General features: G+C 62.4%; 50 protein-coding genes, 1 tRNA gene and 1 pseudogene. 21 read left to right on the top strand and 31 right to left on the bottom strand.

Features of this window, described 5'->3' with window-relative positions; genetic code table 11:
- Positions 1 to 155 precede the first annotated feature (155 nt).
- On the bottom strand, positions 156 to 992 hold the full coding sequence (locus AC4HIX_RS16725) for a ChaN family lipoprotein (protein ID WP_490399801.1): 837 nt from the start codon (positions 990 to 992) through the stop codon (positions 156 to 158).
- A complete protein-coding gene (locus AC4HIX_RS16720; RefSeq protein WP_475047416.1) occupies positions 989 to 1,867 on the bottom strand; it encodes an RNA polymerase factor sigma-32 in 879 nt (292 codons plus the stop codon). Before AC4HIX_RS16720 ends, AC4HIX_RS16725 begins: the two co-directional genes overlap by 4 nt.
- A gap of 276 nt (positions 1,868 to 2,143) precedes the next feature.
- On the opposite strand from AC4HIX_RS16720, the gene cobU reads away from it, so the two are divergent.
- From cobU to AC4HIX_RS16700, 4 genes are all read left to right on the top strand, one after another.
- A complete protein-coding gene (gene cobU / locus AC4HIX_RS16715) occupies positions 2,144 to 2,662 on the top strand; it encodes a bifunctional adenosylcobinamide kinase/adenosylcobinamide-phosphate guanylyltransferase (RefSeq protein WP_490399800.1) in 519 nt (172 codons plus the stop codon).
- A complete protein-coding gene (locus AC4HIX_RS16710) occupies positions 2,659 to 3,240 on the top strand; it encodes a histidine phosphatase family protein (RefSeq protein WP_490399799.1) in 582 nt (193 codons plus the stop codon). Before cobU ends, AC4HIX_RS16710 begins: the two co-directional genes overlap by 4 nt.
- A gap of 58 nt (positions 3,241 to 3,298) precedes the next feature.
- A complete protein-coding gene (locus AC4HIX_RS16705; protein ID WP_490399798.1) occupies positions 3,299 to 3,982 on the top strand; it encodes a glutathione S-transferase in 684 nt (227 codons plus the stop codon).
- A gap of 113 nt (positions 3,983 to 4,095) precedes the next feature.
- A complete protein-coding gene (locus AC4HIX_RS16700) occupies positions 4,096 to 5,604 on the top strand; it encodes a YifB family Mg chelatase-like AAA ATPase (RefSeq protein WP_490399797.1) in 1,509 nt (502 codons plus the stop codon).
- Here the strand turns inward: AC4HIX_RS16700 and AC4HIX_RS16695 are convergent.
- The 4 genes from AC4HIX_RS16695 to rsmI form a co-directional block, all read right to left on the bottom strand.
- On the bottom strand, positions 5,593 to 6,501 hold the full coding sequence (locus tag AC4HIX_RS16695; protein WP_490399796.1) for an alpha/beta hydrolase fold domain-containing protein: 909 nt from the start codon (positions 6,499 to 6,501) through the stop codon (positions 5,593 to 5,595). The genes AC4HIX_RS16700 and AC4HIX_RS16695 overlap by 12 nt on opposite strands.
- Positions 6,501 to 7,436 (bottom strand): glutathione synthase, encoded by a 936-nt coding sequence (gshB, locus tag AC4HIX_RS16690; protein ID WP_490399795.1) that lies wholly within the window; start codon positions 7,434 to 7,436, stop codon positions 6,501 to 6,503. Before gshB ends, AC4HIX_RS16695 begins: the two co-directional genes overlap by 1 nt.
- A gap of 71 nt (positions 7,437 to 7,507) precedes the next feature.
- Positions 7,508 to 7,882 carry a YraN family protein gene (locus tag AC4HIX_RS16685; protein ID WP_475047428.1) on the bottom strand — a complete coding sequence of 125 codons (375 nt, stop codon included), beginning with the start codon at positions 7,880 to 7,882 and terminating at the stop codon, positions 7,508 to 7,510.
- Between the two features lie 3 nt (positions 7,883 to 7,885).
- On the bottom strand, positions 7,886 to 8,743 hold the full coding sequence (gene rsmI / locus AC4HIX_RS16680) for a 16S rRNA (cytidine(1402)-2'-O)-methyltransferase (protein ID WP_490399794.1): 858 nt from the start codon (positions 8,741 to 8,743) through the stop codon (positions 7,886 to 7,888).
- An 87-nt stretch (positions 8,744 to 8,830) separates the two neighbouring features.
- Here rsmI and AC4HIX_RS16675 point away from each other — a divergent pair, with 87 nt between their 5' ends.
- The 5 genes from AC4HIX_RS16675 (at position 8,831) to AC4HIX_RS16655 (ending at position 15,213) form a co-directional block, all read left to right on the top strand.
- Positions 8,831 to 9,997 carry a penicillin-binding protein activator gene (locus tag AC4HIX_RS16675; protein ID WP_490399793.1) on the top strand — a complete coding sequence of 389 codons (1,167 nt, stop codon included), beginning with the start codon at positions 8,831 to 8,833 and terminating at the stop codon, positions 9,995 to 9,997.
- Complete coding sequence (locus tag AC4HIX_RS16670) at positions 9,957 to 12,797, top strand: [protein-PII] uridylyltransferase (protein ID WP_475047433.1); 2,841 nt, start codon at positions 9,957 to 9,959, stop codon at positions 12,795 to 12,797. The genes AC4HIX_RS16675 and AC4HIX_RS16670 overlap by 41 nt, the downstream gene beginning before the upstream one ends.
- The gene (murJ, locus tag AC4HIX_RS16665; protein ID WP_490399792.1) at positions 12,794 to 14,344 is read left to right on the top strand and encodes a murein biosynthesis integral membrane protein MurJ; all 1,551 of its coding nucleotides are present in this window, start codon (positions 12,794 to 12,796) and stop codon (positions 14,342 to 14,344) included. The genes AC4HIX_RS16670 and murJ overlap by 4 nt, the downstream gene beginning before the upstream one ends.
- Positions 14,341 to 14,928, top strand: a complete 588-nt coding sequence (locus AC4HIX_RS16660) for a Crp/Fnr family transcriptional regulator (RefSeq protein ID WP_490399791.1) — start codon at positions 14,341 to 14,343, stop codon at positions 14,926 to 14,928. Before murJ ends, AC4HIX_RS16660 begins: the two co-directional genes overlap by 4 nt.
- Positions 14,929 to 15,015: 87 nt before the next feature.
- A complete protein-coding gene (locus AC4HIX_RS16655; RefSeq protein ID WP_490399790.1) occupies positions 15,016 to 15,213 on the top strand; it encodes a YgaP family membrane protein in 198 nt (65 codons plus the stop codon).
- Positions 15,214 to 15,329: 116 nt separating this feature from the next.
- Here the strand turns inward: AC4HIX_RS16655 and AC4HIX_RS16650 are convergent, their stop codons facing one another.
- The gene (locus AC4HIX_RS16650; RefSeq protein ID WP_490399789.1) at positions 15,330 to 16,016 is read right to left on the bottom strand and encodes a rhomboid family intramembrane serine protease; all 687 of its coding nucleotides are present in this window, start codon (positions 16,014 to 16,016) and stop codon (positions 15,330 to 15,332) included.
- Positions 16,017 to 16,116: 100 nt separating this feature from the next.
- Here AC4HIX_RS16650 and trpS point away from each other — a divergent pair, with 100 nt between their 5' ends.
- Both trpS and AC4HIX_RS16640 read left to right on the top strand, forming a co-directional pair.
- A complete protein-coding gene (gene trpS / locus AC4HIX_RS16645) occupies positions 16,117 to 17,145 on the top strand; it encodes a tryptophan--tRNA ligase (protein WP_490399788.1) in 1,029 nt (342 codons plus the stop codon).
- A gap of 144 nt (positions 17,146 to 17,289) precedes the next feature.
- Entirely contained in the window at positions 17,290 to 19,305 is a 2,016-nt protein-coding gene (locus AC4HIX_RS16640; RefSeq protein ID WP_490399787.1) for an OmpA family protein, read from the top strand.
- Positions 19,306 to 19,363: 58 nt separating this feature from the next.
- Here the strand turns inward: AC4HIX_RS16640 and AC4HIX_RS16635 are convergent, their stop codons facing one another.
- From AC4HIX_RS16635 to paaG, 5 genes are all read right to left on the bottom strand, one after another.
- Positions 19,364 to 19,576 (bottom strand): hypothetical protein, encoded by a 213-nt coding sequence (locus AC4HIX_RS16635; protein ID WP_475047448.1) that lies wholly within the window; start codon positions 19,574 to 19,576, stop codon positions 19,364 to 19,366.
- A gap of 62 nt (positions 19,577 to 19,638) precedes the next feature.
- Positions 19,639 to 20,235 (bottom strand): TetR/AcrR family transcriptional regulator, encoded by a 597-nt coding sequence (locus AC4HIX_RS16630; protein WP_475047450.1) that lies wholly within the window; start codon positions 20,233 to 20,235, stop codon positions 19,639 to 19,641.
- A 16-nt stretch (positions 20,236 to 20,251) separates the two neighbouring features.
- A complete protein-coding gene (gene paaK, locus AC4HIX_RS16625; protein ID WP_490399786.1) occupies positions 20,252 to 21,562 on the bottom strand; it encodes a phenylacetate--CoA ligase PaaK in 1,311 nt (436 codons plus the stop codon).
- A gap of 15 nt (positions 21,563 to 21,577) precedes the next feature.
- Positions 21,578 to 22,003: a hydroxyphenylacetyl-CoA thioesterase PaaI gene (paaI, locus tag AC4HIX_RS16620; RefSeq protein ID WP_027236384.1), complete on the bottom strand. Its 426-nt coding sequence runs from the start codon at positions 22,001 to 22,003 to the stop codon at positions 21,578 to 21,580.
- 2 nt (positions 22,004 to 22,005) lie between these two features.
- Positions 22,006 to 22,791 carry a 2-(1,2-epoxy-1,2-dihydrophenyl)acetyl-CoA isomerase PaaG gene (paaG, locus tag AC4HIX_RS16615; RefSeq protein ID WP_490399785.1) on the bottom strand — a complete coding sequence of 262 codons (786 nt, stop codon included), beginning with the start codon at positions 22,789 to 22,791 and terminating at the stop codon, positions 22,006 to 22,008.
- 126 nt (positions 22,792 to 22,917) lie between these two features.
- On the opposite strand from paaG, the gene paaZ reads away from it, so the two are divergent.
- The 3 genes from paaZ to AC4HIX_RS16600 all read left to right on the top strand — a co-directional run bounded on the left by paaZ (position 22,918) and on the right by AC4HIX_RS16600 (position 26,103).
- On the top strand, positions 22,918 to 24,948 hold the full coding sequence (gene paaZ / locus AC4HIX_RS16610; protein ID WP_490399784.1) for a phenylacetic acid degradation bifunctional protein PaaZ: 2,031 nt from the start codon (positions 22,918 to 22,920) through the stop codon (positions 24,946 to 24,948).
- Positions 24,949 to 25,032: 84 nt separating this feature from the next.
- Entirely contained in the window at positions 25,033 to 25,833 is an 801-nt protein-coding gene (locus AC4HIX_RS16605) for a PaaX family transcriptional regulator C-terminal domain-containing protein (protein WP_490399783.1), read from the top strand.
- 193 nt (positions 25,834 to 26,026) lie between these two features.
- Positions 26,027 to 26,103, top strand: a tRNA-Met gene (locus tag AC4HIX_RS16600).
- Here AC4HIX_RS16600 and AC4HIX_RS16595 read toward each other — a convergent pair.
- The 5 genes from AC4HIX_RS16595 to AC4HIX_RS16575 all read right to left on the bottom strand — a co-directional run bounded on the left by AC4HIX_RS16595 (position 26,060) and on the right by AC4HIX_RS16575 (position 31,154).
- Entirely contained in the window at positions 26,060 to 27,673 is a 1,614-nt protein-coding gene (locus tag AC4HIX_RS16595; protein ID WP_490399826.1) for a recombinase family protein, read from the bottom strand. The two genes, AC4HIX_RS16600 and AC4HIX_RS16595, sit on opposite strands and share 44 nt — an antisense overlap.
- Positions 27,674 to 27,990: 317 nt before the next feature.
- On the bottom strand, positions 27,991 to 28,404 hold the full coding sequence (locus AC4HIX_RS16590) for a hypothetical protein (protein ID WP_490399782.1): 414 nt from the start codon (positions 28,402 to 28,404) through the stop codon (positions 27,991 to 27,993).
- An 81-nt stretch (positions 28,405 to 28,485) separates the two neighbouring features.
- Positions 28,486 to 28,848, bottom strand: a complete 363-nt coding sequence (locus AC4HIX_RS16585; RefSeq protein WP_490399781.1) for a hypothetical protein — start codon at positions 28,846 to 28,848, stop codon at positions 28,486 to 28,488.
- A 245-nt stretch (positions 28,849 to 29,093) separates the two neighbouring features.
- Positions 29,094 to 29,603 carry a 3'-5' exonuclease gene (locus tag AC4HIX_RS16580; RefSeq protein WP_490399780.1) on the bottom strand — a complete coding sequence of 170 codons (510 nt, stop codon included), beginning with the start codon at positions 29,601 to 29,603 and terminating at the stop codon, positions 29,094 to 29,096.
- 246 nt (positions 29,604 to 29,849) lie between these two features.
- Positions 29,850 to 31,154, bottom strand: coding sequence for a hypothetical protein (locus AC4HIX_RS16575; protein ID WP_490399779.1), 1,305 nt, complete (start codon positions 31,152 to 31,154; stop codon positions 29,850 to 29,852).
- Positions 31,155 to 31,452: 298 nt separating this feature from the next.
- Here AC4HIX_RS16575 and AC4HIX_RS16570 point away from each other — a divergent pair.
- Positions 31,453 to 31,818: pseudogene (locus AC4HIX_RS16570) on the top strand (hypothetical protein); the annotation flags it as partial.
- A gap of 67 nt (positions 31,819 to 31,885) precedes the next feature.
- Here AC4HIX_RS16570 and AC4HIX_RS16565 read toward each other — a convergent pair.
- A complete protein-coding gene (locus AC4HIX_RS16565; protein ID WP_490399778.1) occupies positions 31,886 to 33,148 on the bottom strand; it encodes a MobA/MobL family protein in 1,263 nt (420 codons plus the stop codon).
- Between the two features lie 578 nt (positions 33,149 to 33,726).
- On the opposite strand from AC4HIX_RS16565, the gene AC4HIX_RS16560 reads away from it, so the two are divergent.
- From AC4HIX_RS16560 to AC4HIX_RS16540, 5 genes are all read left to right on the top strand, one after another.
- Positions 33,727 to 34,818, top strand: a complete 1,092-nt coding sequence (locus tag AC4HIX_RS16560) for a DNA cytosine methyltransferase (protein WP_490399777.1) — start codon at positions 33,727 to 33,729, stop codon at positions 34,816 to 34,818.
- Positions 34,787 to 36,472: an ATP-binding protein gene (locus AC4HIX_RS16555; protein ID WP_490399776.1), complete on the top strand. Its 1,686-nt coding sequence runs from the start codon at positions 34,787 to 34,789 to the stop codon at positions 36,470 to 36,472. The genes AC4HIX_RS16560 and AC4HIX_RS16555 overlap by 32 nt, the downstream gene beginning before the upstream one ends.
- A 146-nt stretch (positions 36,473 to 36,618) precedes the next feature.
- Complete coding sequence (locus tag AC4HIX_RS16550) at positions 36,619 to 37,371, top strand: HNH endonuclease (protein ID WP_490399775.1); 753 nt, start codon at positions 36,619 to 36,621, stop codon at positions 37,369 to 37,371.
- Between the two features lie 58 nt (positions 37,372 to 37,429).
- Entirely contained in the window at positions 37,430 to 38,260 is an 831-nt protein-coding gene (locus AC4HIX_RS16545; protein ID WP_490399774.1) for a protein NO VEIN domain-containing protein, read from the top strand.
- A 53-nt stretch (positions 38,261 to 38,313) separates the two neighbouring features.
- Positions 38,314 to 38,772 (top strand): very short patch repair endonuclease, encoded by a 459-nt coding sequence (locus AC4HIX_RS16540; RefSeq protein ID WP_490399773.1) that lies wholly within the window; start codon positions 38,314 to 38,316, stop codon positions 38,770 to 38,772.
- Positions 38,773 to 39,189: 417 nt separating this feature from the next.
- On the opposite strand, the gene AC4HIX_RS16535 is transcribed toward AC4HIX_RS16540, so the two are convergent.
- The 10 genes from AC4HIX_RS16535 to AC4HIX_RS16490 all read right to left on the bottom strand — a co-directional run bounded on the left by AC4HIX_RS16535 (position 39,190) and on the right by AC4HIX_RS16490 (position 51,226).
- Positions 39,190 to 40,731 carry a catalase gene (locus tag AC4HIX_RS16535; protein WP_490399772.1) on the bottom strand — a complete coding sequence of 514 codons (1,542 nt, stop codon included), beginning with the start codon at positions 40,729 to 40,731 and terminating at the stop codon, positions 39,190 to 39,192.
- Between the two features lie 120 nt (positions 40,732 to 40,851).
- Complete coding sequence (locus AC4HIX_RS16530; protein WP_490399771.1) at positions 40,852 to 41,799, bottom strand: YihY/virulence factor BrkB family protein; 948 nt, start codon at positions 41,797 to 41,799, stop codon at positions 40,852 to 40,854.
- A gap of 66 nt (positions 41,800 to 41,865) precedes the next feature.
- The gene (locus AC4HIX_RS16525) at positions 41,866 to 43,089 is read right to left on the bottom strand and encodes a DUF3618 domain-containing protein (protein WP_490399770.1); all 1,224 of its coding nucleotides are present in this window, start codon (positions 43,087 to 43,089) and stop codon (positions 41,866 to 41,868) included.
- On the bottom strand, positions 43,079 to 43,492 hold the full coding sequence (locus AC4HIX_RS16520) for a phage holin family protein (RefSeq protein WP_490399769.1): 414 nt from the start codon (positions 43,490 to 43,492) through the stop codon (positions 43,079 to 43,081). The genes AC4HIX_RS16525 and AC4HIX_RS16520 overlap by 11 nt, the downstream gene beginning before the upstream one ends.
- The gene (locus tag AC4HIX_RS16515) at positions 43,489 to 43,980 is read right to left on the bottom strand and encodes a hypothetical protein (protein ID WP_490399768.1); all 492 of its coding nucleotides are present in this window, start codon (positions 43,978 to 43,980) and stop codon (positions 43,489 to 43,491) included. The genes AC4HIX_RS16520 and AC4HIX_RS16515 overlap by 4 nt, the downstream gene beginning before the upstream one ends.
- A gap of 304 nt (positions 43,981 to 44,284) precedes the next feature.
- Entirely contained in the window at positions 44,285 to 45,259 is a 975-nt protein-coding gene (locus AC4HIX_RS16510; RefSeq protein ID WP_490399767.1) for a C45 family autoproteolytic acyltransferase/hydrolase, read from the bottom strand.
- Between the two features lie 13 nt (positions 45,260 to 45,272).
- The gene (locus tag AC4HIX_RS16505) at positions 45,273 to 46,733 is read right to left on the bottom strand and encodes a biotin carboxylase (protein WP_475047472.1); all 1,461 of its coding nucleotides are present in this window, start codon (positions 46,731 to 46,733) and stop codon (positions 45,273 to 45,275) included.
- Positions 46,734 to 46,748: 15 nt separating this feature from the next.
- A complete protein-coding gene (locus tag AC4HIX_RS16500) occupies positions 46,749 to 49,511 on the bottom strand; it encodes an aminotransferase class I/II-fold pyridoxal phosphate-dependent enzyme (RefSeq protein WP_490399825.1) in 2,763 nt (920 codons plus the stop codon).
- A 66-nt stretch (positions 49,512 to 49,577) separates the two neighbouring features.
- Positions 49,578 to 50,531, bottom strand: coding sequence for a carbon-nitrogen hydrolase family protein (locus AC4HIX_RS16495; protein WP_490399766.1), 954 nt, complete (start codon positions 50,529 to 50,531; stop codon positions 49,578 to 49,580).
- Positions 50,532 to 50,662: 131 nt separating this feature from the next.
- On the bottom strand, positions 50,663 to 51,226 hold the full coding sequence (locus AC4HIX_RS16490; RefSeq protein WP_490399765.1) for a TetR/AcrR family transcriptional regulator: 564 nt from the start codon (positions 51,224 to 51,226) through the stop codon (positions 50,663 to 50,665).
- 207 nt (positions 51,227 to 51,433) lie between these two features.
- Here AC4HIX_RS16490 and AC4HIX_RS16485 point away from each other — a divergent pair, with 207 nt between their 5' ends.
- Positions 51,434 to 51,907, top strand: a complete 474-nt coding sequence (locus AC4HIX_RS16485) for a nuclear transport factor 2 family protein (protein ID WP_490399764.1) — start codon at positions 51,434 to 51,436, stop codon at positions 51,905 to 51,907.
- A gap of 63 nt (positions 51,908 to 51,970) precedes the next feature.
- Here the strand turns inward: AC4HIX_RS16485 and AC4HIX_RS16480 are convergent, their stop codons facing one another.
- From AC4HIX_RS16480 to AC4HIX_RS16470, 3 genes are all read right to left on the bottom strand, one after another.
- The gene (locus tag AC4HIX_RS16480; RefSeq protein ID WP_490399763.1) at positions 51,971 to 52,954 is read right to left on the bottom strand and encodes a GlxA family transcriptional regulator; all 984 of its coding nucleotides are present in this window, start codon (positions 52,952 to 52,954) and stop codon (positions 51,971 to 51,973) included.
- 23 nt (positions 52,955 to 52,977) lie between these two features.
- A complete protein-coding gene (locus tag AC4HIX_RS16475; protein ID WP_490399762.1) occupies positions 52,978 to 55,452 on the bottom strand; it encodes a GcvT family protein in 2,475 nt (824 codons plus the stop codon).
- A 152-nt stretch (positions 55,453 to 55,604) separates the two neighbouring features.
- Positions 55,605 to 56,191, bottom strand: a 587-nt coding sequence (locus AC4HIX_RS16470) for a trimethylamine methyltransferase family protein (RefSeq protein WP_490399761.1), incomplete at its 5' end; no start/stop codon positions are given.

The following is a 56,191-nucleotide window of genomic DNA, read 5'->3' as shown; positions in this document are numbered from 1 at the left end:
GTCCCGCCCAGCAGCACGAGGGCGCAAGCAGAAGCTCCCGCCCCCGCGCGGCACGGGCCTGCTGCCCCCTGCCCCTGGCTGCGTTGGGCCGGGCGCCGCGCTGCGCACGGCGCGGTCAGGTACAAATGCACCGTCAGCTGCGTGCGCAAAGTTCCTCAATTGCTTTTCTGAAACACCAGACAGGGATCGGGACGTTCCGCCGCCGGGGCATCCAGCACCACGTCGAAAGTGCCGCTGATCTGCCCGTCCTCAGACTGCCCCAGGCTGCGGATCCGGGCCTCAGGTCGTGCCTTGGCCAGGTACACCGCCAGCCCGCGGTCGGTGCGGGCGTGGCCATTGCCTGTAATGACAGCCACCGGACCGCCGGTTTCCGCCAGGGCCCTGTCCCCGGCAGCGGCCAAAGCCGCGTCGCGCAAACGCTGGAAATCCACCAGAACCGGCAGCATCTCTGCCGGCATCGCGTTGCAGTGATTGGCCAGCTGATCTGTTTCACGCGCCGCCTGCTCAGCAGCCGGCAGCGGCTGATCCAGGCCAAAGCGTGCAGCTTGCTCCACGCCGAAATAGGCGGCAACACCTTGATCCAGCGCCCTGGAGGCTTCCTCCCGCGGCACCAGCGCGCCGTACTGGCGGGCGCCCTTGGCTGCCGCAAAGACGGGCGCATAAAGGACGAACTCCGGCCAGCCGGACTGCGCCCAATCCAAGGCCTGCGCGACCTGCTCCGCATCCGCCAGCATGTCCGGGTTCAGCCCTGCCGCCTGCTCTGCCGTGATCATCTCCCAGACCACGGCCTTGGGCTGCAACGCTGCCAGCAGCGCTGCCTGCCGCTGGTGGTGAACCGCATTGTCATGCACCTCGCCAAGTATCGCCACATCCGCGCCCCGCAGCATTTCCATCGCCTCGGACAGTTCCCCAGCGCGGGCGGCAGACAGGCTAAGCGCCGCCAGAACGGCGGCGCTTGCCAGTGTTTTCAGGATTTGAAACCGCTTTCTCATGAAAGCAGTCTGTGCACCTCGCGCGATTGGCTTTCAAGGCTCTTGCGCATCTTCTGGAAGGCTCCAGCCTCCAGTTGGCGCACCCGCTCCTTGGAGAGACCCAGCTCGGTGCCGAGGCTTTCCAGCGTGCGCGGCCGTTCACGCAGCTTGCGCTCGGTGATGATGAAGCGCTCGCGGTCATTGAGCGCCTGCAGCGCCGTGACCAGCCATTTGCGCAGCTGGCGGCGGTCGTGCCGCTCCTGCACCAGCTCTTCGGCTTGGGAAGCGTCATCCTCCAGCGCGTCGATCCACTCGCGCCCCTCTTCTTCGGTGGACTGCACCGCGTTGAGCGAGAAGTCGGCGCCGGACAGGCGCCCCTCCATCATCTCCACATCGCGCAGCGGCACGCCGATCTCGGTGGCGATCTTCTGGTGCAGCTGATGCTGGTCCAGACGCACGCCCGAGGACCGCGCCTCCCGCTCCAGCTGCGCCTGCACCCGGCGCATATTGAAGAAGAGCGATTTCTGCGACGAGGTCGAACCAGTGCGCACCATCGACCAGTTGCGCATCACGTAGTCCTGGATCGACGCTTTGATCCACCAGACCGCATAGGTCGAGAACCGGACACCGCGGTCCGGATCGAACTTGTCGGCCGCTTTCATCAGGCCGAGGCCAGCCTCCTGGATCAGATCGTTCATCGGCGCCCCGTACCTCTTGAACTTGGCGGCCATGGAAATGGCGAGGCGCATATACGCGTTAATGAGCCGGTGCAGCGATTCGACATCGCGGTCGTCGCGCCAGGCATAGGCCAGCCGCCGCTCTGTTTCGGCGTCCAAAAGCTCCGCCTTCATCGCCTGTCTCGGCAATGGGTTTTCGACTGTTTGATCAAGTGCCATGTGATTTCCCCCCGGAAACTAATTAACAAACTGCCGCCTGGGGACGCGCATGGAACAAACGGGGGCCCGGTTTATATAGGCCGACAGCAACCGCGCACTGGATGCGACTCTTGGCTCATCCAAAGGCCAAAATGGGAAGGTAAAATTTTATTTTGGCCCCTTGCACAGACTTTCCCGGCCTTAATAAGTGGAACCCCGGGATGCTGCGGTCTCTTGTCTTCACCGGGCCCTGCGGTTACCCACAGGAACGGCTTCGTACTTACAGGTTAGCAAAGAATGCCTGCAAATGTAACTTTTATTCTTGGCGGCGCCGCCTCGGGGAAGTCAGCCTTTGCCGAACAGCTTTGCATAAACGCCGGGAAAGACAGAGTTTACTGGGCTACTGCGCAAATTTTCGACAGTGAAATGCGCGCGAAAGTGTCCCGGCACCTCAAACAAAGGGGCTCGGGCTGGCACACTGTTGAGGAGCCGGAAACGGCGGGCAAAGTTCTAGCCGCACTGGAGCCGGGCCAGATCTGCCTGATGGACTGCGCCACCATGTGGCTGACCAATCATTTACTGGCAGATCATGACCTGCAAGCCGCGCAGGACGGGCTGCTGGCGGCTGTGGACAAATGCCAGGCGGACCTGGTGATCGTGTCCAATGAAACCGGCCTTGGCATCGTGCCGGAAAACGCGCTGGCCCGCCGGTTCCGCGAGGCGCAGGGGCGGCTCAACATCGCGCTGGCGGCGCGGGCGGACACCGTTGTGCAAGTGACCGCGGGGCTGCCGCTGGTGCTGAAGGGGGCCATATGATTACCCGGCTGTTCCTGATCCGGCATGGGCCGACTCACGCCAAATCAATGGTCGGCTGGTCGGACCTGCCCGCCGACCTGTCTGATTCGGCAGCGCTGGCGCGCCTGTCGGACTACCTTCCCGCCGACGCGCTGGTCGTGTCGTCGGACTTGTCCCGCGCGGCAGAGACCGCCACCGCCATCCAAGGACGCCGCCAGCGCCTGCCGCACGTGCAGGCCCTGCGCGAGATCCACTTTGGCGCCTGGGAGCTGCGGACCTGGGCCGAGGTGGACGCCGAGGACCCGGAGCGCATCCGCGCCTATTGGGAGACCCCAGGCGATGTGACCCCGCCGGGCGGCGAGAGCTGGCACCAGGTCTGCAACCGGGTGAATGCGGCGGTTGACGGGCTGATTGACGCGCACCGGGGCCGCGACCTGATCGTGGTGGGCCACTTCGGCCAGATCCTGACGCAGATTCAGCGGGCGGAGCTGCTGACCGCGGAAGAGGCCTTTGCACACCGCATCGACAACCTGTCGGTCAGCGAAGTGCTGCATGGGCCCGAGGGCTGGCAAACAGGTGTGATCAATCACTTGCCGTGACGGGCGCCATCACAAACATTCCATTTCGCGATACCCCGCCAGGCGCTAGCCTCCTGACATGGCTTATGAACTCTATATTGGCGACCGCATGTTCTCCAGCTGGTCCTTGCGCGGCTGGCTCATGCTCGAAAAATTCTCCCTGGCCCACACTGTGCATATGGTGGGGCTTTATTCAGGAACCATGGCGGATGACATGGCGCATCTTGCGCCTGCCCGGCTGGTGCCCGCCTTGCGCACGCCCGAAGGCACAGTGATCGGCGAAAGCCTTGCCATTGCCGAGGCATTGGCCGAGCGGCACCCGGAGGCAGCCCTGTGGCCTTCCGGCCCGGCGCAGCGGGCCACGGCGCGCTGGCTGGCCGCGGAAATGGCCGCGGGCTTTGGCGCACTGCGCAGCGAATGCCCAATGCAGCTGGCCCATGTGTATGAGAGGTTTGAGGCGTCTGACGCAGTGAAGGCGGATCTGAACCGGATCGAAACCTTGTTTTCCCATGCCCGTAAGGTCTCGGGGCATGGCAGCGGCTATTTGTTCGGGGATTATTCGCTGGCGGACGTGTTCTACACCCCGGTGGCAGCCCGGATCGTTGGCTACGGCCTGCTGGTGTCCACTGACACCCGGGCCTACTGCAAGTTGCTGCTGTCCGACCCCGCGGTCCTGCGCTGGCAGGAGCAGGCGCATGAAGTCAGCTATGACCCTGAGCCTTACGCAATGGATCTGCCGAGGCGCCCCTGGCCGCTGGACTGAACCTGGAAGGAGCGCGAATTCTACGTGAATTCGCCTCCCGTAGCCCCTCGCGTTAACGACTCGGAAACCACGATTGCCAAGCATTTCTCCCTGAATCAGGAGGGTTGGGAGAGATGACCGCACGGTCCTACACAGTTGCCTTTCAGGGGGTCGAGGCCCGGCTGGTCGAGGTGCAATGCGCCGTTGCCCCGGGCCTGCCCGCCTTCTCCGTGGTCGGTTTGCCGGACAAGGCGGTTTCCGAGGCGCGCGAGCGGGTGCGGGCGGCTTTTGCGGCGATGTCCATCGCCCTGCCCTCGCGCCGGATCACAATAAACCTGTCACCTGCCGACCTGCCCAAGGAAGGCAGCCACTTCGACCTGCCGATTGCCCTGGCCCTGCTCGCCGCCATCGGCATCCTGCCGGCCGAAAAGGCCGAGGAGACCATCGCGCTGGGGGAGCTATCGCTTGACGGCCATCTGATGCCGGTGGCCGGCGCCCTGCCCGCCGCTGTGACCGCTGCGGAGGAAGGCCGGATGCTGCTTTGCCCGAAACCATCGGGGCCGGAGGCGGCCTGGGTCGATGCCGCGCAGGTGATCGGCGCCGCCACGCTGACGGAGGTGGTGCAGCATTTCACCGGCCAGCGGCGCATCGAACCTTCGGCACCCGGTGAGGCCGTCAGCGGGCTGGGCGGCAAGGACCTGCGTGACGTGAAAGGCCAGGAAACGGCCAAGCGGGCGCTGGAAATCGCCGCTGCCGGGCGCCACCACATGCTGATGATCGGCCCGCCGGGCTCAGGCAAGTCGATGCTGGCGGCGCGGCTGCCCTCGATTCTGCCGCCGCTGTCGCCCGCGGAAGCGCTGGAAACCTCGATGATACATTCCTTGTGCGGGCTGATCGACGAGGGCGGCATCAGCCGCGCCCGCCCGTTCCGGGAACCGCACCACACCGCCTCCATGGCGGCGATTGCGGGCGGCGGGCGGCGCGCCCAGCCCGGCGAGATCAGCCTGGCCCACAACGGCGTGCTGTTCCTGGACGAGCTGCCGGAGTTCGGCCGCCCTGTTCTGGAAACCCTGCGCCAGCCGCTGGAAACCGGCAAGGTGATGGTGGCGCGTGCCAATGCCCATGTGAAATACCCCAGCCGCTTCATGCTGGTGGCCGCCGCCAATCCCTGCAAATGCGGCTATTTGGCCGATGCCAACCGCGCCTGCTCTCAGGCGCCTATTTGCGGGGCGAATTACCTGGGCCGTATCTCCGGCCCGTTGCTGGACCGCTTCGACCTGCACCTGGACGTGCCGCCGGTGGATGTTGCCGACCTGGAGCTGCCGCCCAGCGCCGAAGGCTCTGCTGAAGTGGCGCAGCGGGTGGCCATCGCCCGCGAGATGCAGGCAGCGCGGTTTCATGACCATGCCGGCCTGCGCCAGAACGCCGATGCCGAGGGCGGCCTGCTGGAGGAAATCGCCGCGCCCTGTACCGAAAGCCGCGCCTTGCTGGTCCGCGCTGCCGAACGGTTCGGCCTCAGCGCGCGCGGCTATCACCGGGTGCTGCGGGTTGCCCGCACGATTGCGGATCTCGCGTGCGAAGAAAGGGTCCAGCGCCCCCATTTCGCCGAGGCGCTGAGCTTCCGGCTGCCTTCAACCCGCTGAGCTGCTGTCCAGCGCCGTGACCGCAAAGGCGGCCGCCTCTTCCAGCGCCGCCTGCCCTTCCGGCAAGTGCCCGGCCATGAACTGCCAGACGTGCGGCACATCGCGCCACAGGGTGAGGCGCACGCTGCCGCCCGCGGCCTGCAGCCGTTCCGCCATCCGCTCTGCATCCGACAGCAGCACTTCGACGTCGCCTGCCTGGATCAGCACCGGCGGAGGATCGGTAAACTCGGCGAAGAGAGGCGACGCACGGGCATCAGCAGGGTCCGCGCCCGCCAGATACTGCTCCACAACCTCTTTCATCCGCCCCGTCGGGATCAGCACATCCTTGGCCTGGTTGGCGCTGATGCTTGCGCCGCTCAGCGTCAGGTCGCACCAGGGTGAAAACGCAATCACACCCGCCGGGCGCTCGCCCTTGGCCAGAAGCCCGCCCAGCAGTGCCAGTGCCAGCCCGCCGCCTGCACTGTCGCCCGCAAGCAGAATGTCACCCGGCCCGTACCCCATTTGGCGCAGGGATTGCCACGCCGTCATCGCATCATCATACGCCGCCGGGAACGGAGCCTCTTGCAACAGCCTGTAATCCGGTACCGCAATTTCCAACCCGGAAGCATAAGACAGACGGGACAGCATCCCCTGATAGGCCCGGGCGCTGCCAGCCAGAAAGGCGCCGCCATGCAGGAACAGGATGACCTGCCTGCTGCGGGTCCGTCCGGCAGACACCAGATACAGCGGCACCGGTGCAGGCCGCCGCAGCACCCGGGTGTATGGCAGCGCCGGGCAGAACAGCGGCGCGGTCAGCTCAAAGACCCTGCGCGCCAGCTGCGGGCTGCTGGTCACCTGCAGCACCGGTTTCATGCCATAGCGCATCCACGCATTGATGGCCCGGCGCTGCCAGCTCATCAGCGGATCTTGGCTTCGATCGCCTGCCAGACCTTTTCGGCGATGTTCACCCCGTCAAAGCGCTCCAGTTCCTGAATGCCGGTGGGCGAGGTCACGTTGATCTCGGTCAGGTAGTCGCCGATCACGTCGATGCCGACAAAGATCTGGCCCTTTTCGCGCAGCAGCGGGCCGATGGCGGCGCAGATCTCCAGATCGCGTTCGCTGAGACCAATCTTCTCGGGCCGGCCGCCCACATGCATGTTGGACCGGGTCTCGCCCGCCGCGGGAACGCGGTTGATTGCCCCAACCGGCTCGCCGTCAACCAGAATCACTCGCTTGTCGCCGTTACTGACGTCGGGCAGGAATTTCTGCACGATCAGCGGCTCGCGGCTGAAGCCGGTGAACAGCTCGTGCAGCGAGGTGAGGTTGCGGTCGTTTGCATCCAGCCGGAATACGCCGGCGCCGCCATTGCCGTAAAGCGGCTTGAGGATCACGTCGCCATGCTTCGCCTTGAAAGTCTTGATTGTCTGCAAATCACGGGCGATGGTGGTCGGCGGCGTCAGATCCGGAAAGTTCAGAACCAGCAGCTTTTCCGGGTAGTTGCGGACCCAGAACGGGTCATTCACCACCAGCGTCTGCCCCTTCAGCATGTCCAGCAGATGGGTCGAGGTGATGTAGTGCATGTCAAACGGCGGGTCCTGCCGCAGCCAGACCACATCGAAATCCGCCAGATCCACCTCGCGTTCCGGACCCAGGACCGCCGGTGTGCCTGCCACCCTCTGCACGGTCATGTCATGGCCGCGGGCGGTAATGCGGCCCTCCTGATAGGCCAGATGGTCGGGGCCGTAGAAGAACAGCTCATGCCCGCGCGCCTGGGCCTCTTCGGCCAGGCGGAAGCTGCTGTCCGCGTTGATGTCCACGCCCATGACCGGGTCCATCTGAAAGGCGATCTTCATGGCTGTATCCCTTGTAAACTGGCCAAATACATGGCGCACCCCGCTCCGGGGTTCAATGGGTCAGACGCGGTTCAATCCATCCCGAAAGCGTTTTCGATGATTTCCACGGCGCCGGTTCCATCAACCAGCGCCGCGTCAAAGCGGACCGGCGTCAGTTGCCCCTGCGGCGTGTTCTCCAGATACTGCCCGGCGCTGGCATAGATGCGTTCCGCCTGCCGCGGGGTGATGCGCAGGGCCGCCGCGGCGCTGGTTGCGCTGTGCTTCACCTCGACAAACACCAGCCCGTCCGGCCCGCGCAGGATCAGGTCGATCTCGCCGCCCTGCCCGCGCCAGCGGCGCTCTGCCACGGTATAACCGCGGTTTTCATAGTGGCGGGCCACGATCTCCTCTGCCGCTTCGCCCGCCAGGTGGGCGCGGGCACCGCGGTGCTGACGGGCGCGGGTCATGCCTCAGCTGCCCTTCGCCAGCTGCAGCGCCAGCTGATAGACCTTGCGCCGGGGCAGCCCGTGCATCTCGGCAACGATCCCGGCGGCGTCCTTGACCGAATTGCCCAGCAAAGCCGCCTGCAAATCGCTTTCCAGATCGCCTTCGCTCACCTCCGCTTCCTGCGCGCGGTCGACCAGCAGCACGATCTCCCCCTTGACCGGGCTGACCTCCAGACCCGCGGTCAGATCCGCCAGCGGCGCCCGGCGCACTTCCTCGAACTTCTTGGTCAGCTCGCGGCACAACGCCGCCGGGCGGTTGCCCAGCACCGCGGCCATGTCCGCCACCGAGGCGGCAACGCGCTTGGGCGATTCATAGAAAATCAGCGTGCCGGGGATTTCCCGCAGCTCCTCCAGCCGCTTGCGGCGGGCGCCGGAGGCATTGGGCAGGAAGCCCGCAAAGAAAAACGCATCCGTCGGCAGCCCGGCCAATGTCAGCGCAGTCGCCGCCGCCGAGGCGCCGGGCGCGCAGGTGACCGTGTGACCCGCCTCCGCCGCGGCGCGGCTGAGGTCAAATCCCGGATCGGCGATCAGCGGCATCCCGGCCTCGGAGGCATAGGCAACCGATTTCCCCTCCGCCAGCGCCTCCAGCAGTTTCGACCGCGCGCCGGTGCCGCTGTGGTCGTGGTAGGCGATGATCCGCCGCCCGCCGAGCGGCACGCCATGTATCTCCATCAGCTTGCGCAGCGAGCGTGTATCCTCAGCCGCAAGCACATCGGCCGAGGCCAGCACATCCAGCGCACGCAGGGTAATGTCGCGGGCAGTGCCTATCGGAGTGGCAACAAAGTACAGCCCGGGGGACAATATGACATTCTGGTGATTCAACGCTGGACCCGCCTTTTTGGTCGTTTATGATCCGTCTTTAAACCCACACGGCGCAACCGCGCCGGGAGAACGGAGTTTCAAGCCATTATGTTTGCTGTTTTCAAACGGGCCCGCAAGGCGGCATTGACAGCCGCCGCGGCACTTTCCGCCATTGCCCTGACTGCCTGTGATCCGGTTGCCATCGGCACCGGCCCGACAATTAACACCTCCAAACCCGTGCCGGTAGCGCTGCTGGTGCCGCGCGGTTCCGCCCAGCAGGGCGACCGGGTGCTGGCCCAGAGCCTGGAAAATGCCGCCCGGATGGCAATCGGCGACCTGCAGGGGGCGCAGATCGACCTGCGGGTCTATGACACCGCAGGCAACCCGGCAACCGCCTCCACCGCCGCGCAGCAAGCACTGGACGACGGCGCCCGGGTGATCCTGGGTCCGGTCTATGCCGAGGCCGCCAATGCGGCGGGTATCGCCGCCCGCCAGCGCGGCGTGAACGTGCTGGCCTTCTCCAACAACCCGGCGATTGCCGGCGGCAATGTCTTTATCCTGGGGCCGACATTCGACAACACCGCCCGCAGGCTGACCAGCTTTGCGGCCCGCAACGGCAAGCGCAACATCCTGATTGTCGGCGGCAATGATGCAGCCGGCTCTGCGGGCCGTGCTGCCATCCAGCGCGCTGCCAGCGAGAGCGGTGTCAGTATTGCAGGCAGCGTGGGCTATGAACTGTCACAGCAGGGCGTGATCAATGCCATCCCCACCATCCGCACCGAAGCGGCGGGTGCGGATGCTGTGTTCCTGACCTCGACCACCGCCGGCGCGCTGCCGCTGCTGGCGCAGCTGATGCCCGAAGCCGGCGTCGATCCGTCGGTGACGCAATACATCGGCCTGACCCGCTGGGACATCCCGCCGCAAACCCTGACCCTGCCCGGCGTGCAAGGCGGCTGGTTTGCCCTGCCGGACCAGAGCAAGGTGCAGCAGTTCAGCGCCCGCTACCAGGCCAGCTATGGTGCAGCGCCGCATTCCATCGGCAGCCTCGCCTATGACGGCATTGCCGCCATCGGCGCCTTGGTCGCGGCCGGTAAATCCGACGCCCTGACCGGCGGCGCACTGACCCAAGGGGCAGGTTTCCGAGGGGCCGGCGGCATCTTCCGTCTGCGGCCCGACGGCACCAATGAGCGCGGCCTGGCAGTTGCCACCATCCAAGAACAGAAGGTCGTAGTCATTGACCCAGCCCCAAGCAGCTTCTCCGGCGCAGGTTTCTGAAGCCTCCGCCGGCTCCCCGCGGCACACTGCCAACGGGTATCCCGAACCGCTGGGGCCGCTCATCTGCGACCCCGCGGACATCTTTGACGCCACGGCCGTGCGTGCGCAGATCGAAGCAACGGCAGCGGATACCAGCCCGGCAGAGCTGCGCGGCGAAACCGTGAAGATTCTGCGCGCCGCCAACAAGGCCGGGCGCGCAGTCATTGCCGAGGCCTTTGCCGCCAAACCTTTTGCCGCGCGCGAGCTGACCCGCTCCTACACCTTCCTCACCGACGGGCTGGTCACCACCGCGCTGCATGTGGCCAGCGGCCTGCTGCATCCGCTTGCCAACCCGACCCGCGGCGAGCGTATCGCCGTGCTGGCGGTCGGCGGTTACGGCCGGGGCGAGATGGCGCCGGCCTCGGATGTCGATCTGCTGTTCCTGACCCCCTACAAGATCACCGCCTGGGCCGAGAGCGTCATCGAATCCATGCTCTATATCCTGTGGGACCTGCGGCTGAAGGTCGGCCACGCCAGCCGCACCATCAAGGATTGCATCCGGCTGGGCGGCGAGGACTACACCATCCGCACCGCGATGCTGGAGCACCGGTTCCTGGCCGGCCACGCGCCGCTGGCCAAGGAGCTGGACAAGCGGCTTCGGGCAGAGCTGTTCTCGAAGGATGCCGAGCAGTTCATCGAAGCCAAGCTGGCCGAGCGCGACGCCCGCCACCTGAAGCAAGGCCAGCGCTATGTGGTTGAGCCCAACGTGAAAGAGGGCAAAGGCGGCCTGCGCGACCTGCAGTCACTGTTCTGGATCGCCAAGTACCTCTACCAGGTCAAGGACGCCGAAGACCTGGTGCCCCTGGGCCTGTTCCACCCCGAGGAAATGGAGCTGTTCGCCAAGGCGGCATCCTTCTTGTGGGCAGTGCGCTCGCATCTGCATCTGGCCACCGGCCGCGCCACCGAGCAGCTGACCTTTGACATGCAGGTCGAAGTGGCTTCGCGCATGGGGTATGAAGACCGGGCCGGCCGTCGCGGTGTCGAACTGTTCATGCAGGACTATTTCCGCCATGCCACTCGCGTCGGCGACCTTACCCGGATTTTCCTGACCAAGCTGGAGGCCAGCCACCAGAAAGGCGCGCCGCTCTTGGAACGGATCTTCCGCCGCCGCCCGCGGATCAAGCCGGGCTACCGGGTGGTGCACAACCGGCTGGATGTTGTCGACCCGGAGGCGTTTCTGCAGGACAAGGTCAACCTTCTGCGGCTGTTCGAGGAAGCGCTGCGCACCGGTATGCTGATCCATCCGGACGCGATGCGGCTGGTGACAGCGAACCTGCACCTGATCGACGAAAACATGCGCAACGACAAGGAAGCGCGGAAGCTCTTCCTCGATCTGCTGCTCAAGCACGGCAACCCGGAACGCGCACTGCGGCGGATGAACGAACTGGGCGTGCTGTCTGCCTTCCTGCCCGAGTTCGAGCCGATCGTGGCGATGATGCAGTTCAACATGTACCACTCCTATACGGTGGACGAGCACACCATCCAGGTAATCGCCAATTTCGCCGCCATTGAGCGCGGTGAGCTGGAGGATGAGCTGCCGCTGTCCTCGGAAGTGCTGCGCAAGGGGCTGAACCGCAAGGTGCTGATGGTGGCGATGCTCTTGCATGACATCGGCAAGGGCCGCGCGCAGGACCATTCGATCCTCGGCGCCCAGATTGCCCGCAAGGTGGCGCCGCGGCTGGGGCTGAAACCCTCGGAATGCGAGACCGTGGAATGGCTGGTCCGCTATCACCTGCTGATGTCGGATATGGCCCAGAAACGCGACATTGCCGACCCGCGCACGGTGCGCGACTTCGCCAAGGCAGTGCAGACCGTCAAGCGGCTGGACCTTCTCTTGCTGCTGACCGTTTGCGATATCCGCGGCGTCGGACCGGACACCTGGAACAACTGGAAAGCGGCGCTGCTCAGGGCGCTCTACGGCCAGACCCGCGCCGCGCTTGAGGGCGGCATGGAAGCGCTGAACCGCGAGCATCGCGGCGCGTCCGCCAAGAAAGCCCTGCGCAAGGCGCTGCCGGACTGGTCCAAGGCCGACCTAAAGACAGAAACCGCCCGCCACTACCCGCCCTACTGGCACGGGCTGCATGTCACCGCGCATGTGGATTTCGCCGAAATGCTGCGCGAGTTCACCGCCAAGGGCGACCCGGGCGAGGTGATGATCCGGCTCTATCCGGACGTGGACCGCGACGCCACCCGCGCCTGTTTCGTGATGGAAGACCACCCCGGCATCTTTGCCCGCATCGTCGGCGCGCTGGCGCTGGTCGGGGCCAATGTGGTGGACGCGCGGTCCTACACCACCAAGGACGGATATGTCACGGACGCCTTCTGGATCCAGGACAGCGAGGGCCACCCCTTCGACCCGATGCGCCTGCACCGGCTCAAGCAGATGATCGAGAAGACGCTCAAGGGCGAGGTAATTGCCCGCGATGCGCTGAAATCCCGCGACAAGATCAAGAAGCGCGAGCGCGCCTTCAAGGTGCCGACCCACATCACCTTCGACAACGAAGGCTCGGAGATCTACACCATCATCGAGGTCGACACCCGCGACCGGCCGGGCCTCCTCTATGACCTGGCACGCGCCCTGGCCGCGGCCAATGTCTATATTGCCAATGCGGTGATTGCGACCTATGGCGAGCAGGTGGTGGATGCCTTTTATGTCAAGGACATGTTCGGCTTGAAGTACTATTCCGAGTCCAAACAGCGGACGCTGGAGAAGAAGCTGCGCGAGGCGATTGCCGAGGGCGCAAAGCGGGCGGATATATGAAGCCAATCAGATTGCTTTCGGGGTTCCTGACCGTCGGGTTCTGGACGCTGGCCAGCCGCGTGCTGGGCTTTGCGCGCGAGATCCTGATCGCCGCCTTCATCGGCCCGGGGCCGGTGCTGGATGCCTTTATCGTGGCCTTCCGCCTGCCCAACATGTTCCGCCGCTTCTTTGCCGAAGGCGCCTTCAACGCGGCCTTTGTCCCGGCCTTTGCCAAACGCTACGAGGCTGGCGACGACGCCACCGCCTATGCGCAGCAGGCCTTCAACCTGCTGGCTGCTGCGGTGCTGACGCTGGTCGGCCTGGGCATGGTGTTCATGCCCGGACTGGTTTGGCTCACGGCGGGCGGCTTTGTCGGCGATGCGCGGTTCGATATGGCGGTGGGATACGGCCATATCGTCTTTCCCTACATTCTGTTCATGTCGCTGGCGGCGCTGTTTTCCGGAGTGCTGAACGCCACCGGACGCTTTGCCGCCGCGGCCGCCGCGCCGGTGCTGCTCAATATCTTCGCTTGCACAGCGATGACAGCCGGGGCGATCCTGGGAGGCGACGTCGTAATTTGGCTGGTCTGGACCATCCCTGTGGCCGGCGTAGCACAATTGGCGCTGGTCTGGGTTGCCGCAGCCCGGGCAGGCATCGCTCTGCGCCCCGGCCTGCCGCGCTGGAACAGCGAAATGCGCAATCTGGTCCGGGTTGCCGTGCCTGCGGCGCTGGCCATGGGTGTCACCCAGATCAACCTTGTGGTCGGGCAATACGTAGCCTCGGACATCGAAAAGGCCGCCAGCTGGCTGTTCATCGCCGACCGCCTCTATCAGCTGCCGCTGGGCGTCGTGGGCATTGCCGTCGGCATCGTGCTGCTGCCCGCCCTGTCGCGCCGCCTGCGGGCCGGTGACGGCGCGGGCTCGCAAGACGCCCTGTCGCGCGCCGGAGAGTTCTCGCTGCTGCTAGCCGTCCCCTCCGCCGTTGCCTTCATCACCGTGCCGCTGCCACTGGTCTCTGTTCTCTATGAACGCGGCGCTACCGGCCCCGAAGACGTCGCCGCCATCGCTATCGCCGTTGCCATCTACGGCGCGGGCCTGCCGGCCTTCATGCTGCAAAAGGTGCTGCAGCCGCTCTATTTCGCGCGTGAGGACACCCGGACCCCGTTCCACTATGCGCTGGTGGCGATGGCGGTGAACGCCGGGCTGGCCTTTGGACTCAAACCGGTTCTGGGCTGGATCGCCCCCGCCATTGCCGCCTCCGCCGCAGGCTGGGCCATGGTGGCGCTCTTGGCACTTGGCGCCCGCGGCATGGGGGAGGAAGCCCGGTTCGATGCCCGCTTCCGCCGCCGCGCCTGGCGTATCCTGGCCGCCTCTGCCGTGATGGGCGCGGTGCTCTACACGGTGGCGCAAACGGCGGCTTGGCTGTTCACCCTGGACTACTGGCGCTACCTGTCCCTGCTGGGTCTGGTGGTCCTGGGCGGCGTGGTCTACTTCGCCGCCGGCCAGGCGCTTGGCGCCTTCCGCCTGTCGGAATTCCGTAGTGCCCTCAGCCGCCGGAGACAGGCATGAACCGCCTCGCCTGCCCCGCTGGTACAGTTCTATTCCGCCCGGGCCAGGATTGCCCCGGCTTTGTCCGCCTCACCTCCGGCCGCATTAAGGTCACGCTGACCGCAGCCAACGGCCGCGAGGTGGTGCTCTACCGCGTCGGCCCGGGCGATGTCTGCCTGCAGACCTTCGCCTGCCTCACCGACGGGCGCACCTATGCGGCGGAGGGCGTCGCGGAAACCCCGCTGGAAGGCGAGATCATCCCGCACGCCGCATTCCGTCAGGCGATGTCGGAGGACGGGGCGTTCCGCAGCGAAGTCCTGACCGCCGTCGCCCGCCGCTTTGCCGACTACGAACAACTGGTCGAGGACGTCGCCCTCACCGGCTTTGACGCCCGCCTCGCCCGGGTGCTGCTGCGCCTGGCACAGAACAGCGATGAGATCCGCACCACCCATGACGCGCTGGCCGCCGAAACCGCCTCCGGCCGCGCATTCGTCACCCGCCGCCTGCGCGAATTCGCCCGCCTCGGGCTGGTCGAAACACAGCGCGGGCAGCTGCGCATCCTCGACCGCGCCGGGCTGGAGCGGGTGGCTCAGGATGAAACCTGAGCTTTGGTGACACTGTCACCGACAGCCCCCCTGCTGCGGTCTAAAATAGGCTCAGAAATTGCAACCTGAGTTCGAAAGGACCGCACAATGCCCCGTAACGAAGGCCCCCTCGACCGCGCCCTGCGCGTAATCCTCGGCCTGATCCTGCTGTCGCTGGTGTTCATCGGCCCGCAAACCCTGTGGGGCCTCATTGGCCTGGTGCCGCTGGCGACCGGCCTCATGGGCTACTGCCCGCTCTATCAGATCATCGGCCTGAACACCTGCTCGCTGAAAAAACAGGGCTGAGCCTTCCGGCCAATGCCGGGTCAAGGGCGGCAAAGCCGCCGCGCGTCAGCGCGGCCCGGCCCAACGGCTGGCGATGCCCCGCCAGGGGCGTCACCAGCGGGCGGGAGCGCCCCGCTTCAATCGTGGCGGATGCGGTTGCGGATCCGCGCCCAGCCGCCCGGCGCCAGGAAAAACGACAGCCCGAACCCGGTGGCAAAACCCGCCAGGTCAGCGACCCAGTCCTTCTGGCCGCCAAACAGCAGTCCGAACACCAGCTGCGCCCCCATAAGGAAGGCAATCAGCGTGAACGCCCGGCTTTGCTGCGCCCCGACCGAGGCCAGCGAGCGCCACAGCAGAAAGGTGAACGCCCCGATCAGCCCATAAACCGCCGGGAAGCCGCCGATCAGGGGCTGTCCGCCGCTGACCAGCAGCGCATAACCCAGCGCGCCGCCGGCGCCGGACAGGATAAAGATGATGACCATCGCCAGATCGCCCATCACCTCGCCGACCATCTTGCCCATCGCCAGCACAAAGACGCAGACAAACAACGCATGGGTAAAGGCGCCATGCACGAAGATGTAGGAAACAAACCGCTTCAAATGCTCCGGCAGCCAGCGGCCGCTCTCCTGCATCCACCAGAAAATCTCGCTGGAAAACGCATAGGACTGGATCGCCTCCAGCCGCCAGCCGATTGCCTCCGGACCGCCCAGGATGCCGCGCGCGCCGAATGAAAACACGGCCTCGATCCCGATGATGATCAGGACCAGCGCCACCACCGCGGCGGGCAAAGGGTTGACCGGGGCATTGTGGGGCTGGCTGCTCATCCAAACTCCTTGCGGCACGGAATCTCCCGCGCCTGTTGACCTATCCTGGCCCCATGGGTAAGCGACGATGGTGCATAATTCCAGACGGGAGTTTCCGGCCATGAGCGAAACCAGCTTCACCCCGCGCGTCTTTTCGGGGATCCAGCCTTCGGGCAACCTGCACTTGGGGAATTACCTCGGTGCGCTGAAGCGCTTCGTCGACTGGCAGGCCAAGGACATTGAGACCATCTATTGCATGGTCGATCTGCATGCGATCACCGTCTGGCAGGATCCCGCGGATCTGCAGAAATCCACCCGCGAGCTCTGCGCCGGCTTCATCGCCGCCGGGATCGACCCTGAAGACTCGATTCTGATCAACCAGTCCCAGGTGCCCGAACACGCACAGCTGGCCTGGATCTTCAACTGCGTCGCCCGCATGGGCTGGATGCAGCGGATGACCCAGTGGAAGGACAAGGCGGGCAAGAACCAGCAGAACGCCTCGCTGGGCCTGTTTGCCTATCCGGCGCTGATGGCGGCGGACATCCTGGTCTACCACGCCACCCATGTGCCGGTGGGCGAGGACCAGAAACAGCACCTGGAGCTGACCCGCGACATCGCCATCAAGTTCAACCATGACTACGGCGTCAACTTCTTCCCGGAAACCGAGCCGGTGATTGAAGGCGCCGCCACCCGCGTCATGAGCCTGCGCGACGGGTCCAAGAAGATGTCGAAATCGGACCCTTCCGACGCCTCCCGCATCAACCTGACCGATGACGCCGATGCCATCGCCAAGAAGATCCGCAAGGCCAAGACCGACCCCGAGGCGCTGCCCTCCGAAACCGAAGGCCTGCAAGACCGCCCCGAGGCGCGCAACCTGATCAACATCTTCGCCGCGCTGAATGAGCAGAGCGTGGAACAGGTGCTGGCGGATGTCGGCGGCAAGCAGTTCTCGGAGTTCAAGCCGATGCTGGCGGATCTGGCGGTGTCGAAACTGGCGCCGATCTCGACCGAGATGGCGCGGCTGATGCAGCACCAGGACGAAATCGACAAGATTCTGTCCCGCGGATCGGAGCGCGCACGCGAAATCACCGCGCCGATCCTGCGCAAGACCTATGACATCGTCGGCATGGTTCCGCCCGTAAGCCTCTGAAACGGGACGCCGCTGGCGGAAACCGGCCGCATTTCAGCCGCCCCTCCGGGGGCGGCTTCTTTTTTGCCGGGACGCGCGGAAACTTTTCCGCCACTCAGCGGTTACCCCCGTACGGCCCCGTGCCGGAACAAGGAAGGAACCGCAATGAAACCGGGAATTTTCAAATCGACCACGGCGCTGGCAGTGATGGTCTCGCTGGCAGCCCCGCTGCCCGCCCTGTCGCAGGACAAGGGCAACAAGCGCATTGACCTCACCCAGATGACCACCGCCGAGATCGGCGATCTGGTCGACCGCTGCCGGAAACGCGCCGAGAAGCGGCAGAAGAAACTGGCCGCTGGCGCGGAGATCGAAGAAAAAACCGGCCGGATCGCCAAGTTCTGCCAGGCCTACGGCACTGGCGCCTTTGACGCGGAGCTGCCGGGTGAACTGCAATCCGCCAGCGTGCTGGCCAGCGTGGCGGAGATGACTGCCGGTGCTGAGGCTGAGGCGGAAGCCGAAGTCATCGCCGAAGCACAGGCCGCTGCCGAAGCAGAGGTGCAAGCCCAGGCCGCTGCGGAAGGCCAGGCGGCCGGCGGTGAAGACACCCAGCAGCCGGAAGAGGCCGCCGGGGCTGAGATCGGGGCCGAGGCCAATGCAGAGGCCGGCGCAGAGGCCAACGCTGAGACAGAGGCCGCCGCTGAATCCGCAGCCGCTCAGGAAGCTGCAGAAGCCGCGGCTCTGGCAGAGGCACTGGAACAGCAAGCCGAAGCTCAGGCCGAGACTCAGGCCGGCGCTCAGGAAGAACAAACCGAAGCACAAGCTGACCAGCAGGCAGAGGCCCAGGCCGAGCCGCAGCCCGAAGCTGAGGCCGCACAGCAGAACGAAACCCAGGCCGGGCAGCAGACCGAAGTGCAAGCTGACCAGACCATGGAACAGCCCGCAGAGGACGCGGCGGCTGAAAGCACCGGCGCAACTGCAGAAGCCATTGCCGCCGATCTGGCCCAGTCGCAGGGTGAGACCAGCGAGGAAACCGACAACCCCGAGCTGGTCGAACTGGACAGCCAGGCCCAGGCCGACGCTCAGGCCGAAGCCGAGACTGAGACCGCAGCAGCTGCCGCAGCAGCCGCGGAAAGCAGCGAAGGCGAAGCCGAGGTGATCGAGGAAACGGTGACCGAAGACACCGTACGCAGCTCGGACGAGGAATTTGAAACCCAAGTCCGTGAAAACACTCAGGCGGCAGAAGCCCCTGCCCCGGAGGCCAATGCCGCTGCGGAAGAGGATGACGGCGGCCTGTCCGACCAGCAGCGTAACGCCCTGCTCGGCCTCGGCGCCCTGGCCATCGGCACACTGCTCAACACCGGCGGCAAGGTGGTCTCCAACACCGGCGACCGCGCCATCGTCGAGCAGGACGGCCAGTACCGTGTGCTGAAAGACGACGACGCGCTGCTGCGCCAGCCGGGCTCGAACGTGACCACCTACCGGTTCCAGGACGGCTCCACCCGCACCGTGGTGACCCGCGAGAACGGGGTTGAGGTGGAAACCATCCGCTCTGCCGAGGGCCGGGTTCTGCGCCGCACCCGCATTCTGCCGGACGGCCGCAGCGTGGTTCTGTTCGATGACACCCAAAAGGCGGAAAAGGTGGTCGTCAATGAACTGCCGCAGGTTCAGGACAACCGCCGCGCCTTCTCCAGCACCGGTGCCGTGTCGGCTGAGGACCTGGCTGCAGCGCTGGCCGCGCAGGACGCTTCGCAGGTTGACCGCCGCTTCTCGCTGGCGCAGGTCCGCAACATCGACGCTGTGCGCCGCCTGGTGCCGGTGATCAACGTGGACTCGGTGAATTTCGACACCGGCTCTGCAGTGATCCGCCCGCAGGAAGCCGAAGAGCTGGCGGCCCTGGGCAACGCTCTGCGCGATCTGATCGACCGCAACCCGGGCGAGGTCTTCCTCATCGAAGGCCACACCGATGCGGTGGGCGCTGCCACCTATAACCTGGCGCTGTCGGACCGGCGCGCCGAAACCGTGGCGCTGGCGCTGACCGAATACTTCGACGTGCCGCCGGAAAACATGGTGGTGCAGGGCTATGGCGAAAGCGATCTGGCCGTGAAGACACTGGACGCCGAACGCGTCAACCGCCGCGTCGCCGTGCGCCGGATCACGCCGCTGCTGGGCAGCGAAGGCTGATCTTAAAGCTTGAACAACTGCACCCGGCGGGACTTCCCCGCCGGGTGTATTTCCGTCCCTATTCCGCCGGTGTCCTGCGGCGGGACAAAAGCCCGTACTTTAGGGCAAATGACTTCAGGGAAAACCGGCGCCTGCCGGTTCTTGCACCTTTCCGCCCGCCCGCGGTCCGGTCGAACTCGTACATGTCGATGGCCCGTTCGGCGCAGCCGCAGGCTTCGCCCAGGCCGACTTTCTTGTAGTAGAAATTCTCGAAGCTCTCAGGTTTCTGCATCGCATCCTCCCTCGGCGGAGAAAGCTAGCGCAGAAAGGCGGAAACGCAACACGGGCGCGCTATTACAGCCCCCTTACCCCGTGCAACGTCAGATCCGAAACAAGACGGGCATAATCCTCACGCGCCTTAGAACCTGCGCCGCTGTTCCACATATAATACCAGTTCAGCATCCCGAAGACAGACATTGTGGCGCCGCGCAGCTTGGTGCCGTCGCCGTCAAAGATCTCGGGCGCCACGGCCTGCAGGGCATCGCTCATGAACTGGACCATCTCGCGCTGATAGCTGCGAAGATGTTTCTGCTGCTCCTCGGGCAGCGCGCCCATCGCCCCCAGCTGCACCTGGTGCTCGTGATCCGCGCCCTGATAGGCCAGCAGGATTTCCGAGACGATGCGGCGCAGCCGTTCCTGCGGGCCGTACCCGTCCAGCTCCACCTCGCAGACCCGGTCGCGCAGGTCCTTGAGATACGTATCAAGGACGCCGAAGAGCACGGCATCCTTGCTGTCGTAATAGTGGTAGATGTTCGCCTTGGAGATCCCGCATTCCCGCGCCAGCTGGGTCATCGACGCTCGATCGTAACCGGAGTCGGCGAACACCTTGGCCGCCGACTTCAGGATCTGCGCGCGTTTCTCATCATGGTCTTTTGCGATCGTGCGGGCCAAGGCTCACTTCCCCGGTTCAGGACTTGTTGCGGTTGTCGACGACGCGCTTGGCCTTTCCCTGGCTGCGCTCGACGGAACCGGGGTCGCCTACAATGATCTCGGTGGAAACGCCAACCATATCCTTGATCCGCTTGGTCAGCATCCGCGCCGCGGCGGTTTTGCTCAGCTCATCGGTAGCATCCGGATTGGCCTCCACAAACACCCGCATCGCGTCCATCCGGCCGGATTTGTAGAGCTCGATCTGGTAATGCGGCGCCAGGCCGCCGGTCGCCATCAGCTGTTCCTCCACCTGGCTGGGGAAGACATTGACCCCGCGCAGGATGATCATGTCGTCACTGCGGCCGGTGATCTTCTCCATCCGCCGCATCGACCGCGCGGTGCCCGGCAGCAGCCGGGTCAGGTCGCGTGTGCGGTAACGGACCATCGGCAGGCCTTCCTTGGTCAGCGTGGTGAATACCAGCTCGCCCAGCTCGCCGTCCGGCAGCACTTCACCGGTCTGCGGATCAATGATCTCGGGCAGGAAGTGGTCCTCCCAGATCACCGGGCCGTCCTTGGTCTCAACGCATTCGTTGGCCACGCCCGGACCCATGATCTCGCTCAGGCCGTAGATATCGACCGCATGCATGTCAAAGGCGTCCTCGACCTCCTTGCGCATCGCGTCGGTCCAGGGTTCAGCCCCGAAAACACCCACCTTCAGCGAGCATTCGCGCGGGTCCATGCCGACCTTGTGGTACTGCTCCAGGATGTTGAGCATGTAGGACGGCGTCACCATGATCCCATCGGGTTTGAAATCGGTGATCAGGCCAACCTGCTTTTCGGTCTGGCCGCCCGACATCGGCACCACGGTCGCGCCCAAGCGCTCAATGCCGTAATGCGCGCCCAAGCCGCCGGTGAACAACCCGTAGCCATAGGCATTATGCACCATATCGCCCTTGCGCAGGCCCGAGGCACGCAAGCTGCGCGCCACCAGATCCGCCCAGTTGCTGATGTCATTGGCGGTATAGCCCACCACCGTCGGCTTACCCGTGGTGCCGGAGGACGCATGCAGGCGGATGATTTCACTGCGCGGCACCGCAAACAGGCCGAACGGATAGTTGTCCCGCAGGTCGTTCTTGTAGGTGAACGGAAACTTCGCCAGATCGGACAGCTGTTGCAAATCGTCCGGATGCACACCCGCCTCGTCGAACCGCTGCTTGTACATCGCCACGTTGTCATAGGCATGGCGCACCGACCACTTCAGCCGCTCCAGCTGCAATGCTCGGATTTCGTCGATCGAGGCGATCTCGATCGGCTCCAGTTCACCCTTCTTGGGGCTCAGGTCTTCCATGGCGTCCTCCACACCTTATTCGTCAAACAACTGGCCTTTGACCGCCCGGGAGAAACCCCGGAACTCGGCGATCTGCTGGCCGTCCTGATTGGTCACTGTCACGTCATAAATGCCGCTGCGCCCGGTCAGGGAAATCTCGCGGGCCTTGGCAATCAGCGTGTCACCCAGCCGTCCGGGCGCGGTGAAGCTGATCACGTTGTGCTGCGCCACGGTCGACTGGTTGCGGCTGTTGCAGGCAAAGGCAAAGGCGCTGTCGGCCAGCATGAAGGTCACCCCGCCATGGCAAATGCCGTGCCCGTTGCAGTGGTGCTGCGCGATGGTCAGCTCCAGCGTGGCCTCGCCCTCATCCACATGGGTGATCTCCATCCCCGCCCACTTGGACGCGTGGTCCTCGGCCCACATGGCGGCGGCGGATTTTTCGGCGCGTTCTTTCGGGGTCATGGTCACTTGCCCTTGAACTCAGGAGCGCGCTTTTCCAGGAAGCTGGCAACACCCTCCGCGTAATCCGCGCTTTCGCCGCAGGTCTTCATCGCGTCCGCCTCGATCTCCAGCTGGTCAGAGAGCGTGTTAACCGCAGCCGCCTGAATGCACTGCTTGGTCAGTCCAAGCCCCAGTGTCGGCCCGTTGGCGAATTTCTCTGCCATCGCGCGCGCCTCTGTCATCAGCTCGTCATCCGGCAGCGCCTTCCAGATCAGGCCCCAGTCCTCGGCCTTCCTGGCTGGCAGCGGCTCAGCGGTCAGCGCCAGCCCCTTGGCCCGCGCCTCGCCCAGCAGCCGCGGCAGATGCCAGCTGCCGCCGGTGTCCGGGATCAGGCCCACCTTCGCAAAAGATTGAATGAACTTGGCGCTCTCACCCGCCAGCACCATGTCGCAGGCCAGCGCCAGATTGGCGCCCGCCCCGGCGGCCACGCCATTCACCGCGCAGATCACCGGGAAGTTCAGCTCGCGGATCAGCCGAACCAGCGGCGCATAGAACTTGCGCACGGTCTGGCTCAGGTCCGGCGGCCCGTCCATCTTGCGCGGATCGCGGTCGCCCAGATCCTGCCCGGCGCAGAAGCCACGGCCCGCCCCGGTCAGCAGCACCGCGCGGGCGCCGCCGTCGCGCGCCGCCTCAAGTGCCGCGCGCAAGGCATTGTGCATCTCCTCGTTGAAACTGTTCAGCCGGTCCGGACGGTTCAGAGTGATCTCCACCCAGGTCCCGTGGACCTCCACCAGAATCGTATCGCTCATCGCTCCCTCACCCTGTCAGCGGTGCATTTGACAAATTCCTTGCATAAACCGACCGGACGGTCAATATATCTCAGCATCGGATTCCAGCCAGCCGGCCCCTGCCGGCCTGACGAAAAGGACAGCATCATGAGCCTTCTAGAGATTTCCAGCTTTGCAGCGGGTCAATGGGTCGCACCGGGCGCAGGTGCCCGCAACATCGCCAGCGCCATCACCGGCGAGGTGATCGCCAGCGCCGGCAATGACGCGCTCGACGTGCAAGGAATGCTCGACTACGCCCGCACCGTGGGCGGCGCCAACCTGCGCAAGCTGACCTTCCACGACCGCGCCCGGATGCTGAAGGCGCTCGCCGGCCACCTGAACCAGCACAAGCAAGCGCTCTATGACCTGTCCTTCAACACCGGCGCCACGCAGTCCGACCACATGATCGACATTGACGGCGGCATCGGCACCATGTTCGTCTTCGCCTCCAAGGGCCGCCGCGAGATGCCGGACGCGCATGTCTACCTCGATGGCGATGTGGAGCAGCTCTCCCGCAACGGCACCTTCCTGGGTCAGCACATCTGCACCCCGCTGCGCGGCGTCGCGGTGCATATCAACGCCTTCAACTTCCCGGTCTGGGGCATGCTGGAGAAACTGGCACCCACCCTGCTGGCAGGCGTCCCCGCCATCGTGAAGCCCGCCACCAACAGCTGCTATGTGACAGAGCTGGCAGTGAAACTGATGCTCGACAGCGGCATCCTGCCCGAAGGCGCGCTGCAGCTGGTGTCCGGCGGCCTCGGCGACATGCTGGACCATCTGACCATGCAGGACGTGGTCAGCTTCACCGGCTCCGCTAATACCGCGCTGAAACTGCGCGCGAACCCGGTGATCCTGGAAAACTCGGTCCGGTTCGTGGCCGAACAGGACAGCCTCAACGCGTCTATCCTTGGCCCCGACGCGCAGCCCGGCACGCCGGAGTTTGATCTCTTCGTCAAGGAAGTCAGCCGCGAGATGACTACTAAGGCGGGCCAGAAATGCACCGCCATCCGCCGCATCATCGCGCCGCAAGCGCAGGTGGACGCAGTGATCGAAGCGCTCTCTGCCCGACTGGCAAAAACCAAAATCGGCGACCCGCGCCTTGAAACCACCCGGATGGGCGCGCTGGTCTCAAACAGCCAGAAACGCGACGTACTGGAAAAGGCTGAAATCATCGGCCAGGAAGCAGAGCGCGTCTTTGGCGACCCGGCGAACTTCTCCGTCGATGGCGCCGACGCCGAAAAAGGCGCCTTTGTCCCGCCGATGCTGTTCCACTGCGCCGACCCGGACAAGGCGCAGCGCGTCCATGACACAGAGGCCTTCGGCCCCGTCTCCACCATCATGGGCTACCGAGACCTGAACCACGCGATTGATCTCGCCAACCGCGGCCAGGGCTCGCTGGTGGCCTCGGTCATCACCCATGACCCTGCCGTCGCCCGCGAGGTCGCCATCGGCGCCGGCGCCTACCACGGCCGCCTCTATTTCAACAACCGCGACTCGATGAAGGAATCGACCGGCCACGGCTCCCCCCTGCCGCACATGGTGCACGGCGGCCCGGGCCGGGCCGGCGGCGGCGAGGAGATGGGCGGCGTGCGCGGCGTCAAACACTACATGCAGCGCACCGCCATCCAGGGCTCGCCCGACATCCTGTCGGCAATCGGCGAGAAATGGGTCCCTGGCGGCACCGAGATCGAAGGCCCGGCACACCCCTTCACCCGCAAGTTCGGCGAGCTGGCGATTGGCGAGACCCTGCACACCGCCCCGCGCACCGTCACGCTGGAGGATATCGAGACCTTCGCCCATTTCACCGGCGACACCTTCTATGCCCACATGGACGACGAGGCCGCCAAGCGGAACCCGTTCTTCCCGGGCCGCGTGGCGCATGGCTACCTGCTCTTGTCTTTCGCCGCGGGCATGTTCGTGCAGCCGGACGAAGGCCCGGTCCTGGCCAATACCGGCCTCGACAATCTGCGCTTCATGAAGCCCATTTCCGCAGGCGAAAGCATCAAGGTGCGCCTCACGGTCAAGAAGAAGACCCCCCGCAACGAGGAATACGGCGAGGTCCGCTGGCACGTGACCCTGACCAACCAGGACGGCGAGATTGCGGCAGAGTATGAACTGCTGACGATGAACGCCTTCTAAGACAGCGCAAATGCGGCAGGCAGCGGTAAAGCTGCCGTGCGCCCGGACTGGCCTTACCGGTCCGGGCGAACTATATTTATCCCTATGAACGAACAGCATAACCCTTGGTTTGACACCACCGTCCAGCAGCTGAACGATCCGCAGAACCAGCGGGTCTGGTCGGTGATCGTGTCGCTGTTCGGCGATCTGGCGCAGGACAAGGGCGCCCAGATCAGCGGCGGCGCCCTGACCCGCATCATCACCCCGATGGGTATCAAGCCCGAGGCAATCCGGGTGGCCCTGCACCGGCTGCGCAAGGACGGCTGGATCGAAAGCGAGCGCGCGGGCCGTGCCTCTGTCCATTACCTAACCGAATACGGGCGCAGCCAATCGGCCGCGGTGACGCCCCGCATCTACGAACGCCGCGCCGCAGCCCCAACCGACTGGCACCTGCTGATCGCCGAAGATGGTGCCGGCCAAGCAACACTGGATGAGGTGCTGCTGCTGTCCAACTATGTGGCCGTCAACCGCACCACCGCGCTTGGCCACGGTCCGGTACCGCGCAGTCTGGACGATCTGATGGCGGCCCGTGTCAGCAGCATGAGCGTGCCCGGCTGGCTCAAGGCGCGGCTGTTCCCGGAACCCCTGCAGGACGCCTGTGCTGCGCTGCAGCGGGACCTCGAACAGATCGCCCCGCCGCCTTCGGGCCTGACGCCGGCGCAAACCGGCACTTTAAGAACGCTGATCGTGCACCGCTGGCGCCGCGTGGTGCTGCGCCACCCGGACCTTCCGCCCAGCTTCCACCCCGAGGACTGGACCGGAGAGACCTGCCGCGCCCTGGTGTTCCAGCTGCTGGACCGCCTGCCGCGGCCAGCGCTGACCGCCCTGGATGCCCAGACCGAATAACCGCAAAACTCCTCAGCGATCTGAACTCCCCCGCAACGCGGCCCGGCGCGCGAGGAGCGAGGACGCATGTAAGATTTTGTTTTTCCAATTCTTTTCTCGCCCATCGGAAAAAATTCGGAAGAATCTGCATTTCGTCAGCTTTTCCGCTTGACCCCACCGCCGGCATTCCTTAAATCGCGTCCACACAGCGAGCGGCGGAGTAGCTCAGTTGGTTAGAGCAGCGGAATCATAATCCGCGTGTCGGGGGTTCAAGTCCCTCCTCCGCTACCACCATACCCCCCAAATTTTTGGAATGGTTAGAGATCAGAGCGCTCAAGCGCCCTCTGACTTCTACGGGAACACCGTCTTTTTCTGCTGGTGACACAACGATTTCCGCGATCAAATCACGCACAGCATCGCGCGCTTTAGGATTAGGCTGGCCATCGCTCGCCAACATCGTTGCAAACACATCTTCCAACGCTGAGGCATAGGTTGCAGGCGACGCGGGATCGTAGTGCAACTGCTCTTCCTGCTGATTGAGCGCGTCGAGCGCATCTTTGGCTGCTGCAACTGCCTGCTTGGCCGCAATGAGGAGAGCCTCCCCATCCTCTCCGGACAGAATGCCTTTCTCGAACAACCCCAAACGCGTTTCGAATAGCTTGCTCGCCTCCTTCAACTGGCGCTCCAACTTTTTTCGGTCAGGCTGCCCGCTCGCACTCAACCTGCGACGTTCCTCATCGTAGGCCTCAACAAAGGCCCTCATATAGCATGGATCCGCAAGCACTCCGCGAAGGTTGGCAAAGAGCGCTGCTTCAATTTTGTCGAGACGCACCTTCTTGGTGTTGGAACAGGAACCGCTTTCCGCCGCTGTTGAACATCGGATTCGAATGGCGCTGCCGTTTCGATCATGAATGGCCATACCACCGCCACAGCATCCGCACTTGAGCAGGCCCGAAAACGGACGAGCAGGTCGCCGAGTTGATTTGCCTGAACGTTTTGCCTGCGACTGCTTCGCAAGACGCGCCTGCACCGCGTCCCAGAGAGCCTCATCAACAATACGCAGATGCGGAACATCCGCGTATTTCCACTTTTCCTGGGGCTTCTCCCGGCTAATGCGCTTGCCCGTCTCCGGGTGGCGCATCATCTTTACCCGGTCCCACACCAAAACCCCCGCATACAGAGAGTTTCTGAGGATCCCATAGCCGCGCTTGCTATTGCCGTTCAGCGTGGACGCGTTCCACTTTGCACCACGCGGCGGCAACTCACCGCGTGCGTTGAGATCATGTGCAATATCTCGCGGTGATATACCTTCGGCATAAGCCTGAAAAATCTGCCTAATAATATCAGCCTCATGAGGCGTGATCTGCAGCTCTCCCGCTTTGCCTGGCACTGACGTATAACCATAGGCCTTTCCGCCTGCGCTGAGGCCCTCGGAAATATTCCCACACATGCCGCGGTGTACCTTTTCGCGCAAGTCCTTCATGAAAATGGTGCCTACGAGACCACGGACGCCGATGTGCAGATCTGACTGCACACCTTCGCTGACCGAAATAATCTCTACACCGGAAAAGCGCAGCAGTTTCTGCACTTTGTGCAAATCTGCAGCATCCCGACTAATTCGGTCGACACACTCTACGATCAGCGCATCAAACTCACCAGAGCTCGCTGCCTCCAACAAACTTGCGAGACCAACGCGCCCGATAAGCGTTTCAGAAGTTCTGGCGCGATCTTCGAAAGCCGCAACCTCACGAAAACCTTCACGGACTACGTAATCCCGGCAGAGATCCATTTGATCTTCAATGGAACGGTCCGATTGCATTGTGCTCGAATAGCGGGCGTAGATTGCGGCGCGTCGTTGCATGTTGGTGATGTCCTCGCATCCAGTTGTGCTGCTGCCCGGGCCAATTCCCGGACAAATTCAAGCAACCCGGAGTCTGGCGCCGGGTTGCACTTTGCTGCGGAAGACATGGGGATCTCTTCAGAATTCGAAAAATCGGTTTGAGACGGATTTTGAATGCTCATTTCTGCTCGCCTTTTCACTATTGCGAGCGGGAGATCGGTCTCTTCGATAGGAACAGAAACGCGGTATGAAACTGCGCATGGCAGGCGACAGTCCATGCGATCCGGTAACCCAAGGCGAGGCGCGGATGCTTCTCAGAAACACTGGGCGACTTTGTGCTACCCCCCTGCCATAAACCTGTTTGTTTCAGCGATCGCAGCCATCTTGTCGTCGAGCGCGCGCTTGGCACAACGAAGCTGCCGCCAACGCCATGCGAGATTGATGAGATCAATCGCTTTCATGTCGAAGATTTGCTCGGTCTCGATATTCTGCTGCAGCGCTCGATCACCCAGACCTTCACGATACTGGTTGGTGAATTTTCTGATATGCTCACCCAGAAGGTGAAGGCGATCCTCATCCAATTCCTCCAATCCGCGGCGTTCATGGAGTTTCTGCAACAGATCCTGAGTGAGTTGTTTTGTTGTGCCCTGAGGCACGAGCCCCGTTTCCTGCCACTCGTCGGCAAGCAGGCGACCATGGCAGATCGCCCCCAACGTCAGTTTGTGAACCTCGCGTTCGGTTTCGATATCCATATTGGGTCCTCCAGTTGGTGAGACCGCCCCATGCGGCCTCTCAAGACGCCGATGAGGGGAGGACCCCACCGGCGGGTGCGCTCAGGCGGCGCGAGGGAAATCCAACCGATCGGAGAGCCGGAGCAGGACGTCCTGGAGTGCTTCGGTCAGCAAACACAGGTCTTCGACGTAGGGGGCACCGGGGTCGAGATCTGCGAAATACGCCGATTCCGGTCGGCTTGGGTCGTGCACGTGTTCCAGCGAGAGCAGCTCATGGAGACGCACCAGACCCTGGTGCAGGCGCCGGGTGAGCACCGGGGCGTTGCAGATATCGTCGATCAGCGCGACGGTCGCATTTAATGCAGGTCTTCCGCCGAGAAGCAGGGACGCATTCTGGAGGGCTTCGGAATGGACCTGCAGAAAGTCCTGCAGTTCTCCATGCGCCGGGGTAGTCAGGTCGAACATCTTGTTCTCCTCTGTTGCCGGACGCAGGACGCGCGCGGCTTCAAGACCCGGCTGGGCTTTCGAGCTATCCCGGACCGGCCTTGCACGACCGGCCCGGGCACCCACACTCTCGAAACGTGGAACCGTTTTCACCCGGTTCCTGAGGGGCTTGCGTTTCCGTTCGCGCCCTCACAACGAGGGGCGTGAACGGAAACGCATGCCCCACCTTTCCATTCAGATTATCTGCGGAGCGCACCCTGACTGCCCTACCTGCACCCGGCCAACCAGGCACGGGCCAGGTCGGCAGCGTCATCCCCAGCGCGATGTGTGGAGCACCTGTTGGTCAGTTCCGAATACACGTTGTGAAGACCGCCAGGTTTCAAATTTCCCTGTTCCTCTGAAAACGCCCACCAAACGACCTGGTCGAAATCCGCCAGCTTCAGATCGTGATCCGTGCTCAACGTTTCCAACAGCCGGTCGAGCCAACGCTGATCAAATTCAGGGGCATCGCTGACGAGAAGACATCCTTCAACTTCCAGAGAAAGCCAGTGGGCAACCTCTTCGGCGGGTGCAGCCACGCTAAGCTCTTCCAGCTGGATGCCATGAACTTCCGCGCTTTCGAGATGCCACTCGCTCATTGCCCAGCCGTCGTGCGGTCGTATCAACCTGCTCTTCACAACGATTTCGTCGTTGTCGATCTTGGCGAGACCGACTTCGATGGGCCAGCTTGCCGGGCTTAGGCTTGAGGCCTCAAAATCGATAAACACTGGCTGCATGGTCATTTCCTTCTGTTTGATAATTCATACCAGCTCCGCCGTCTTGCCAAAGGGCTTGCCCGCTCGGTTTTCCGTTCGCCGGACATGTCTGTGTCGGCGCTGTTGCCGCGGGGCTGTCCGCCGAAGGGTTCATTTCTGATTGCCCGTGGCGTGCACCGTTGGGGAGGTGGGTGGGGGCTCTTTTTTTCCCTGGCGTGCCCCGGGCCACTGGCTACGCCCCTGAAGCGGGCACGGACCTGTCCGGCATCATGCCGCCTCCAGAACAGGGAGCATTCCGGCGCGTTTCAGCTCGTAATACGTGGTTCGGCCGATGCCGAGTTTTTCCCAGGGCTTTTCACGTGAGGCATTGTTCTTTGCCAGGTATTCCTCCCGGGACACGGCGCCATTCTCAGAGCGACGCTGCCGTTCCGCCGCCGCCTTACGACGCCTTCTTTCCGAAGCCGGGATGACCTGCTGAAGGCCAAGACGGCGCGCCATTTCCGGCGTGATGCCGAGGCCATCTGCGATCGTCGCGCCTTTGTAATGATATCGACCGTCACCCCAGATCGAGGCCGTCCTGACGAGCTTGGCCTTCTTCTCCGCCTGTCTGGCGATTGCATTGACTTCCCCCGGCTTCAGCCCGGGTGTTGCCGTGGCGGCCATCTTCAGCACTTCCCCTTCGATATCCCTGATGCCGGGAATGTGTGTGAGACAGGTTGCATGGAAATGCAGCCAGGTGTTTCGCAAGCCTGTTGGGATCACACCGCCGTGGGCATTTCGAAAGATTTCCAAATCATCCAGGATCAATTGGAAACGCTTCGCCTGCGGCAGCCCCTTGGGCACTGATATGCTACTGGGCCGCTTGTTCCCTTTCTTCTGTTTTTTACGCTCCTCCAATTCCTCGCGGGTCGGTCTACCGCTGGCCTTGAAGACTTGATCTGCCAGAGCATCGAAGCCGTAACGCCTTCCGGTGCCGCCCGAGACTCGGACCACCTTGCCGGACTTTTCATTGATGGTTCCAGGTATCCGGAAGATCCGGGAGGTGTCCCTGCATCTCTCGTCCACACCAAAGGATGCCGAGAATTCGATCAGGGCGCTCATCGCTCCCTGCCAGCGTGGGACCGCAGCAACCGGGGTCTCCTCGATCAGCCAGATTGCTGCGACGCCCCGACCCGTATGGATGAAAATCGAAGGCTGCGGCATTCCAGAAATCAGCAGTTGTGCGGAATATGCCGCCTGCACCTCATCCGGCGACTTCCCACGCCATTGCGGAGCGTTGAAGTAATCGAGATCGACATAGAATGCGTTCAGCGCAGCCAGGTGCTCACCCCGTCGCCCCTTCCAGAAGCGATGGAGGGTCAGAAAGCTCGATTGATCAAGGAACAGTGGCATCTGCATGATCATGCCTGCGTGTTCGAGCGAGTAGTTCTCCACTTCGTCGCCACCATGCTTGCACAGAACCGCCGCGCGTCCCCGGGAGCCTTCGGGGTGCAACAGGCGGAAATATTCCTCGGCAGAGAGGTCCGAAATCTGGTCGAGCGGGGCGAATTCGCTGGGATCTGCATGCTTCATCCCAGGGAATTACGTCCCGTGCGGGCATGGCGGAAAAAATCGGCTTGAATTGGTTTTCAGGCCGGAATTCGGGCCAGACACAAGCACGGCCGAACGTCAGCCAACGACATTCAGACAAACCAACCCAACTTACCTACCGACAAACTTTCGGACCTTTCAAACGGACAAACCTACTTACCAACCTACTGACCTTCCTTGCTTTTCAAGGTCAGGCAAAAAAGTTTGAAAGTTTGTTTTTCCGTTTTCGGGAACGAACCCAAGTCCCTCCTGCAAACGGCAACAACAGGAGTACAAAACCATGCCTCGCACCCCCATCAATACCGACGAGAAGATCATCGAAACCGGTGAAGCCCTGTCGAAGAAACTCGGCCGGGAGACCACCGCCACGGACATCCACAAGGCTCTCGGAGGCAAGGGCAAGTACGCCAGGATCCGCGAAATCTGGGAAGATCATCTCGCAACGCGGGAAACTGAGCAGCATGAGGACATCTCTCTGCCCGACGACGTTCGGGATCAAATCGACAAGGCGGCTTCAATCTTCGATGAGAGCATGCAGAACATGGTCCGTGGCCTGATCTCCAGGATGACAGATCAGACCGCCCGGCAGTTCGCCCTCAAGGAGCGCGATTTCGCCATGCTCGAGGCGGAGCACGCGACGAAGGTAAAGGCTCTTGAGGAAGAGGTCGCATATTTGACCGAATGTCTGGATCAGCTTGAAGCCGAGAATGAGGTCACAGATGCCGAGGCCCCCGACGACGCACCCGAACAACCTTCGGCGTCAGAACCGGCTCCGGCTGCGGCCGCCCTTGCGGCGGCTCGTAAGTCTCCAAATCGACCTCTGCGGAAAACTCGTCCGGCTCCTCGCAAGGCGGCTCGGGCGAAAGCCCCTGCGCCGAAGAAATCGCCAGCTCCCACATCGAAGCCGTCCTGACGCTGTCGAACTGGGCAGAGGCCGCGACAGTGGCCTCTGCTTCCATGGCAGTCTTCACTTCCCGAAGTCGACGTTTTTCAGCGCCGCCTTTTCTTTTTCGCTCAGCTTCTCGTTCCGCTGAAATCCAGGAAGATTCTTCCAGCCGATCCTTTTCACGCTGTAGGGCCCGCAATTGCAGCCAAGTGCGCCAGAGCTCGTCATTGTGCGCCTGGATTTCGGCCCTGCGCTGCCCCGCCTTGCTGGTGTCGCTACCGCTTTCTTCCAAACGGCGTGCCCTTTCGGCCCGGCGTGGGCCAAGATGATCTTGGGGAATGAGGCCGGCAGGGGCATCCCCTGCCTTGACCATGTCTTTATAGGAGCGAAGGTCGACCCGAGCCGGCGAACCGATCCGCTTCAACGCTGCGTTGGTCCTTTTCTCCCACTCCCGACGAATTCGAAGGATCTCCTCGGGGCCGGTCTTCTTGTCATCCAAAATCCTGGTCTTGGCGCCAAATACATTGGTCTTCGGGCACACTTGGCGGGTCGTCATCAGTATGTGAGCATGAAAATTCCGATTGGTACGCGTCGGGTCGAAAAGAGCCGCCATGTATTCCTGCGCATCCATGGCCAGCTTGCCGGCGTTGTGAAGCCGTTCCTCACCCCGATCCAGAAATCGGGGCGCATGGATGTCGGTCTGGACAGAAACGCCATATTCGTCCCGAAGCCATAGCGAGAACCCACGAACAAGCCTCACCTGTTCGGCCAGCGGTAGCTCGGCTGGCAGGCTGGGGCGCAGTTCCCTGATAACCCGGGCGTTGCAACGGTTCTCGGCCCTTTCCGCCGCGTTCCATAGAGCTTCGGCACTGCCCGCCCAGTTGAAGAGCTCATGTGACAGGAGGCCGCCAGTCTTGCCAGACCGAAATCTCCGCCCCAAACGTTCGTCTCGGTAGGATGTGCGGCCGGTGTAGGCGGCGGATTTGACAGCAGATCGGCCATCGGCTCTGGAATGAACAACAACCTCAAGTCGGCTTGCTTTGTGTATCATGAACAGGATATCGGTCCCGATCCCGATATCCGTTCCCAAGCCCCGCCGGCCAGGCGCGCAGGCAAACCCCCGGTTTGCGTAACTGCGCGCATAGCCTTTCCAGGCGTGCGAGGGCCGCTCACAAGGCGGCAGCGCGAGACCACATTAAAAAATGGAGCAGAGACAAAGTCGAGGCGCAATTTCCAGTTCGAACAGCATCCGATCAGGAGAACGAAATGGCCGATATCGATATGCAAATTGAACAGGCTCGACAAAGGCTCAGAAACAGAAGCGAAAGGATGAGACCAGGCGGAACATCATCTATGGTGCGGCGCTGCAGGCTCACCTTAGACAATTGGAGCCTTCAAAACGGGCGACGACGCTGGCATGGCTGCACAGAAGGGTCACCCGGGCATCCGATCGAACATTCCTGGGACTGGATCAGGAGCCTCAAGCGTGAACTGATCCGCCGACCCGCCCCCACGCTGTTGGTTTTTTGGGGTTGCTTCAGCGCCTTTCGGTCAAGCAACTTGCTCCAAGAATACCGCAATTCCAGGTGGAAACCTGACCGCATGTTGCGCTAATCATTCACCAAGGCCTACGCCGAGATTGAATTTGCAAGGCGAAACATCAAGACTATGAGCAGTGAAAATAGCGACCCGATCCACCCAGCGGAAGTTGTAGACCTCTTTTGTGGCGTGGGAGCTTTGAGCCATGGGCTCAAACGTGCTGGCCTCAAAGTCCTTGCTGGATACGACACTGATGAAGGCTGCCGATTTGCCTACGAATCCAACAATGACGCCAAGTTTTATAAGGCGGATGTTTCAAAGCTTTCCGCGGAAGAGGTCAAAGAGCACTACTCCGGTCAGGCTCCAACCGTTCTTGCGGGCTGTGCGCCCTGCCAGCCATTTTCTACGTACAAGCACAGGTATGGTGAAGACCCTCAATGGGGCTTGGTAGGAAAATTTGCCGATCTGGTCGTTGGAGTAGAGCCGGATTTCGTGACCATGGAGAATGTCCCCTCTTTGGTCGCCTACAAGAACGGCGAAGTTTTCAAGGGGTTCTGTGCAAAATTGAAAGCGGCAGGATATCAAGTCTCATGGGAGATCGCCAAGTGCGAAGAATTTGGTGTTCCGCAACGGCGGCGACGCCTCGTTCTATTGGCTGCAAAGAACCATTCGATTGAGCTGAAAGCAAGCTCAAGGGAAGATTTGACATCAGTCCGAGACGCAATTGGAAATTTGCCTCCTATTTCAGCAGGCGAGACACATCCCGATGACCCGCTACATGCTGCCTCCTCTCTTTCTCCGTTGAACTTGAAGAGAATCCGCGCCTCTCGGCCAGGAGGTACATGGCGGGACTGGCCAGAGGATTTACGGGCTGAGTGTCATCGGCGGGATTCCGGGAAAACCTATCCAGGGGTCTATGCCCGAATGACCTGGGATGATCCCTCTCCTACGATGACAACGCAATGTTACGGCTTTGGGAACGGCCGGTTTGGGCACCCAGAACAAGACAGAGCGATCTCCCTCCGAGAGGCTGCCATACTCCAATCCTTTCCAGGAGACTATGCCTTTGCCCCTGAAGGGAAAAAACTGCCTTTCAAGGAGGTCGGCAGGTGGATCGGCAACGCTGTTCCCGTTAAGCTTGCAGAAGCCGTCGGCGAATCTATTCTGAGAAATTCAGGTACCTCTGCGAATGAACCAAGAATTCAAGGCGAAACAGTATAATTTCGAACTTTCTCTCAGTGTCCTCAACCACCTGGGTCGCAACCTCTACAGGAATTTTGTCACCGTACTCGGAGAAGCAATCTCGAACTCCTGGGATGCCGATGCCAAGAATGTCTGGATTGATATCGACAAAGAAAACTCTTCGTTCTCCATCAAGGATGATGGAGTTGGTATGTCGGGTGAAGACTTTCAGGGCAAGTTCCTGAAAATTGGGTATTCAAAGCGTCGGGATGGGAAGAGGCTATCAGATGGGAACCGCCCGTATATCGGCGCAAAGGGTATAGGCAAGCTGGCCTTGCTATCATGTGCTGATCGGATCTCAATTTTCACGAAGACAGCCGAGACAGACTACGTTGGCGGCGCAATCGACAACGATGATCTTGATCAAGCTATCACGGATGACCTCACTCCGCAGCAATATGAGTTGGAACAACTGGATGTCAGTCTTGCCGAAGACCTGATGAAGGATCATCAGCGGGGAACGATCATCATCTTTCAGAACATGAAAGAACAGATGAAAAACTCGGAAGCCTACATCAAGAAGATTTTGGCGATGAGTTTCAAGTTCTCTCTGCTGGATCCCGCTTTCACAATCCACGTGAATGGCAAACCGGTCACCATTGATGATCTGAGTGACCTTTCAGGAAACACAGAGTTCATTTGGCTCATTAATAAGTACGAAGATGCGTACACATCCGGAATGAAGAACCTGAAGGCAGACCCCAAGGGTGTCGTCACGGAACTGCCCATCAAAGGCTTCATGGCGACTGTGGTCAAGCCGCGGGACGCGAAGATCAGTATGACCGAGGAAAGGGCATCAGTTGATCTATTCGTGAACGGGCGCCTAAGAGAAAAAAACATCCTTCGACATATTCCGACCCAGCGAATTCTCGAAAGCTACCTGTACGGGCAGATCCACTACGACAGCATGGATCGTGAAGGGACGGACCCCTTTACCAGTAGCCGGGAGGGAATTGTTGAAGATGACGGCGCTTTCACTGAACTCCTCGAATATCTCAAGAAGGTCCTGATCCCGAAGATCTTGGATGAATGGGACGAATTGCGTCTCAGCCGCAATGAAGAAGGAGACGACGAGAACAAGCGCGTCTCCAAGAAAGATCGCAAAGCCAAGGCTTTTGTTTCGGAGGCAGAGAAGGAGTATTCGCCCCCTTCTGGAACCCCTCAAAAAGATGAAGTCGACGATTGGCTCACGAAACTTCGGCCGGACGCGGAGTTCAACATGGCTGCATATGTTGACTGCTTTTACTCAGAAAACTTGGTCCGAAAATTCATCGAAAACCAATCCAAGCCGATTGATTCCAAAATTGCTGCGAAAATACCGGATTATCAAAAGAAGGAGCAGCGGAAGCTGGATGCGGCTTACATCAGTTATCCAATTGCGCGTTCAAAGAGCGGTCTTGGGTACCTTGGTATGGAGCAACTCTCTGAAGTTGCAGAAGGAGGTAAAGCCCCCTCAGGTGGTGGACCCAAGAATCCATTATGCCACTACGAAATAAAATACACGCCGGTCCGGGACGCTGTCGGACACACTCGGCTTCTCACGAAGCCCGCAAAATCAGAACTCACTTTGACTCTCGAGAACATCAAGGGGCGCCTGCGGAAACTTCTTGAACTGGTGAAAACTGGCCCATGAGTGGTAAAGAAGGATCTGACCACGCGATCGACGCCACCCTGGCTGGTTATTTCCCATGCAGTAGGATGATGGGGTAATCGCTCTGCGGTTCTTGGCAGTCGGTTGAGCGGCCCATCCGTCGCATGAGATCCTAATAAGGCTTTTGCATGAGAAGTACAGGATACTACGAAGCGCTGGGGCTAACACCCTATTGGTTCGCGCATGTGATCCACAATGTAGTCGATGAACCACGAGCCTACATGCGAAGTCTGCATGACATCCTGGGAGAGGATGGTCGTGCAACCAATCTGTGTGATCCATTCGCGAAGTGGTCGAACCTACACATGTTCATATCTGCAATCTTCGAAAGCATCATCCATGAACCAACTGAAGAAGGCATGGGAACGTTTCGCATGTTTCTGGAGTTGATAGGGGCGCCTAAAGACTGGTTTGAGGATATTGAAGACGAAGGGCCAGGCGAGATTGTTTTTTCCGAGCTTTACGACGAGGGGCGGGATCGGCTTGTAGAGGAGATATTTCACATTTTGTTCCGCGACGTCGTTTTACTTGAACGGTTCAATACAATCATTGCCTCCTATATCTCCGATTTCGGCTCTGATCTCAAAGGCACTGACGACCGTTTCACAGCGAAAGGAAATCTGCGCCGCGTCGCAGTTCCAAGATTTGTGCAGGATGCCATTTATTTTCGGGACGGTGGCGAATGCCGATCATGCAAAAAGGCTATCGACCGAATTCTGTCCCCGACAGCGCGGGAGCGCTATGATCACATCATTCCCCTTGCCCAGGGTGGAGCCAATGACATTACGAACATGCAGCTTTTGTGTGAAAGCTGCAATTCGACAAAGAGTTCGAAGTTGACCAAGGTATCGAGTCTTTTTCCGCGGATCTATCAGCTGTGAGTAAACCATCCAAATGCCGACCGGTGACATCAATTCACTTCTCACGTAGTTTTACCTCATGAGTGGTGGAGACTGGTCGGACCTGGAAAATGACGCCTGTGTGGCAGACTATTTTACCATGCTTTCAGACGAATTGGCTGGCAAGCAATACAACAAGGCAGCTCACAATCGCGCTCTCCAAGAATTGATCGGCCGCTCAAAAGGATCCATTGAGTTCAAGCATCAAAACATCTCAGCTGTGCTCAAAGGCCTTGGTGAGACTTGGATCGTCGGCTACAAGCCCGCTTTCAATTTTCAGATGTCTTTGGTGGATGCCGTCGCCCGCCACCTTCAGAGGCACGGAGGCTTGTTTGTTCCAAAGCGGCATCAGGAATCAGGTGTATCCGAAACACCAGGAGCGATCTGGGTCGGCACGCCCCCAACTCTGCAAAACACTCCTCCTCCAGATGAGTTGAAGCAGATGCAAGCCGTGGCTCGCAAATTCGATGTGGCCGGTCGAGATGAAAGGAACAGAGTCCTTGGCAAGGCGGGAGAAGAGCGTGTCCTGCATCATGAACGCACCATGCTTCTCAGCGCCGGAAGAGCAGATCTGGCCCGGCAGGTACGATGGGTCAGCCAGGAAGACGGGGATGGCGCTGGGTACGACATCTCAAGTTTCACCCCTGAAGGCCATAGCCGCTTGATAGAGGTAAAAACCACCAACGGGTGGGAGCGCACCCCATTTCACATCACCAGAAACGAGTTGAACGTCGCTGAGGAGAACAGCGACAGCTGGACGCTCCTCAGGCTCTGGAACTTCTCCAGGGGGCCAAAAGCCTTCGAGTTGCGCCCCCCGCTGGATGCCCACGTGGAGCTCACGGCAACCAACTTCCAGGCGAGTTTCCACTGATGCAAGTGCAGCGCACACATGGCATTTTAGGAGTTGTCAATGGATGAAGGGTGATGGAGGGGCTGCCAGTGGTAGACAGGGTAAAGCCTGAAGTTCGTTCCGACATTATGCGAAACGTTCGGAGGAAAAACACAAAGCCGGAACTCGCCTTACGCAGAGCTCTTCACAGAAGGGGGTTTCGGTATCGGCTGCATACTCATAGATTACCGGGCTCGCCGGACATTGTACTGCCAAAGTGGAAGACCGTCCTATTTGTTCATGGATGCTACTGGCACCGCCACCCCGGGTGCCGGAAAGCCACCAATCCCACCAGCAACGTTGAATTCTGGGCCGAGAAATTCCATCAGAATGTGGAAAGGGATGCGCGCAACATTCTCGACCTTCAGGAGGCCGGATGGCGAGTGGGTGTCGTCTGGGAGTGTGCCATCGGGCGAGAGCCACCACCCGACCTCGTTGAACACCTCGCCGAGTTCATCACAAGTGGAGAGCCAAGCCATTTGGATTTTGAGTGATGATAGTTTCGCCGTCAAAGACCATTTACGGGGCCAGCCCCGTAAATACTGCCCGCTTTGGGGCGTTTCTCCGAATTCTCCTTGTATTTCCTCCTTGTTTTTAAGGGATTTCCGTTCTGGTACTGTCTTCGGGAGGCTGTGGCTGGAAAAATCTCAAACAGTAAACCTGCATAGAAAGAACTGGTGGGGTTTGTGACCAGGACGGACCTCCGCTACCACCCTTCCCCATGAAAAACGGAAGAACCAGGCACGGCCCGTAAGGCCGACGCCTGTGGCTGCCATCCCTGCGGCACCGGCTCCAGCCGGGCGAAAGCTAGGCACTGCCTGACCAAGCCCCGGGCACGGTCGAGGACTGACGCCTCCTCAAACGCAAAAACGGGCCCTAAGCGGGCCCGCCTGCCGATACCAAAGGGGCTTCTACTCTGCTGCCTTGGTGCCGCTGATGCTTTCAGCTGAGGCCAAGCCCGGCGCGTCCGACGCCCCGCCGAGCTTTTCGCGCACCCCGGCTTCGATCCTGTCGCCCGTCTCGCCGTCGATGTTGCGCCAGTAATCGAAGGCCCGTTGCAGCACCGTCTCGCTGACACCGTCGCACAGGTGGCCGACCACGTTCGACACCAGCCGGTCGCGCGCGGCATCGTCCATCACCTCGCGCACCAGCGTGCCGGCCTGGCTCCAGTCATCATCGTCATCCCGCAGCGTATAGGCCTGGCGGACCATATCGCCGTCCGCATGCCACAGGCCCGCCTCGGGACCAGCGGCGGGCTGCGCTGCCGGTCCGCCGTACGAATTGGGCGCATAGACGGGATCGGCTACCTTCTCTGTGCGCCCCGCCCCGTCCTTCGAATAGCTGTAGACCGGGCATTTCGCCTTGTTCACCGGGATTTCCTTGTAGTTCACACCCAGCCGGGCCCGGTGCGCGTCCGCGTAGGAAAAGCCCCGCGCCAGCAGCATCTTGTCCGGCGACAGCCCAACCCCGGGCACCATGTTGTTCGGCTCAAACGCCGCCTGTTCGATCTCTGTGTGAAAATCGGTGGGGTTCCGGTCCAGCACCAGCTTGCCCACTTCAATCAGCGGATAATCCGCGTGCGGCCACACCTTGGTCAGGTCAAAGGGGTTGAGGCGGTAGGTCTTGGCCTCCTCATAGGGCATGACCTGCCATTTCAGGGTCCAGCTGGGGGGATTGCCGTCGCGGATCGCATTGAACAGATCGCGCCGGTGGTAGTCGCCGTCGCTGCCGGCCAGCTTGTCGGCCTCGTCCTGGCTCAGGTACGCATTTCCGTCCCCCTGATCGGTGTGGAAGTGGAACTTGACCCAGAACTTCTCCCCCTCGGCGTTCACCAGCGAGTAGGTGTGGCTGGAATAGCCGTTCATCTCCCGCCAGGTCTTCGGGATCCCCCGGTCGCCCATCAGATAGGCCACCTGATGCGCGCTTTCGGGCGACAGCGTCCAGAAATCCCACTGCATGTCATGGTCGCGCAGGTCATTGTCGGCCCGGCGTTTCTGGCTGCGGATAAAATGCTGGAACTTCATCGGATCGCGGATGAAAAAGACGGGCGTGTTGTTGCCCACCATGTCAAAGTTGCCGTCCTCGGTGTACATCTTCACCGAAAAGCCGCGCGGGTCGCGCCAGGTGTCGGGGCTGCCCCGCTCACCGGCCACCGTCGAGAAGCGGACAACCGCATCGCATTTCGCCCCGGGCTGAAAGATCTTGGCCTTGGTGTACTTGGACACGTCCTGAGTGGTCTCGAAATAGCCGAACGCCCCGCCGCCCTTGGCATGGGGCTGGCGCTCCGGGATGCGCTCCCGGTTGAAATTGGCCATCTGTTCGATCAGGTAATGGTCGTTCAGGACAATCGGTCCATCCGGCCCCACGGTCAGCGAGTGCTCGTCGCTATGAACGCGCTGTCCCGCATCCGTGGTGGTCGGGGGTGTGCCTTTGTTGTCATTGGAGCTTGTCATTCTGGGCCTCTCTTCAATCACTATGGAAAAACTTCAGTCTGCAGCGAAAAACGCCTTGGCCGCCGCGCGGCCGCTTTCACCCGCTGCGTATCCGTAAGGCGCGGGGCACTTCCCGCCGCCTCAGCTGCTCTGCCGCGCGCCCAGCTTGTCGGCTTTCACCGCGCCGCGCTCGCCCATCGGCTCCTCCGGGCCAACGGTCGTGTCATAGGCGGTCTGCGCCTCGACCTCGGCGTTGATTTCGGCCCCCAACAGCACGATGAAGGCGGAGATCCACAGCCACATCAGCAGCACGACAACGCCCGCCAGCGCGCCAAAACTTTCGTTGTAGGATCCGAAGTTGCCAACGTAGAACGCAAACCCCGCCGACCCCGCCAGCCACAGCACACAGGCGGCAACCGCACCGGGCGATGCCCACAGCAGCTCCGGCTTGTCCCGCGACGGGCCATAACGATAGAGCACTGCAAGCCCGGCCATGGTCATCACCAGCAGTACACCCCAGGCCAGCAGCGAGCCCAGGACTTCGGTCACGGGCCCGGCGTCAACCAGCGCGATGACCGAAGGCACCGCCAGCGTCGCCAGCAGCCCCATCAGCAAGCCGGTAATCAGGAACAATGTAAGGGTGAGGGTGACAAAGGTCTTCATGAAGAAGCCGCGCTTCTCTTCCTCGTCATAGGCCACGTTCATGCCTTCGATCAGGCTGTTCATACCCTTGGACGCCGAGTACAGCGCAATCAGGATGCCCGCCACCGCCGCAAGGCCCAGCCCGCCTTCCCGCGAGCCGGCGACTTGGGTAGCCTGGCCGATGATGATCTCCATCACCTCGTCCGGCACCACGCCTTCGAGCTGCGAGATCTGATCCACGATCTGGCTGGGCTCAACCATCAGGCCGCCAATGGCCAGCAGCGCCGTAATCGCCGGGAACAGCGCCATCAGCCCGTAAAAGGCAACACCGGCAGCGATCAGCCCGACATGGTCGGCGGCAATCTCATCCTTGACCCGCAGGGCGATATCCTTCCAGCCCTTAGGCGGGATCCTATGCGGCGCTTCCGCGTGCCTGCCGCGAGTCATGGTTTCTCCTCCAAAGCCTTATGCGTGCAAAAGGCGGAGGCCGCAGCAGCAGCCTCCGCACACGTCTTATGATGAGGGTTTGCCAAGGTCCTTTTCCTTGGCCTTATCGGCAGCCGCGCTGGCAATCCGCTTACCCGCAGACTTCACCTCATCGGCTGCAGCCTGGGCCGCCGACTTGCCTTGCGGGGCGGCGCTGTCCATGGCTTCGCGTTTTTCCTTAGCGATGGTTTCGGCCTCTTCGCGAGCGGCCTGCATTACAGCCAGGGCCTTCTCCTGCTCTTCGCGGAAGATCGCCTCGGCGCGCTCCATCATCTTGTCGCTATACTGCCCCAGCGCATCATCCTCGGTGCGCGTGCGCGGCAGCGCGCCGCCAATCGCTGCGCCCAGCGCCAGTGCCAGCGCCCCCGCAACCAGCGGCTGTCGGTTGTAGAAATCCGCCGACTGGCGCGACCCCGATGCCAGGGCCTCGCCAGCCTTCCGGCGGGCGTCAACCGCTGCCTCACGCGCCGCGATTACACGGGCCTTGGCCTCTTCCGAAAGGTTCTCGGTGCCTTCCGACAGGCGGGCACGCAAACGGGCAGCGCGAAGCCGGGCAGCTTCTGCGGCATCCGACACCGACGAAGCCGCAGAGGCAGCGCCATCGCGCACAGCCTGCCCGGCGGCAGCGGCTTTGCCCTTGGCGGCTGCACCGGCGTCCTTGACGGCAGAGCCCGCCGCCGATGCCTTGTCATGTATGGCCGATCCCGCGGCCGAGGCCTTGGCTTGCGCCGATGCAGCAGCGCCAGAAGCACGGTCCGCCAGGCTGCGGCCATCGTCATCGTCGTCATCCTCGCGCGCCCAGGACGGGACACCTTCAGAGCCGCCCTTCATGCGCGGATCGGGCCGTGTCACCAGCGTGCCGCTGGAAGCGTGGCTGCCATAGCTGCCGCCCGCGGCGCGGTCTTCCCAGCCGCTGTCCCGGTAGGCGCCGCTGCTGCCGTAGCGGCGGCTGGAGTAGTCCAGGTCGCTAGTCTCAGCCGTATAACTGCGGCTGCCGGAGCGGCCCTTGCCAAAGATCATCCAGGCCAGTCCGACGCCAGTCAGAACCACGGCTGCCGGGTTTTCCTTCACCGTCCGGGTGATGGCATTGCCGATTTCGCCGCCATGCTCTCGCAGCTGTTCGCCCAGCTGCTGCATCACACCGTCAACGGAAAGCTTGTTCTGCAAATGCTCGAGGTTGCTGGTCAGCTGCGCGCGATCCCGTTCAATCTCGCGCTCAATCTCGTGAACAGAACGGTTATCATTTGTCATTGTACGTCTCCTTGATGGATTGCGCGTCGCGCTTCACGTTCTCTGCGGTGCGGGTGGGCGCCAGGCTCGACAGCTTCAGATCGCTGGTCCCCTTGGCGATCATGCCAAAGGCGGCAGCAGCAAAGGCCACACCCACCAGCAGAGCCGCCCAGCCCGGGTCCATTCCGGCCTCAGTCAGCCCGGCGGACAGCGCCGCCGCCAGAACATTCAGCGCCGTCAGCGCCACGACGACACCGCCAACAATCAGGCCGAGGGCCACGGCTGCGCGGTTGATGTTTTCGCCGATCTCTGCCCGCGCCAGAGCGAGCTCGTTGCGGATCAGCGAGCTGATGTTGTTAAGCGCCTCAGCGACGATGCTGGCCGCATTCGGCGTTGTGCCAGGTTCAGGATTCGTGTGTGTCATTGCATGTTCCCCTTCGCCTGCGGGACCGTGTACGCGCCGGCCGGCTGCGCAGGGCTGGTGGCGGGTGCGGCCGCAGGCGCGCGCGGGCCATCAGGCTGGCTGTTGTCCGACGCCTTGGCAAAACGCGCGGCGGCAAAGCCCAGCAGCGCAGCGCTGCTCAGGAACACGACCGGGTTCTTGCGGGCGAAGTCCGAAACCGAGTGGACCATTTCGCCCAGGTCCTGGTTGCGGATCGTATCGGACACGTCTGCCAGGGTGCCGGCCATCTGGCCGATTGCACGCTCGTGCGGCGAGCCGCTGCGCATTTCATCCGAAGCGGTGCGCAGGGCAGAGGCTACGGATTTGACCTCATCAGCAACGCCTTCCTTGGCCGCCTCGGCGCGGGCATGCGCCTCTTTCTTTGCAGTTTCAGCAGCGGTGGCCGCAGCGGACTTAGCGCTTTCGGCGACGTTTTGAGCGGCGGTTTTCACTTTGTCTGTACCGGACATCTGGTGTCTCCCTCTGATCAGGCGATAAAGTTGAGCAACGCGAGAACGACGACAACGACGCCAATGATGTAGAAAATACTGTGCATGGCTTCCTCCGCGGGGCTGTATCGGTCGGTTCGATACTTGGACAACTCACGGCACACCCGATCAGTTCCAATTTTCCCGAAACGTGCAGTCTTTCGCCGTGCGGTGAGGTCTGTTGCCAGCATTTGGGCAGGCCAGCGCGCTCAACCGATCAGGCAGCCGGAAAAACCCGGCCTGCCCTGGCGCAGCGCTCAGTCGAAACGGGAAGAGGTGGTTATGCCTAGAACCCCGGCACTTGCACGGCCAGCGTCCGCTCGTCGAAGGCCATCAGCGGCATATGCCAGACGCTGCCCGGCCAGCGCAGCTCCATCTCAAGCTTCCGGGGCCGGTAAACCGCCGTATACAGCGTGCCGAACCCCTCGCTGAAGGCTGAGGAATACAAGGGCGGCTTCAGGAAAGCGCCGATGAATTTCTCCTCGGGCTCCACATGCAGCGTCAGCCGCTGCAGCAGGAAACGCTCCCGCTCCACCGTCGCCGTGAACCGGGCATGGCTGTCCCACTCCACCTTCTCCTGGTGGTTGGTGGCGACTGACACATGCTTGAGCACGGCTTTGCGGTCCGGCGCCATGAAGGCGGTCAGGAACTTGCGGGAGCGGTCGACCACGGTGACGTTGTAGCTCATATGCGTCGGCAAACGGGACAGCGCCGCGCCCGCCTCCTCGGCGGTCTCGCAGGTCTGCAGCACGTACCGCAGGATCAGCGGCACGCCAAAGCCTTCGCCGACAACCCGGCGGCCGCCGAAAGTCAGCGACATCGCCAGCCCGGCATCGTTGATCCCGTCCACCAGCCCCCACAGGCTGTCGCTGGTGCCCAACACCGTGCGGCCCAGCCATTCGGTCCGCATCACCACCCCGTCAAAGGCATGCGGGCTGTAATCGTAATTGCGCACCAGCACCGGATCCGGGCCGGGCCACAGCGCCTGAGAACATGCCGACAGATACGGCGGCGGGCAGTAGAAGCTGAGGAATCGCGCGGCATGATCCGCCCCGCCCGCCAGCGCGCACAGCTCCTCATAAAGCGGCAGCAGTTCCGGCATATGCGTTCTCAGCGCGTTGACGCTGTCCAGATAGCCCGGACGCGCCTCCGGGCCTTCGCGGATCCACCACTTGTGGTAGTCCGGCCAGAACTCCTGGAACAGCCCGGCCCACTTGGGACCGGGCTGGGGTTCGTCGATGGCGCGCCAGCGGATGATCATGCCCTCACGGGGTCTACATGATCTTGAAGGCAGGATCGGACACCACCGGCCCCGCCTCCTGCATCGGCAGCGGCCGCGCTTTGACATTGCTCTTGATGGCGTCGATCCAGCGCTTGCCGCGGTCGTTCAGCTGGAACCCCGGCGTCATCGAGCGGCCGCGGGTCACCAGGATGCCAATGTCTGCGCCCTCATAGCGGTAATCGCCCGGCTGCAGGATGCGCAGGAAAAACGCCTCCTGCTCGCTCTCGACCGCGCGGCGGTGATAGTCGAACCGGTCGAAGTGCACGGTGCCGTCCTCGGCCATGCGGTAAATGCCGGTCTCCGGCACCTCCGTGGCGATATCAACGGAATCATCGGTGTGCTTGATCACCATCTGCGACCAGCTGTCGATCATCTTGGGATCAGCCCAGCGGTTGTTCAGCTCCGCCACGTCCAGTTTGAACTTCTTTTTCGAGAACTCCAGCAGGTGGAACAGGAACAAGGGTGCATCCGCATGGGCAAAGGCCGCGTGGTTGGTCATCGAAGACGCGCCGGTGATGCGCGGGTTCAATTCCCCCAGCCAGATATCCCCGGTCTTCTTGTCGATCAGGAAATCCAGCTCGAAATAGCCGCGATAGCCTTCCTTGCGCAGCTGCTCGCCGAACTTGAAGGTCAGCTCGCGCGCCCGCTCGCGGGTCTTGGGCGGAAAGGCGGTCGAGAAGATCTCGTTGCCGCACCAGCCGCCGCGGTAGGGGGTCAGCTCCTTGAAGCCGACCAGCTCCGTCATCAGCGGGCCGACGATGGTGCCCTCCTTGGTGGCGCAGGCCTCGATCGCAGAGCCGCGGCAGTCGATCCGCTTCATGATCTTGATCTCGCCCTCGCCGACGATCTCATGCTCGTGGCGGCGGAAGTCGGCTTCGGAATTGATGAAGAACGTGGTGTGCCCGCTGTCGCCAAAGGCCGACTGCAGCACCACGTCATGGCCGATCCCCGCCTTCTCGCAGGTCTTCTTCAGATCCTCGTAATCCTTGACCTCCGCCAGCACGTTCGGCACCGAAGGCACCCCCGCCTTGTTGCCGATCCGGACCGTTTCGATCTTGTTGTCCATGTTCTGGCGCAGCTTGGCGCTGGGGAACCAGACCTCGCCGCCCAGCTCCTTGGCCAGCCGCTCGGTCTCCTCGTCGAACATCAGGAACACGAATTTGGGCTTGCCGCCGCGCCCCTTGATCCACTCGACCACCTCCTTGTGCTGCAGAAGGTAGTTGTTGATATCCTCGATCGACTGGAATTCCGCATGCGGCTGCTCGGACGGGCAGAACACGTTGGGGTGCTTGCCGCCGTAGCAGTCAATGTAACATATGTATTTGAAATTCTTACACCATTCATCCAGGCCCAGCAGGTTGAAATTGGTTGCCGAGACAAAATACACCGGGTCCTCGTTACGGTGGAAGTGCCGGCGTATTTCAGAGATATTGTTCAGTACTGCAGATGGCATACCATTTTTCTCCCTTTAGAATATCTTGTGCCGGGCCGCGTTCAGCTTCAGCCGTGCCTGATTGGCCTTGGCCTGCTGTTTCAGGGCCTCCTCAGTGAACACGCGCAGCCCCAGATCGGCCCGGTAGCCGTGGATCTCGCTGACGTCCAAGGCCCGCATGAAGGACAGGATCTCCTGGCTCACCACCTGCCCGGGCACCAGGATCGGAAATCCCGGCGGATACGGAATGATGAAGGAGGCTGAGACGACCTCCTGGCCGCTTTCCATCGCCGCCTTGATCGACCCGTCCAGCTCCAGATAGTCGCAGTTGTTTTCCTCATAGCTCAGGAAAAACGCCGAGCGGATATCGCCCTCAGGCGTTTCCGGGGCAGAGCGGAAAGCGTCATGGAAGCGGCTGAAGTCGGGCAGCGGCGGCAGGTCGTGCATCAGGTTGGACACCCGCTTCTCGAAGCCGCGCTTCTCCATCATCGAGGCATCGTCCAGCAATTCGTCCAGATCCGTGGCGATCTCCACCAAAACCTCTATCAGATAGGCCACCGAAGACCGCGTGGTGCCGATGTTGGTCATGAACAGCACTGTATTGCGCGAGGTCTTGTTGATCTGGATCCCGTATTTGTCCATCAGGATCTGGGTCTTGAACGTGTCGCCGTCCCAGCCGGTGCCGCCCACCGCCAGCGTCACCCGGGTCGGGTCGAGCACGAACTCGTCATGCACGATGCTGTCCCAGACGTCCGACCAGCCGCGCTCGGGATCGTAATAGCTTTCCAGCCCGCTTTCGCGGTGCTCGCTCGGGATCATGTCCGCGGCGGTCAGGATCCTGAAATATTTGCTCAGCCGCGGATGCGTCATGATCGCCCGCCGCATTGCCATGCCCGCTTCCACCTGACGATGCACGAATTCGAACCCTTCCAGCTCGACCTGCCGCCGCCCCACATCGAGCGAGGCAATGATCTGGTAGTTCGGAGAGGTCGAGGTATGCGTCATGTAGGCCTCGTGGAAACTCACCTCCACTTCGCCTTTAAAGTCCTGGTCGTTCACATGGATCATCGACCCCTGACGCAGCGAGGTCAGCGTCTTGTGGGTGGACTGGGTGGCATAGACCCGCACCCGCGCATCCGGCGGCGGCAGCAGCCGGGTGTTCAGCCACTCCTCCTCGCTGGCATCCTTCAGCTGCTTCTGCTGCTCCTCCCAGGCCTTGGCATGGGCATCGCTGCGCAGCCGCTCGCGCAGCACGTTGGCGGCGTTCATCGCGGTCCGCTGCCGGTACAGCGGGCTGAACCGGGCAAAGGCGAACCAGGCCTCGTCCCACAGGAAGATCAGGTCCGGCTTGATCGCCAGGCATTCCTCCATCATCCGCTCGACGTTGTAGACGATGCCGTCAAAGGTGCAGTTGGTGAGCAGCAGCATCCGCACCCGGTCCAGCTTGCCCTGCGCCTTGAGGTGCAGCAGCATGTGCTTGATCTCCCGCAGCGGCACCGCGCCGTACATCGAGTATTCATGCAGCGGGTAACTGTCGAGATAGACCACCTGCGCCCCCGCCAGCACCAGCCCGTAGTGGTGCGACTTGTGGCAGTCGCGGTCCACCAGCACGATATCACCGGGCCGCACCAATGCCTGCACCACGATCTTGTTGCAGGTCGATGTGCCATTTGTGGCAAAGAACGTCTGTTTCGACCCGAACGCCCGGCTGGCCTGTTCCTGCGCCTGCTTGATGGGCCCGTGCGGCTCCAGCAGGCTGTCCAGCCCGCCGGAGGTGGCAGAGGTCTCGGCCAGGAAAATGTTGGAGCCATAAAACGCCCCCATGTCCTGAATCCAATGGCTGCGCGAGACCGACTTGCCGCGGCTGATCGGCATCGCGTGGAAAACGCCGGTGGGCTGTTTGGAATACTCGACCAGCGCCGTGAAAAACGGCGTCTTATAGCGCGCCTGCACCCCCCTCAGGATATTGAGGTGCAGCTCCATGAAATCTTCCTGATTGTAAAACACCCGGCGGCAGATCCCCAGGTCATGGCCTGCGATCTCCTCGACGGAGCGGTCGGTGACCAGATAGGCGTCCAGTTCCGGCCGGACATTTGCCACCAGCCGGCACAGCGCCGGACCGTGGTCGTGCGACCGGACCGCCTCGATCCCGTCGGTGCCGCCGGCCCAATCCAGGTAGCGGGTCAGCAGCGACATCTCCATCTTTGAATCGAACTTCAGGCCCGGCCGCACCACGATGGCTTGAATGTTGTAGTTGAACAGGATCCCGATCAGCGCATCCTGCAGGCTGGGCACCACCACGGTTTCATAATGAAACGGATCTTCCGGGCGGCGCATCTTCTTGAAGTTGCTGTGCAGCCAGCGCTCCTGATGTTCGTTCACGTTGTCGACCACCAGCACCTCGAAATAGGGCTTGGCCAGCGCCCGCGCCTCGGGCGGCTGGATCACCTCGTCCTCATGCTCGTCCGCATCCGCAGAATCGCGGTCCAGCGGCACATGCCGCCGCCGGTAGGCGCCAGTGGACAGGGCCCGGCAAATCCGCTGCACGGAAAACGCCACATCGGCGTAATTGCCGTGCTCGAACTGGCGCCGCAGCTGATCAAACGCCTGCACGCCGGGAAAGGCCCAGTAGGCCTCGATCGGGCCCAGTAAATCAAACAGCGCCCGGACATTCGTCACGAGCGCTGCTTCACGTTTGGGTTTTCGGGCACTGGCCAGGGCTTCGGTTACTTCTCTCAGCGTTGTCCACTGATCGTGACGCAGCTGGATCGCGGAGTAATAGTCGCCCATTACTTGCATATGCACCTCCCATCCTGGTTATCGGCGGGAGATCAAATGGCTCTGGCTACTAGTAAATGAGACTGATCAACCGCCTGCTTTTCTTTCAGGGTAGTGTATTGAATGCAATTCGGCAAATCCGTTGGTTTCCTCGCCCGGCGCGCGAGCGTTCAGACCCGCTTGCGAGCCCTGCACCGGGATCTCCAGCGGCCCCAGCGTATGCAGGTACCCATCCGCGCCGCTGGCGCGGTCGTACACCGGGAAATCCACCTCGCGGTCGCGGAAGCTCTTCAGCACCTGGCCCAGCCCCTTCAGGCCGATTTCACGCTGGCGGCGCACCTGGTCAAGATCCAGCTCCAGCGGGAACATGTCCTCGTGGCGGCCCGACTGGTGCAGCACCGTGGCGGAAGGATCAATAATGCAGGACTGGCCCACCCCGCCGGCGCCCAGCCCGTTCACGTCGACGACGTAGCACTGGAACTGCGCCGCGGTGGCGCGGGCGATGGACAGCTCGGCATCCCGGTCCGCGGTCCCGGTCAGCACCGGATGCAGCAGCACCTCCACCCCCTGGCTGGTCAGCTGGCGGGTGGTTTCCGGGAACCAGATGTCATAGCAGATCGACAGGCCAAAGCGGCCCACGTCCGGAATGTCGAACACGCAGAATTCGGTTCCGGCCTCCACCCCCTGCTCATACGGGCGGAACGGGAACATCTTGCGGTAGACCGCCACCACCTCGCCCTGCGGATTGATGACCGAGGAGGTGTTGTAGATCTTGCCGGACTCCGTGACTTCGAACATCGAGCCCGGCACCACCCAGATCCCGTGCTTCACTGCCGCCGCGCAAAACCTCTCTATCGCCTCATTGTGCAGCGGCTGCGCGAATTTGGTCAGCGGCCCATAGGGCGCCAGTTCGCTGAACACGGCCATCTGTGTCCAGGGGAAGCGCGCCATTAGCACGTCGATCCGGTGAATCATTGCGTCGACATTCGAATGCAGTGCGTCCACGTGCATTTGGATGCCGGCGATGGAAAAGGGCGTCATTCAGCCTGTACTCCGTTGGCGTATGTTGCCCCCAGAATACAGGATTGCCGCAGCCGCCGCCATCCCGGGCAGCACACCCTGACGCCCAGACAAGGCAAGTGTTGCGCCCAGGCCGGCAAACCGCCCGGACGTCAGGCGATTGCCTGATCAATCAGCACCGCCGCCGCGGCGCGGGCATCCCGGGCCGCGGCGCTTCTGTGAGTCAGGGCAGCCAGTACAATCGCCCCCTCCTTCAGCACCATCAGCTGCCGCGCCAGCGCGTCCGGGTCCCTTGCCCCGGCCCCGGCCGCCAGACCCGTAAAATGCTCCTGCAACAGCCGCTTGTGCTCCGCCGCCTGCCTGTTGATCGGATCTTCCGGAGACTGATACTCGGCACTTGCCTTGATGAACATGCAACCCTGAAACCCGGGCTGTTCGAACCATTCCTCCAGCACATAAAACAGCGCCTCCAGCCGACCGCGCGGGGTATCCGCCCGCGCCTCAAGCCGGCCGTACAGCCAAGTGCGGAAATCCTCGTCCCGCAGTTTCAGCACCGCCAGGATCAGCTCCTCCTTGGAGCGGAAATGCTTGTAGATCGAGGTTTTCGACACCCCCGTTTCCGCCGCCACCAAGTCCATCCCGGTAGCGTGAAAGCCGTTTCCATAAAACAGATCCAGCGACTTGCGAATCAGCTCGGCACGTTTGTTAGGCCGCATTGCACCTCCAGCGGAACGGTTTATGCACCGATCAGTTAACATTATCTGCGCTGCGGACGTCAAGCTAACCAGCTGCATAAATTGATTTTTCTCATTTGGAACCGGCAGATCACGCATCTGTGCGGACAGACAGCGGGCATTAGCCTTGAATGAGTTAACTGATCAGTTCACCCTTGCATTCACAACTTGACAGATCGGTAAATAAACATGACAGAAGCACTCCGCCCCCCGCTGCCGCCGTTCACCCGCGACACCGCCATTGCCAAGGTCCGCGCCGCCGAAGACGCCTGGAACGGCCGCAACCCCGAGGCCGTGGCCCAGGCCTATACTCTGGACACCAAATGGCGCAACCGCACCGATTTCCCCCAGGGCCGCGATGCGGTGCAAGGGTTTCTGGCCGGCAAATGGGACCGTGAACTGGAATACCGGCTGATCAAGGAGCTCTGGGCCTTTGCCGGCAACCGTATCGCCGTGCGCTACGCCTACGAGTGGCACGATGAATCCGGCCAGTGGTACCGTTCCTACGGCAACGAAAACTGGGAATTTGCGGAGGATGGCCGCATGACGCACCGCTTCGCCTCGATCAATGATCTGAAGATCGCCGAGGCAGAGCGCCTGTTCCATTGGCCGCAGGGCCCGCGCCCGGCAGATCACCCCGGCCTCAGCGATCTCGGTCTCTGACAGCCCCTTGCGCGCCATCGCGACCGGGCGTGCCGTCAGCCCAGCTCCCGCGTGCGGATGCGCCTAGAATGGCCGCTCCTGGTGCGGCGACTTTCCGGAATAGCGGCGGTAGACCTTAGCGAAATGGGTCTGGCTGTTGAACCCCGATGCCAGCGCAATGTCGATAATCCGCATATTGGTCTGCAGCAGCAGGCTGCGCGCATAGTCCAGCCGCAGCCGGGTGTAATAGACCTTGGGCGTGGTCTGCAGATACTTGGCGAACAGCCGCTCCAGCTGCCGCACCGACAGCCCGACCAGATCGGCAATCCCGCCCGGCGTCAGCGGCTCCTCCAGGTTGCTGCGCATCAGGCTCAGCGCCGCCGCCAGCTTTTCATGCCGCACGCCCGTCCGGCCGTATTCGGAGACCGTCTGATCCTGGCTCCCCTTGCGGGCAGAAGAGCAGACCATCAGGTCCGCCGCCCCGGTTGCCACGGCGGCCCCGTGATGCTCCGAAATCAGGTTCAGCATCATGTCCACCGTTGCCGTGCCGCCGGCACAGGTGATCAGCTTACTCTCCATGGTGAACAGCGAGTTCCTGACCTCCACATCCGGATGCGTCTCCGCCAGGATCGCCCGCAGCGCCCAATGGGCCGAGACCTCGCGCCCCGCCAGCAGGCCGGAGCGCGCCAGCGCCAGCACACCGCCGCCCAGCGCGCCCAGGGTCACCCCCATCCGCTGCGCCTTCCTCAGCCAGCCCAGCACCTTCAGCGAGAGGCCCGGCTCCTGCCCCTGGCCGCCGCAGACAAAGATAATGCCGCCGCGCGCCAGCTCCGGCAGACCGCCGTCCACCGCCACGCTCAGCCCGTTAGGCGCGGTCACGGCCAGGCCGTCCTCGCTGACCACGCGCCAGTCATAGCGCTTGGTCCCGTCATATGTGTTCGCCGCTTCCAGCGCTGCCACCGCGCTGGACAGGTCCAGCGGCGAAAAGGCCGGCAGCAGCAGGAAGATGCAGCGGCAGGCCGGCACGGCCTGTACCGCTTCGGGGAGCGTCCGCATGGGTTGGGTCATGATGTCAGCTCCCCCGGCTCGGATCAGGCGCGCATGTTGGCGCCGTTGGCGTCGTAGACCGGCGCGCCCAGCACTTCGGCGTCATACATCTCGCCCAGGATCTCGACCTGCAGCCTGGTGCCCGCTTCGGCGTGCTCGGCAGAGACATAGCCCATCGCCATCGACGTCTTCGCGTGATGCGCATAGCCGCCGGAGGAGATGTAGCCCACCGCCGCACCATCCTTCAGGATCGCCTCGTCGTTCGACACATCAATGCCGTCCACGTCGATGGTCATGGTGACCAGCTTGCGGCTCGGGCCGGCTTCCTTGGCGGCCAGCGCGGCCTCCTTGCCGACAAAATCCTTCTTCCAGTTGATGAAGACATCCATGCCGCTTTCCGCCGCGTCGAAATCGGGGCGGAAGTCCAGCGTCCAGACACCCCAGCCCTTTTCCAGCCGCATCGACATCAGCGCCCGCGCCCCGTACCAGCGGTAGCCCAGATCGGCGCCCGCCTCCTCGATCGCCTCCGCCAGACGCAGCAGGTACTGCGGCTTGCAGTAGATCTCATAGCCCAACTCACCGGAGAAGCTGATCCGGTTCAGGATCACCGGCACGCCGCCCACAAAGGTCTGGCGCAGATCGCGGAACTTGAACGCCTCGCCCGACACATCCTCGCGCGTAATCCGCTGCAACAGCTCCCGCGACTTCGGCCCCGACAGCGCGATGCCGTGCCAGTCGTCCGAAACATTCTGATAACTCACATCCTCCGGCAGGTCCTTCTCGAACCAGCGGCGGTGCGCCTCCTGCATGGCGCCGGAGCCGAACAGCATGAAATGCTCCTCGCCCAGGCAAGCCACGGTCAGATCGCCGTACAGTTTGCCCTTGGGGGTCAGCATCGGCGTCAGGGTCAGGCGGCCCGGCTTCGGCACATAGCCCGCCAGCACCCGGTCCAGATAGGCCCGCGCGCCTGCGCCCTTGAATTCATGCTTGGCAAAGTTGGCAACCTCGATGCCGCCCACCGCCTCACGCACCGCCTTGACCTCGCGCGCGACGTAGTCGTGCGAACGGTTGCGCTCAAACGTCGGCTCCTCATGGGCATCCTCCGGCCCGTCGGCAAACCACAGCGCATTCTCCAGGCCAAAGCCCTGCCCCATCCGCGCGCCCTTGGCGACCAGCCGGTCATAGAGAGCGGTGGTCTTCTGCATCCGCCCCTTCGGCAGCGTCTCGTTCGGGAAGGTCATCACAAACCGGCGCTCGTAGTTCTCGGTCGACTTCACAGTGCCCCAGTCGGGGGTCGCGAACTCGCCGAACCGCGCCACATCCATCGCCCAGACGTCGATGGACGGCTCGCCGTCGATCATCCACTCGGCCATGGTCAGGCCCACGCCGCCGCCTTGGCAGAAGCCCGCCATGACGCCCACGGCGCACCAGTAGTTCTTCATGCCCGGCACGGGGCCGATCATCGGGTTGCCGTCGGGGCCGAAGGTGAAGGGCCCGTTGATCATGTCCTTGATGCCCGCCTCGCCAATCGCGGGAATGCGCTCAAACGACATTTCCAGACGGTCGGCAATCCGGTCCAGATCCGGCTGCAGCAGCTCATGCCCGAAATCCCAGGGCGTGCCGCCCACCTTCCAGGGCGTCCCCTTCGGCTCATAGGTGCCCAGCAGCATCCCCTGCCGTTCCTGGCGGAAATAGATGTTGGCCTCATAGTCGATACCGGCCGGCAGGCGGGTCGGGTGGTTGGCCACCGCGTCGATCTTGTCGGTAATCAGGTAATGGTGCTCCATCGGCTGCACCGGCAGGTTGATGCCCTGCATGTGCCCCACCTCACGCGCCCACAGACCGCCGCAGTTCACGATATGCTCCGCGTTGATCACACCGCGCGGGGTGGTCACATCCCAGCTGCCGTCCGGGCGCTGGGTCGTCGCGGTTACGGGCGTATGGGTGAAATACTGCGCCCCATGCACCCGCGCCGACTTGGCAAAGGCATAGGTCGCGCCCGACGGGTCCAGATCGCCGTCCTGATCGTCCCACAGCGCCGCGTGGTAATGTTTCGGATCGATCAGCGGATGGCGCTCGGCCACTTCCTTGGGGCTGATGAATTCCTGGTTCAGCCCCATATACCGCGCCTTGGAGCGTTCCCTCTTCAGGTAGTCATACCAGGTCTTGTTCGACGCCAGATAAAACCCGCCGGTGATGTGCAGGCCGACGGAATGGCCGGAGGTCTCCTCAATCTCCTTGTAAAGGTCGATGGTATAGCTCTGCAGGCGCGAGATATTCGGGTCCGACGAAATCGTATGGATCTGCCCCGCCGCGTGCCAGGAGGAACCGGAGGTCAGCTCGTCACGTTCCAGCAGCACCACGTCCTTCCAGCCGAACTTGGCGAGGTGGAACAGGATCGAGCAGCCAACGACACCGCCGCCGATGATAACCGCCTTGGCGTGGCTCGGCAGCTTCTTGTCTCCGGTGCTCTCCTCTTTGTGGATGTTGAGCGTCGATTGGGCAAAATTGTCTGACATGGGTTTGTCCTCAGATCTGGGGCAAAGCGCGGGAATTGCGGCAAGGGGCACCTAGGGGGTGCACAAGTGGTGTACGGGGGGTGCACAGGGGGTGCCGGGGCAATCCGGCATTTCCTGCATAAGCTGTGGAAATGGGTGAAGAGTTTCTTAACTCAGTACCACGCATCCGGGATCTCCTCCTTGCGGCGGGCAACATAGGCGGCCAGTTCCTCTTTCACCGCCTCATCCATTGGCGGCGCCTGATACTCGTTCAGCATCTGATTCCAGCGCTCATAGGCGCGCTGGCGCATGTCCTTGGACCCGCCTTCTTCCCAGCTCTCGACATTCTCACTGTCGCTCAGCTTCGGCTCATAAAACGCGGTCTGGTAGTTGCGCATGGTGTGGCCGGAACCCAGGAAATGACCGCCCGGAGCAACCTCGCCATAGGCATCGCGCGCCATCGCCTCGTCGCTGGTGTCCAGCCCCTGGCTCAGCACCTTCTGGTAGGACCCCAGCCGGTCCGCATCCATGATCAGCTTCTCGAACCCGGTGCACAGCCCGCCTTCCAGCCAGCCTGCCGAATGCAGAACAAAATTGGCCCCGGCCAGCATGGTGGAATGCATCGAGTCCGCACTTTCATAGGCCGCCTGCGCATCCTCGATCTTGGACGCGGTCAGTGACCCGCCGCAACGTAAGGGCAGCCCGGCGCGGCGGGCCAGCTGGCCGATGGCGTAGTTGGAAATCACCGGCTCCGGCATCC

The sequence above is a fragment of the Leisingera sp. genome, assembly GCF_982940295.1.
This window is presented reverse-complemented; position numbering and strand designations above follow the sequence as displayed.

What these genes read in the sequence shown, in the direction of transcription:
- AC4HIX_RS16725 (WP_490399801.1), bottom strand. Translation starts at nt 992, where the DNA reads ATGAGAAAGCGGTTTCAAATCCTGAAAACACTGGCAAGCGCCGCCGTT.
- AC4HIX_RS16720 (WP_475047416.1), bottom strand. Translation starts at nt 1,867, where the DNA reads ATGGCACTTGATCAAACAGTCGAAAACCCATTGCCGAGACAGGCGATG.
- cobU (WP_490399800.1), top strand. Translation starts at nt 2,144, where the DNA reads ATGCCTGCAAATGTAACTTTTATTCTTGGCGGCGCCGCCTCGGGGAAG.
- AC4HIX_RS16710 (WP_490399799.1), top strand. Translation starts at nt 2,659, where the DNA reads ATGATTACCCGGCTGTTCCTGATCCGGCATGGGCCGACTCACGCCAAA.
- AC4HIX_RS16705 (WP_490399798.1), top strand. Translation starts at nt 3,299, where the DNA reads ATGGCTTATGAACTCTATATTGGCGACCGCATGTTCTCCAGCTGGTCC.
- AC4HIX_RS16700 (WP_490399797.1), top strand. Translation starts at nt 4,096, where the DNA reads ATGACCGCACGGTCCTACACAGTTGCCTTTCAGGGGGTCGAGGCCCGG.
- AC4HIX_RS16695 (WP_490399796.1), bottom strand. Translation starts at nt 6,501, where the DNA reads ATGAGCTGGCAGCGCCGGGCCATCAATGCGTGGATGCGCTATGGCATG.
- gshB (WP_490399795.1), bottom strand. Translation starts at nt 7,436, where the DNA reads ATGAAGATCGCCTTTCAGATGGACCCGGTCATGGGCGTGGACATCAAC.
- AC4HIX_RS16685 (WP_475047428.1), bottom strand. Translation starts at nt 7,882, where the DNA reads ATGACCCGCGCCCGTCAGCACCGCGGTGCCCGCGCCCACCTGGCGGGC.
- AC4HIX_RS16675 (WP_490399793.1), top strand. Translation starts at nt 8,831, where the DNA reads ATGTTTGCTGTTTTCAAACGGGCCCGCAAGGCGGCATTGACAGCCGCC.
- murJ (WP_490399792.1), top strand. Translation starts at nt 12,794, where the DNA reads ATGAAGCCAATCAGATTGCTTTCGGGGTTCCTGACCGTCGGGTTCTGG.
- AC4HIX_RS16660 (WP_490399791.1), top strand. Translation starts at nt 14,341, where the DNA reads ATGAACCGCCTCGCCTGCCCCGCTGGTACAGTTCTATTCCGCCCGGGC.
- AC4HIX_RS16655 (WP_490399790.1), top strand. Translation starts at nt 15,016, where the DNA reads ATGCCCCGTAACGAAGGCCCCCTCGACCGCGCCCTGCGCGTAATCCTC.
- AC4HIX_RS16650 (WP_490399789.1), bottom strand. Translation starts at nt 16,016, where the DNA reads ATGAGCAGCCAGCCCCACAATGCCCCGGTCAACCCTTTGCCCGCCGCG.
- trpS (WP_490399788.1), top strand. Translation starts at nt 16,117, where the DNA reads ATGAGCGAAACCAGCTTCACCCCGCGCGTCTTTTCGGGGATCCAGCCT.
- AC4HIX_RS16640 (WP_490399787.1), top strand. Translation starts at nt 17,290, where the DNA reads ATGAAACCGGGAATTTTCAAATCGACCACGGCGCTGGCAGTGATGGTC.
- AC4HIX_RS16635 (WP_475047448.1), bottom strand. Translation starts at nt 19,576, where the DNA reads ATGCAGAAACCTGAGAGCTTCGAGAATTTCTACTACAAGAAAGTCGGC.
- paaK (WP_490399786.1), bottom strand. Translation starts at nt 21,562, where the DNA reads ATGGAAGACCTGAGCCCCAAGAAGGGTGAACTGGAGCCGATCGAGATC.
- paaI (WP_027236384.1), bottom strand. Translation starts at nt 22,003, where the DNA reads ATGACCCCGAAAGAACGCGCCGAAAAATCCGCCGCCGCCATGTGGGCC.
- paaG (WP_490399785.1), bottom strand. Translation starts at nt 22,791, where the DNA reads ATGAGCGATACGATTCTGGTGGAGGTCCACGGGACCTGGGTGGAGATC.
- paaZ (WP_490399784.1), top strand. Translation starts at nt 22,918, where the DNA reads ATGAGCCTTCTAGAGATTTCCAGCTTTGCAGCGGGTCAATGGGTCGCA.
- AC4HIX_RS16605 (WP_490399783.1), top strand. Translation starts at nt 25,033, where the DNA reads ATGAACGAACAGCATAACCCTTGGTTTGACACCACCGTCCAGCAGCTG.
- AC4HIX_RS16595 (WP_490399826.1), bottom strand. Translation starts at nt 27,673, where the DNA reads ATGCAACGACGCGCCGCAATCTACGCCCGCTATTCGAGCACAATGCAA.
- AC4HIX_RS16590 (WP_490399782.1), bottom strand. Translation starts at nt 28,404, where the DNA reads ATGGATATCGAAACCGAACGCGAGGTTCACAAACTGACGTTGGGGGCG.
- AC4HIX_RS16585 (WP_490399781.1), bottom strand. Translation starts at nt 28,848, where the DNA reads ATGTTCGACCTGACTACCCCGGCGCATGGAGAACTGCAGGACTTTCTG.
- AC4HIX_RS16580 (WP_490399780.1), bottom strand. Translation starts at nt 29,603, where the DNA reads ATGCAGCCAGTGTTTATCGATTTTGAGGCCTCAAGCCTAAGCCCGGCA.
- AC4HIX_RS16575 (WP_490399779.1), bottom strand. Translation starts at nt 31,154, where the DNA reads ATGAAGCATGCAGATCCCAGCGAATTCGCCCCGCTCGACCAGATTTCG.
- AC4HIX_RS16560 (WP_490399777.1), top strand. Translation starts at nt 33,727, where the DNA reads ATGAGCAGTGAAAATAGCGACCCGATCCACCCAGCGGAAGTTGTAGAC.
- AC4HIX_RS16555 (WP_490399776.1), top strand. Translation starts at nt 34,787, where the DNA reads ATGAACCAAGAATTCAAGGCGAAACAGTATAATTTCGAACTTTCTCTC.
- AC4HIX_RS16550 (WP_490399775.1), top strand. Translation starts at nt 36,619, where the DNA reads ATGAGAAGTACAGGATACTACGAAGCGCTGGGGCTAACACCCTATTGG.
- AC4HIX_RS16545 (WP_490399774.1), top strand. Translation starts at nt 37,430, where the DNA reads ATGAGTGGTGGAGACTGGTCGGACCTGGAAAATGACGCCTGTGTGGCA.
- AC4HIX_RS16540 (WP_490399773.1), top strand. Translation starts at nt 38,314, where the DNA reads ATGGAGGGGCTGCCAGTGGTAGACAGGGTAAAGCCTGAAGTTCGTTCC.
- AC4HIX_RS16535 (WP_490399772.1), bottom strand. Translation starts at nt 40,731, where the DNA reads ATGACAAGCTCCAATGACAACAAAGGCACACCCCCGACCACCACGGAT.
- AC4HIX_RS16530 (WP_490399771.1), bottom strand. Translation starts at nt 41,799, where the DNA reads ATGACTCGCGGCAGGCACGCGGAAGCGCCGCATAGGATCCCGCCTAAG.
- AC4HIX_RS16525 (WP_490399770.1), bottom strand. Translation starts at nt 43,089, where the DNA reads ATGACAAATGATAACCGTTCTGTTCACGAGATTGAGCGCGAGATTGAA.
- AC4HIX_RS16520 (WP_490399769.1), bottom strand. Translation starts at nt 43,492, where the DNA reads ATGACACACACGAATCCTGAACCTGGCACAACGCCGAATGCGGCCAGC.
- AC4HIX_RS16515 (WP_490399768.1), bottom strand. Translation starts at nt 43,980, where the DNA reads ATGTCCGGTACAGACAAAGTGAAAACCGCCGCTCAAAACGTCGCCGAA.
- AC4HIX_RS16510 (WP_490399767.1), bottom strand. Translation starts at nt 45,259, where the DNA reads ATGATCATCCGCTGGCGCGCCATCGACGAACCCCAGCCCGGTCCCAAG.
- AC4HIX_RS16505 (WP_475047472.1), bottom strand. Translation starts at nt 46,733, where the DNA reads ATGCCATCTGCAGTACTGAACAATATCTCTGAAATACGCCGGCACTTC.
- AC4HIX_RS16500 (WP_490399825.1), bottom strand. Translation starts at nt 49,511, where the DNA reads ATGCAAGTAATGGGCGACTATTACTCCGCGATCCAGCTGCGTCACGAT.
- AC4HIX_RS16495 (WP_490399766.1), bottom strand. Translation starts at nt 50,531, where the DNA reads ATGACGCCCTTTTCCATCGCCGGCATCCAAATGCACGTGGACGCACTG.
- AC4HIX_RS16490 (WP_490399765.1), bottom strand. Translation starts at nt 51,226, where the DNA reads ATGCGGCCTAACAAACGTGCCGAGCTGATTCGCAAGTCGCTGGATCTG.
- AC4HIX_RS16485 (WP_490399764.1), top strand. Translation starts at nt 51,434, where the DNA reads ATGACAGAAGCACTCCGCCCCCCGCTGCCGCCGTTCACCCGCGACACC.
- AC4HIX_RS16480 (WP_490399763.1), bottom strand. Translation starts at nt 52,954, where the DNA reads ATGACCCAACCCATGCGGACGCTCCCCGAAGCGGTACAGGCCGTGCCG.
- AC4HIX_RS16475 (WP_490399762.1), bottom strand. Translation starts at nt 55,452, where the DNA reads ATGTCAGACAATTTTGCCCAATCGACGCTCAACATCCACAAAGAGGAG.